At 68.6% G+C, this 56679-nt stretch carries 46 protein-coding genes and 12 pseudogenes (1 of these 58 only partly in view); 25 read left to right on the forward strand and 33 right to left on the reverse strand.

Going from position 1 to position 56679, the window contains the following annotated elements:
- Positions 1 to 728: 728 nt before the first annotated feature.
- The 6 genes and pseudogenes from AB0472_RS08850 (at position 729) to AB0472_RS08875 (ending at position 8385) form a co-directional block, all read left to right on the forward strand.
- Positions 729 to 1697 carry a hypothetical protein gene (locus AB0472_RS08850; protein WP_366354682.1) on the forward strand — a complete coding sequence of 323 codons (969 nt, stop codon included), beginning with the start codon at positions 729 to 731 and terminating at the stop codon, positions 1695 to 1697.
- Positions 1694 to 4366, forward strand: coding sequence for a Helicase associated domain protein (locus tag AB0472_RS08855; RefSeq protein ID WP_366354684.1), 2673 nt, complete (start codon positions 1694 to 1696; stop codon positions 4364 to 4366). Before AB0472_RS08850 ends, AB0472_RS08855 begins: the two co-directional genes overlap by 4 nt.
- Positions 4367 to 5578: 1212 nt before the next feature.
- A pseudogene (locus tag AB0472_RS08860) lies at positions 5579 to 6247 on the forward strand (helicase associated domain-containing protein); the annotation flags it as partial.
- A gap of 802 nt (positions 6248 to 7049) precedes the next feature.
- On the forward strand, positions 7050 to 7157 hold the full coding sequence (locus AB0472_RS08865) for a hypothetical protein (protein WP_366355169.1): 108 nt from the start codon (positions 7050 to 7052) through the stop codon (positions 7155 to 7157).
- A gap of 167 nt (positions 7158 to 7324) precedes the next feature.
- Positions 7325 to 7732, forward strand: coding sequence for a helicase associated domain-containing protein (locus AB0472_RS08870; protein WP_366355170.1), 408 nt, complete (start codon positions 7325 to 7327; stop codon positions 7730 to 7732).
- A gap of 128 nt (positions 7733 to 7860) precedes the next feature.
- Entirely contained in the window at positions 7861 to 8385 is a 525-nt protein-coding gene (locus AB0472_RS08875) for a hypothetical protein (protein ID WP_366354685.1), read from the forward strand.
- Between the two features lie 97 nt (positions 8386 to 8482).
- On the opposite strand, the gene AB0472_RS08880 is transcribed toward AB0472_RS08875, so the two are convergent.
- From AB0472_RS08880 to AB0472_RS08935, 12 genes and pseudogenes are all read right to left on the reverse strand, one after another.
- Positions 8483 to 9040, reverse strand: coding sequence for an XRE family transcriptional regulator (locus AB0472_RS08880; RefSeq protein ID WP_366354687.1), 558 nt, complete (start codon positions 9038 to 9040; stop codon positions 8483 to 8485).
- 10 nt (positions 9041 to 9050) lie between these two features.
- Positions 9051 to 11276, reverse strand: coding sequence for a helix-turn-helix domain-containing protein (locus AB0472_RS08885; protein WP_366354688.1), 2226 nt, complete (start codon positions 11274 to 11276; stop codon positions 9051 to 9053).
- A gap of 522 nt (positions 11277 to 11798) precedes the next feature.
- Positions 11799 to 12257: a hypothetical protein gene (locus AB0472_RS08890; protein ID WP_366354690.1), complete on the reverse strand. Its 459-nt coding sequence runs from the start codon at positions 12255 to 12257 to the stop codon at positions 11799 to 11801.
- A gap of 42 nt (positions 12258 to 12299) precedes the next feature.
- Entirely contained in the window at positions 12300 to 12881 is a 582-nt protein-coding gene (locus tag AB0472_RS08895; protein WP_366354691.1) for an ATP-binding protein, read from the reverse strand.
- Positions 12878 to 14526 (reverse strand): annotated as a pseudogene (gene istA, locus AB0472_RS08900) (IS21 family transposase). Before istA ends, AB0472_RS08895 begins: the two are co-directional and overlap by 4 nt.
- A 163-nt stretch (positions 14527 to 14689) precedes the next feature.
- Positions 14690 to 14899, reverse strand: a pseudogene (locus tag AB0472_RS08905) (sigma factor); the annotation flags it as partial.
- Complete coding sequence (locus tag AB0472_RS08910; protein ID WP_366354692.1) at positions 14896 to 15081, reverse strand: hypothetical protein; 186 nt, start codon at positions 15079 to 15081, stop codon at positions 14896 to 14898. The gene AB0472_RS08910 and the pseudogene AB0472_RS08905, both read right to left, overlap by 4 nt.
- A gap of 516 nt (positions 15082 to 15597) precedes the next feature.
- Complete coding sequence (locus AB0472_RS08915; RefSeq protein ID WP_366354694.1) at positions 15598 to 16197, reverse strand: TetR/AcrR family transcriptional regulator; 600 nt, start codon at positions 16195 to 16197, stop codon at positions 15598 to 15600.
- Positions 16198 to 16358: 161 nt separating this feature from the next.
- A complete protein-coding gene (locus AB0472_RS08920) occupies positions 16359 to 17363 on the reverse strand; it encodes an NADP-dependent oxidoreductase (protein WP_366354695.1) in 1005 nt (334 codons plus the stop codon).
- A 74-nt stretch (positions 17364 to 17437) separates the two neighbouring features.
- Positions 17438 to 18193 carry an alpha/beta hydrolase gene (locus AB0472_RS08925; RefSeq protein ID WP_366354697.1) on the reverse strand — a complete coding sequence of 252 codons (756 nt, stop codon included), beginning with the start codon at positions 18191 to 18193 and terminating at the stop codon, positions 17438 to 17440.
- Positions 18153 to 18350: a hypothetical protein gene (locus AB0472_RS08930; protein ID WP_366354699.1), complete on the reverse strand. Its 198-nt coding sequence runs from the start codon at positions 18348 to 18350 to the stop codon at positions 18153 to 18155. The genes AB0472_RS08925 and AB0472_RS08930 overlap by 41 nt, the downstream gene beginning before the upstream one ends.
- 74 nt (positions 18351 to 18424) lie before the next feature.
- Positions 18425 to 19240, reverse strand: a complete 816-nt coding sequence (locus AB0472_RS08935) for an oxidoreductase (RefSeq protein ID WP_366354700.1) — start codon at positions 19238 to 19240, stop codon at positions 18425 to 18427.
- A gap of 345 nt (positions 19241 to 19585) precedes the next feature.
- Here AB0472_RS08935 and AB0472_RS08940 point away from each other — a divergent pair, with 345 nt between their 5' ends.
- Together AB0472_RS08940 and AB0472_RS08945 are read left to right on the forward strand one after the other, a co-directional pair.
- On the forward strand, positions 19586 to 20167 hold the full coding sequence (locus AB0472_RS08940) for a hypothetical protein (protein WP_366354702.1): 582 nt from the start codon (positions 19586 to 19588) through the stop codon (positions 20165 to 20167).
- A gap of 679 nt (positions 20168 to 20846) precedes the next feature.
- Positions 20847 to 21575: pseudogene (locus AB0472_RS08945) on the forward strand (transposase); the annotation flags it as partial.
- A 70-nt stretch (positions 21576 to 21645) separates the two neighbouring features.
- Here the strand turns inward: AB0472_RS08945 and AB0472_RS08950 are convergent.
- Complete coding sequence (locus tag AB0472_RS08950) at positions 21646 to 22014, reverse strand: MerR family transcriptional regulator (RefSeq protein WP_366355172.1); 369 nt, start codon at positions 22012 to 22014, stop codon at positions 21646 to 21648.
- 117 nt (positions 22015 to 22131) lie between these two features.
- Here AB0472_RS08950 and AB0472_RS08955 point away from each other — a divergent pair, with 117 nt between their 5' ends.
- The gene (locus AB0472_RS08955; RefSeq protein WP_366354703.1) at positions 22132 to 22842 is read left to right on the forward strand and encodes an SDR family oxidoreductase; all 711 of its coding nucleotides are present in this window, start codon (positions 22132 to 22134) and stop codon (positions 22840 to 22842) included.
- A 260-nt stretch (positions 22843 to 23102) separates the two neighbouring features.
- Here the strand turns inward: AB0472_RS08955 and AB0472_RS08960 are convergent, their stop codons facing one another.
- Positions 23103 to 24437: an alpha/beta hydrolase gene (locus tag AB0472_RS08960; RefSeq protein ID WP_366354704.1), complete on the reverse strand. Its 1335-nt coding sequence runs from the start codon at positions 24435 to 24437 to the stop codon at positions 23103 to 23105.
- Positions 24438 to 24506: 69 nt separating this feature from the next.
- On the opposite strand from AB0472_RS08960, the gene AB0472_RS08965 reads away from it, so the two are divergent.
- Both AB0472_RS08965 and AB0472_RS08970 read left to right on the forward strand, forming a co-directional pair.
- Positions 24507 to 25124, forward strand: coding sequence for a TetR-like C-terminal domain-containing protein (locus tag AB0472_RS08965; protein WP_366354705.1), 618 nt, complete (start codon positions 24507 to 24509; stop codon positions 25122 to 25124).
- A 258-nt stretch (positions 25125 to 25382) separates the two neighbouring features.
- Complete coding sequence (locus tag AB0472_RS08970) at positions 25383 to 25919, forward strand: nuclear transport factor 2 family protein (RefSeq protein WP_366354706.1); 537 nt, start codon at positions 25383 to 25385, stop codon at positions 25917 to 25919.
- 3 nt (positions 25920 to 25922) lie between these two features.
- On the opposite strand, the gene AB0472_RS08975 is transcribed toward AB0472_RS08970, so the two are convergent.
- A complete protein-coding gene (locus AB0472_RS08975; protein WP_366354708.1) occupies positions 25923 to 26216 on the reverse strand; it encodes a hypothetical protein in 294 nt (97 codons plus the stop codon).
- Positions 26217 to 27588: 1372 nt separating this feature from the next.
- Between AB0472_RS08975 and AB0472_RS08980 the strand changes: the two genes are divergently transcribed.
- A complete protein-coding gene (locus AB0472_RS08980) occupies positions 27589 to 27858 on the forward strand; it encodes a DUF3761 domain-containing protein (protein ID WP_366354710.1) in 270 nt (89 codons plus the stop codon).
- Positions 27859 to 28058: 200 nt separating this feature from the next.
- Here AB0472_RS08980 and AB0472_RS08985 read toward each other — a convergent pair whose 3' ends face one another.
- Complete coding sequence (locus AB0472_RS08985; RefSeq protein ID WP_366354711.1) at positions 28059 to 29267, reverse strand: PP2C family protein-serine/threonine phosphatase; 1209 nt, start codon at positions 29265 to 29267, stop codon at positions 28059 to 28061.
- A 348-nt stretch (positions 29268 to 29615) separates the two neighbouring features.
- Here AB0472_RS08985 and AB0472_RS08990 point away from each other — a divergent pair, with 348 nt between their 5' ends.
- The 3 genes and pseudogenes from AB0472_RS08990 to AB0472_RS09000 all read left to right on the forward strand — a co-directional run bounded on the left by AB0472_RS08990 (position 29616) and on the right by AB0472_RS09000 (position 32112).
- Positions 29616 to 30044, forward strand: coding sequence for a DUF6233 domain-containing protein (locus tag AB0472_RS08990; protein WP_366354713.1), 429 nt, complete (start codon positions 29616 to 29618; stop codon positions 30042 to 30044).
- Between the two features lie 1226 nt (positions 30045 to 31270).
- A pseudogene (locus AB0472_RS08995) lies at positions 31271 to 31471 on the forward strand (IS5/IS1182 family transposase); the annotation flags it as partial.
- 29 nt (positions 31472 to 31500) lie between these two features.
- Positions 31501 to 32112 carry a transposase gene (locus tag AB0472_RS09000; protein ID WP_366354715.1) on the forward strand — a complete coding sequence of 204 codons (612 nt, stop codon included), beginning with the start codon at positions 31501 to 31503 and terminating at the stop codon, positions 32110 to 32112.
- A 24-nt stretch (positions 32113 to 32136) separates the two neighbouring features.
- Here AB0472_RS09000 and AB0472_RS09005 read toward each other — a convergent pair.
- The 3 genes and pseudogenes from AB0472_RS09005 to AB0472_RS09015 all read right to left on the reverse strand — a co-directional run.
- Positions 32137 to 32361: pseudogene (locus tag AB0472_RS09005) on the reverse strand (NmrA family transcriptional regulator); the annotation flags it as partial.
- 72 nt (positions 32362 to 32433) lie between these two features.
- Positions 32434 to 32934 (reverse strand): hypothetical protein, encoded by a 501-nt coding sequence (locus AB0472_RS09010; protein ID WP_366354717.1) that lies wholly within the window; start codon positions 32932 to 32934, stop codon positions 32434 to 32436.
- Between the two features lie 61 nt (positions 32935 to 32995).
- Complete coding sequence (locus AB0472_RS09015; protein WP_366354719.1) at positions 32996 to 34795, reverse strand: hypothetical protein; 1800 nt, start codon at positions 34793 to 34795, stop codon at positions 32996 to 32998.
- A 328-nt stretch (positions 34796 to 35123) separates the two neighbouring features.
- Here AB0472_RS09015 and AB0472_RS09020 point away from each other — a divergent pair.
- A pseudogene (locus tag AB0472_RS09020) lies at positions 35124 to 35363 on the forward strand (helix-turn-helix domain-containing protein); the annotation flags it as partial.
- Positions 35364 to 36500: 1137 nt separating this feature from the next.
- Entirely contained in the window at positions 36501 to 37340 is an 840-nt protein-coding gene (locus tag AB0472_RS09025) for an IS5 family transposase (RefSeq protein ID WP_366354721.1), read from the forward strand.
- Positions 37341 to 37442: 102 nt separating this feature from the next.
- Here AB0472_RS09025 and AB0472_RS09030 read toward each other — a convergent pair whose 3' ends face one another.
- Positions 37443 to 37820, reverse strand: a complete 378-nt coding sequence (locus AB0472_RS09030) for a transposase (protein ID WP_366355174.1) — start codon at positions 37818 to 37820, stop codon at positions 37443 to 37445.
- 581 nt (positions 37821 to 38401) lie between these two features.
- On the reverse strand, positions 38402 to 38584 hold the full coding sequence (locus AB0472_RS09035) for a transposase (RefSeq protein ID WP_366354723.1): 183 nt from the start codon (positions 38582 to 38584) through the stop codon (positions 38402 to 38404).
- Between the two features lie 965 nt (positions 38585 to 39549).
- On the opposite strand from AB0472_RS09035, the gene AB0472_RS09040 reads away from it, so the two are divergent.
- Positions 39550 to 41025, forward strand: coding sequence for a sialidase family protein (locus tag AB0472_RS09040; protein ID WP_366354725.1), 1476 nt, complete (start codon positions 39550 to 39552; stop codon positions 41023 to 41025).
- Positions 41026 to 41130: 105 nt separating this feature from the next.
- On the opposite strand, the pseudogene AB0472_RS09045 reads toward AB0472_RS09040, so the two are convergent.
- The 3 pseudogenes from AB0472_RS09045 to AB0472_RS09055 all read right to left on the reverse strand — a co-directional run.
- Positions 41131 to 41424: pseudogene (locus tag AB0472_RS09045) on the reverse strand (integrase core domain-containing protein); the annotation flags it as partial.
- A 7-nt stretch (positions 41425 to 41431) separates the two neighbouring features.
- A pseudogene (locus AB0472_RS09050) lies at positions 41432 to 41578 on the reverse strand (IS30 family transposase); the annotation flags it as partial.
- A pseudogene (locus AB0472_RS09055) lies at positions 41568 to 41998 on the reverse strand (IS3 family transposase); the annotation flags it as partial. The pseudogenes AB0472_RS09050 and AB0472_RS09055, both read right to left, overlap by 11 nt.
- 488 nt (positions 41999 to 42486) lie before the next feature.
- On the opposite strand from AB0472_RS09055, the pseudogene AB0472_RS09060 reads away from it, so the two are divergent.
- A pseudogene (locus AB0472_RS09060) lies at positions 42487 to 43054 on the forward strand (lytic transglycosylase domain-containing protein); the annotation flags it as partial.
- A 121-nt stretch (positions 43055 to 43175) separates the two neighbouring features.
- Here AB0472_RS09060 and AB0472_RS09065 read toward each other — a convergent pair.
- From AB0472_RS09065 to AB0472_RS09090, 6 genes are all read right to left on the reverse strand, one after another.
- Positions 43176 to 43631 carry a lipocalin-like domain-containing protein gene (locus tag AB0472_RS09065; protein ID WP_366354727.1) on the reverse strand — a complete coding sequence of 152 codons (456 nt, stop codon included), beginning with the start codon at positions 43629 to 43631 and terminating at the stop codon, positions 43176 to 43178.
- A 25-nt stretch (positions 43632 to 43656) separates the two neighbouring features.
- Positions 43657 to 45864, reverse strand: coding sequence for a xanthine dehydrogenase family protein molybdopterin-binding subunit (locus tag AB0472_RS09070; RefSeq protein WP_366354728.1), 2208 nt, complete (start codon positions 45862 to 45864; stop codon positions 43657 to 43659).
- Positions 45861 to 46853 (reverse strand): xanthine dehydrogenase family protein subunit M, encoded by a 993-nt coding sequence (locus tag AB0472_RS09075; protein ID WP_366354730.1) that lies wholly within the window; start codon positions 46851 to 46853, stop codon positions 45861 to 45863. The genes AB0472_RS09070 and AB0472_RS09075 overlap by 4 nt, the downstream gene beginning before the upstream one ends.
- Positions 46840 to 47349, reverse strand: coding sequence for a (2Fe-2S)-binding protein (locus AB0472_RS09080; protein ID WP_366354731.1), 510 nt, complete (start codon positions 47347 to 47349; stop codon positions 46840 to 46842). Before AB0472_RS09080 ends, AB0472_RS09075 begins: the two co-directional genes overlap by 14 nt.
- Positions 47350 to 47586: 237 nt before the next feature.
- Positions 47587 to 48105: a penicillin-binding transpeptidase domain-containing protein gene (locus AB0472_RS09085; protein WP_366354732.1), complete on the reverse strand. Its 519-nt coding sequence runs from the start codon at positions 48103 to 48105 to the stop codon at positions 47587 to 47589.
- A gap of 178 nt (positions 48106 to 48283) precedes the next feature.
- On the reverse strand, positions 48284 to 48565 hold the full coding sequence (locus AB0472_RS09090) for a hypothetical protein (RefSeq protein WP_366354734.1): 282 nt from the start codon (positions 48563 to 48565) through the stop codon (positions 48284 to 48286).
- A gap of 356 nt (positions 48566 to 48921) precedes the next feature.
- Here AB0472_RS09090 and AB0472_RS09095 point away from each other — a divergent pair, with 356 nt between their 5' ends.
- The gene (locus AB0472_RS09095) at positions 48922 to 50208 is read left to right on the forward strand and encodes an acetamidase/formamidase family protein (RefSeq protein ID WP_366355176.1); all 1287 of its coding nucleotides are present in this window, start codon (positions 48922 to 48924) and stop codon (positions 50206 to 50208) included.
- A 407-nt stretch (positions 50209 to 50615) separates the two neighbouring features.
- Here the strand turns inward: AB0472_RS09095 and AB0472_RS09100 are convergent, their stop codons facing one another.
- Positions 50616 to 51344: a lipocalin-like domain-containing protein gene (locus AB0472_RS09100; protein WP_366354736.1), complete on the reverse strand. Its 729-nt coding sequence runs from the start codon at positions 51342 to 51344 to the stop codon at positions 50616 to 50618.
- Positions 51345 to 51993: 649 nt separating this feature from the next.
- Here AB0472_RS09100 and AB0472_RS09105 point away from each other — a divergent pair.
- The 3 genes and pseudogenes from AB0472_RS09105 (at position 51994) to AB0472_RS09115 (ending at position 53411) form a co-directional block, all read left to right on the forward strand.
- Positions 51994 to 52371 carry a hypothetical protein gene (locus AB0472_RS09105; protein WP_366354737.1) on the forward strand — a complete coding sequence of 126 codons (378 nt, stop codon included), beginning with the start codon at positions 51994 to 51996 and terminating at the stop codon, positions 52369 to 52371.
- Positions 52325 to 52681 (forward strand): annotated as a pseudogene (locus AB0472_RS09110) (BTAD domain-containing putative transcriptional regulator); the annotation flags it as partial. The gene AB0472_RS09105 and the pseudogene AB0472_RS09110, both read left to right, overlap by 47 nt.
- A gap of 385 nt (positions 52682 to 53066) precedes the next feature.
- The gene (locus AB0472_RS09115; RefSeq protein WP_366355201.1) at positions 53067 to 53411 is read left to right on the forward strand and encodes a hypothetical protein; all 345 of its coding nucleotides are present in this window, start codon (positions 53067 to 53069) and stop codon (positions 53409 to 53411) included.
- Between the two features lie 113 nt (positions 53412 to 53524).
- On the opposite strand, the gene AB0472_RS09120 is transcribed toward AB0472_RS09115, so the two are convergent.
- Positions 53525 to 54391, reverse strand: coding sequence for a DUF1963 domain-containing protein (locus AB0472_RS09120; protein ID WP_366354739.1), 867 nt, complete (start codon positions 54389 to 54391; stop codon positions 53525 to 53527).
- Positions 54392 to 54724: 333 nt separating this feature from the next.
- On the opposite strand from AB0472_RS09120, the gene AB0472_RS09125 reads away from it, so the two are divergent.
- Together AB0472_RS09125 and AB0472_RS09130 are read left to right on the forward strand one after the other, a co-directional pair.
- Positions 54725 to 55495 (forward strand): transposase family protein, encoded by a 771-nt coding sequence (locus tag AB0472_RS09125; RefSeq protein ID WP_366354741.1) that lies wholly within the window; start codon positions 54725 to 54727, stop codon positions 55493 to 55495.
- A 213-nt stretch (positions 55496 to 55708) separates the two neighbouring features.
- On the forward strand, positions 55709 to 56137 hold the full coding sequence (locus AB0472_RS09130; RefSeq protein ID WP_366354743.1) for a hypothetical protein: 429 nt from the start codon (positions 55709 to 55711) through the stop codon (positions 56135 to 56137).
- Here AB0472_RS09130 and AB0472_RS09135 read toward each other — a convergent pair.
- Positions 56104 to 56679, reverse strand: a protein-coding gene (locus AB0472_RS09135; protein WP_366354744.1) for an IS5 family transposase whose coding sequence is annotated in 2 segments (ribosomal slippage) — positions 56104 to 56612 and positions 56612 to 56679 — 864 coding nt in all; it runs 287 nt beyond the window's last position. Because the reading frame shifts where the segments join, the coding sequence is not laid out codon by codon here. The genes AB0472_RS09130 and AB0472_RS09135 overlap by 34 nt on opposite strands.

The raw sequence follows: 56679 nt of genomic DNA on the forward strand, positions 1-56679 counted from the left end.
GCTGATGTCGCTGCGCGAGCGGTACGGGATGACGATGCTGATCGCCACCCACGACGCGGAGGTCGCCGCCAACGGCGACCGGGTGGTGCGGCTGCGCCACCCGCACACCCTGCCTGCTGCGCAGGCAGGGTGACGGTCCGTTCGCTGCGCTCCCGGACCGGCGGGACTCCGTCCCGTTATCAGGCTTTCGCTTCGCTCCAGCCTGGCTGGCAGGTCCGCTGCACTCCCCTGCCTGACGGTCCTTCCGGCTGCGCCTCCAGAACCGTTGAGGCCCGCTGACGCGGGCCTGACTGGCTGCGAGAGGTGGGGTTGCTCGTTCGTGTGAGTTCCAGTGTAGTGGGTGCATCAGATTGATACACCATGTACTGTTGGCAGAAATGCGAGACACCCACAACCATCCGGGTGGGGTCGTGAAGGAGGGGACGACTTGACTTTATTGAGCGTCGAAATACGCCTCAAGACGCGGGAGGAAATCCAGCATGAGGTTACCGGATTGACGGCGGAACAGATCCACGAGGGGCTGGTGGCTGCGCGCGGCCGGGAAAGCCGCGCGGGCCAAACAAGGCCCCTCAGCACGAAGGAGCGGCTGACTGCTGTTCGGCGGAACGAGCTGCGGCGCATCTGGACCTTGATGGGTGGTATGGCGTGGGACGTCTACTCCTCCCGAGAACGACGCGCAGGCGGACCGCTGGCGCCAGGCGCTGCGGGTCCGTGAAGGAGGAGGGGCGGTGGAGTCTGACTCCGGGCTGATCCGCTATCGGATCGTGGCGCAGCGGACCGACCCGGCTCACCCCGGGGCCTCGGTGGTGACGAACTACACCTACGCGCGGTCGGTTGAGGAGGCTGTGGCAAAGGTGCGCCGGGCAAAGGAGAAGCCGGGTGGCCTGTACGGGGACCAGGGCTTGTACCGCGTTGTGGAGGCTGTCGAGGAGAGCCCGCAGAGCGAGGCTCGTCAACTGCGGGCCGCTCGCGAGCGGTTCCTCAGTGCAGTCATGGACGCCGCTGTTGCCGCCCTGGACGACCAGTCGACCTCTGCACACACGGAGCTTGTCGACGTCCTGTCCGAGTTCTTCTTCAACACCGTCTTCACTCGCGCCATCGTCTCCCCCGACAGCGGAGAGGAGCACGCTCAGCTGTACGCCAGGGACGGGCAGGTCCTGTCCCGCCTGCTCCTGGCCCACCTCGCCCATCACGGCCTGGACCTGGTGGAAGCCGACGCCCGGCCCTCCGTACGTCTGTTGGAAGCCGAAGGCCGGCGCCCCCGCGATGACGAGGACAGCCAGGCCTCGGCGGAGCTCATCGAGCAGGTCCTCGCCGTCTGCGAGCAGCACTACGCGGCCGTGACCGGCACCAGCGCGGAGCAGTGGGACAGGGAGTCGGCCCAGGAGCTCGTGGACGTCGCCCTGCGGACCGTGCGCATGGCGGAGCGGAAGACCTACCCGCAGGCGTTGGAGGCGTACCTGCACGAGCACCGGGCGCGGCTGGAGCGGCTGTGGCGCCGTTACGGGCCCGGCGGCATGTTCGCCGGCGAGCTCGTGCTGATCGACCTGCCCGGGTTCCTGGTGCTGTGCGAGAGGATCGAGACATCCCCGCTCTGGCTCGAAGGGATCTGGGCGAAGCACGGCCAGGAGGAAACCGCGCTCGAAAGGCTTCAGAACAGCTGGCTCTATGACACGGGGGAAAGGTACGGGCGATGAGTAGGATTCCGCTCAAGAAACACCAGCTCGACCAGAAGTCGGCCTTTCGTAGGTGGGTCGGATTCCTTGCAAGGTCATCCGTACCTCCTCAGGGTGCCCGTGGCACGATCGTGTCAGCGACCGGCTCCGGTAAAACGATCATGGCTGCCGCGAGCGCGCTGGAGTGCTTCCCCGAGGGTCGGATCCTCGTCACGGTGCCGACCCTGGACCTGCTCGTGCAGACCGCCCAGGCGTGGCGGGCGGTGGGTCACCGCTCCCCCATGGTCGCGGTGTGCTCGCTGGAGAACGACACGGTCCTGAACGAGTTGGGGGTGCGTGCCACCACGAACGCCATCCAGCTCGCCCTGTGGGCGGGCTCGGGGCCCGTGGTCGTGTTCGCCACTTACGCCTCTCTCGTGGACCGCGGGGATATCGACGCACCCGAGGGCCAGCGGAAGGTTCGCGGGCCGCTGGAGGCCGCTCTAGCGGGCGGGGAGCGGCTGTACGGGCAGCAGATGGCAGGCTTCGACCTCGCAATCGTGGATGAGGCCCACGGAACCGCCGGTGATCTTGGTCGGCCGTGGGCGGCGATCCACGACAACGCCCGCATCCCTGCCGCCTTCCGGCTCTACCTGACGGCGACCCCGCGCATCCTCGCCGCGCCTCGCCCGCAGCGCGGGAAGGACGGCCAGGAGCTGGAGATCGCGAGCATGACCGACGACCCGGACGGGACGTACGGGTCGTGGCTGGCCGAACTCGGGCTGAGCGAGGCGATCGAGCGGGAGATCCTCGCCCCGTTCGAGATCGATGTGCTGGAGATCCGCGACCCCTCACCCGTGCTCGGGCTGTCGGAGGAGGCGCTGCGGGGCCGGCGCCTGGCCCTGCTGCAGACCGCGCTCCTGGAGCACGCCGCGGCATACAACCTGCGCACCGTCATGACCTTCCATCAGAAGGTGGAGGAGGCCGCCGCGTTCGCGGAGGCGCTGCCGAAGACCGCTGCCGAGCTGTACGTCACCGAGACCGATGACGAGACCATGGTCAAGGCGGAGAAGGAACTGCCCGCGTCGTCGATCGACGCGGAGTTCTACGGGCTGGAGGCCGGCCGCCACGTGCCGCCGGACCGGGTATGGTCGGCGTGGCTGTGCGGCGACCACCTGGTGGCCGAACGCCGCGAGGTCATCCGGCAGTTCGCAGGCGGCATCGACGCCAACAACCGGCGCGTACACCGCGCGTTCCTCGCCTCCGTACGGGTCCTCGGGGAAGGCGTCGACATCACCGGCGAGCGCGGTGTCGAAGCGATCTGCTTCGCCGACACCCGCGGCTCCCAGGTCGAGATCGTGCAGAACATCGGCCGCGCGCTCCGCCTGAACCGGGACGGCTCCACCAAGGTGGCCAGGATCGTCGTGCCGGTCTTCCTCGAACCGGGCGAGGACCCGACCGACATGGTGGCCAGCGCGAGCTTCAAGCCGCTCGTGGCCGTGCTCCAGGGCCTGCGCAGTCACGATGAGCGCCTGGTCGAGCAGCTCGCCTCCCGCGCCCTCACCAGCGGCAAGCGCAAGGTCCACGTCCGGCGCGATGAGGACGGCCGGATCATCGGCGCCGGCGGCGAGAGTGACGGCGAGGACCAGGAGCACGACGACACCCGGGCCGCCGCCGAATCAGCCCTGCTCCACTTCAGCACTCCCCGGGACGCGGCGACCATCGCGGCGTTCCTGCGCACCCGCGTCTACCGGCCGGACTCACTGGTCTGGCTGGAGGGCTACCAGGCCCTCATCCGCTGGCGGGCCGAGAACGAGATCACCGGCCTGTACGCCGTCCCGTACGACACCGAGACGACGGTGGGTGTCACCAAAGACTTCCCGCTGGGCAGGTGGGTGCACCAGCAGCGCAAGGCGCTGCGGGCGGGCGAGCTGGAGGAGCGGCGCAAGGAACTGCTGGACGCCAAAGAGGCCGGGATGGTGTGGGAGCCGGGTGAGGAAGCGTGGGAAGCCAAGCTCGCCGTGCTCCGGTCTTTCCGCCGTGCGCACGGGCACCTCGCCCCGAGGCAGGACGCTCTCTGGGGCGAGGGAGCGAGCCTGGGGACAGGGAACGACTTGATCCCCGTCGGGCAGCACATGGCCAACCTCCGCAGGAAGGGCGGCCTCGGCAAAGATCCCGAGCGCGCGGCGGCCCGCGCTGCTCAGCTCACTCAGATCGACCCGGACTGGGACTGCCCGTGGCCGTTGGACTGGCAGCGGCACTACCGCGTCCTCGCCGACCTCGCCGCCGACGAACCCGACGGTGCCCTGCCCGAAATCCAGCCCGGCGTGGTCTTCGAAGGCGACGACCTCGGGCGGTGGCTCCAGCGGCAGGCGAATTTCTGGGCGGAGTTGTCGGAAGAGCAGCAGCGGCGACTGTCCGAGCTCGGTGTGAAGCCCGCCCCGGCACCGGCCACCAAGAACGGCAAGGCCTCAGGCAAGGCATCAGCGGCCTTCCAACGCGGCGTGAGGGCCCTCGCTCAGTGGATCGAGCGGGAAGGCGCGGGCAGGCCGGTTCCACGCGCACACAGTGAAGAAATCGTCGTCGACGATGAGGCGGAGCCGGTTGCCGTGAAGCTGGGCGTGTGGATCTCCAACACCAAGGCCCGCCGCGACAGGCTCACTCAGGAGCAGCGCGCTGCCCTCGCGGAGCTGGGGGTCGAGTGGGCATGACTGCCTGTGTTTGCGGGATGCCCAGGCCAGTCAGGTCGGAGCCGTAACCGGGTGGGGCCTGCAGGTGGTTACGGGGCCAGGGCTGACGGGCGGGTGGAATGAGCGGCGAAGAGCGGAAGCTGGCAGCGGCTGGACCGATCGCGCCGTCGAGCGGTGTGCTACGCGTGGGGCCGCTGCAGGGGGAAATGACGCAGTCGTTCCTTATCCGGCCGGCGGCACGCTACGGCATGGCGTTCGCGGCTGCGGCTCCTCGAAGGGGTCGCCGGGCTGTTCGGTGAACTGGCGGCCGCCACAGGGACCTGCTGGCGGCGATCGTCGGCGTGGGCGGACTGCCGAACGTGATGGGCAGGGTGCGGTCTGACAGCGAGATCTATCTGGACCAGGAAGCACGGGACCGGGTAGCGCAACTGTGCCGCGTCCCGCAGGACGGCCTGCTGCGGGCGCTGGCCGCCTGGGCGCAGGAGGAGCCTCGTCGCCGGTTCGCCACAGGGCCGGCAGCGCAGTTCCACCACACCGCGGAGAAGGTACGACGCTGGGGACCAGCCTGCCCTGCATGCACGGCGCGGCGTACCGGAAGGCCGGAGGCTGCTGGCCTGTATCTGGGACCTGAGCGGTGGGTGTGCCTGCCTCATCGCCGGTGGCTTATGCAGATCCTGGGCACGGTCGGCCGAGTGGTGAACCTGGCCGGGAGCGGGCAGATGCTGGAGGCCCGGCACCATCACGTGAGGCTGCTGCGCCGTTCCGCGCGGGCAGCGGACGCCTTTGCGGCGGCGCAGGCAGTGACCGCGTCGTGGTGGTGGCAGACGTGGCCGCGGGAGCATGTGTGGCCGACGCGGCTACGGAGCCTGGACAGCGACGGCTTGGGCCAGGACGCGTGGCAGGTCGTGGCGCGGGAGCTGGTGACCTTTCCGGAGACCGTTGCCCTGGCCACGCTGCTGGCCGGTGCCGACTTCCGGCGCCGTGTGGTGGCCGAGGCGCAGGACCATGTTCCCTTTCGCCTGGCTGATCTGCCGACGCTCTTGACGGCTGTTGCAGGCTGTATGCGGCGGCCCTGGTACGTGGAGCAGTTGGCGCAGGAGACGTCGGGCCCTCTCTTCGCGTGGGCGTATCAGTGCGTGCGGGCGCAGGGCGGGACAAGCGCTGAGGGCCAGGAGATGTGGGCGGTGGCTCCGGCTCACCGTCAGCGCCCCCAAGCTCGCGGTACGGGCGCGCGTGGGGACCGGCGGCCAGCGCGCGGAGGGTGGGCGGCGGCGCGGACACAGTCGGCAGGCGGACGAAGCCTTCGCGGCCGGCCTGGCGCATGCCGGCCGCTACGTGCGCGGACACGGCAATCTTGCGGTCCCGAAGGACACCGTGGTCGTCGATTCCTATCGGCTTGGGGAATGGCTGGGCAACGTCCAGGCCAGGGCCTGGGCGATGGTGCCGGACCGTGCGCAGGCGCTGGCGGCCTTGGACCCGTGGTGGAATGTCCCCTGGTCGGTGCAGTGGCAGCGCTCGTACTACCGGGCGCGCGATCACGCCGCGGTTGCCGGTCCGCCCGATTGCGCCGCGGGATTTCCCGGCACGCAGATACTCAACGGCGAGTGGCTGTATCTGCAGTGCACCCACTACAGCACTCTCCATCCTGAACAGCGGCGTCTGCTCGCGGACATCGGCATCACGGCCGAGGCGGCGCGCGCCGCGCTGGCGCGGCGGGTCGCCGTCCAGGCCGGCTTCGGGAGGGGGCTGACGCACGCCAGGTCCTATGCCGCCGAGCACGGTTGCCTGACCGCCGCGGACAAGGACACGATGTACCAGGGGTATCCGCTGGGATCGTGGCTCGCACGCCGGCGCCGCAGGGCGCGCCGGAGCCCGGATCCCACGGAGCGCTCTCGCGCACTCGACGCCATCGATCCCTGGTGGAACCCACCCTGGGGGCCAGCCTGGCAGCGTACCTGCGTGCAGGCCCGGCGGCTGGTGGAGAGCAGGGGTGGGCTCGATGCGGGGGGCGGATTTCCCGGAGTCGAAGCGGATCTCGTCCTGTGGCTGTCGCGGCAATGTGCCGCATATCGGGGTCTGAACCCCGGCCAGCAGCGCCTGCTGGCCGACATCGGCATCACGGCCGAGGAAGCCGCGAACGTGCGGGGCGGGACCGGGGCGTCCCAGGCTGTGAACGGGCAGGTTGCTGCTGTCGGTCTGTGGGCCTTGGACGGCATGGCCGGCGCTCGTTCCTTCGCCGCGGCCTACGGGCACCTGGCAGTGCTCTCGGAGTACGTGCACGACGGGTTTGCCCTGGGCCGTTGGCTGGTGGAGCAGGGCCGCCAGGTCCGCTGGCACGCTCAAGCCACCGGAGGCGTGTGGCCGCGTGGCGGGCTGCTGGCCGAGCTCGATCCCTGGTGGAGCCCGCCCTGGCCCTATCCCTGGCAGCGGCGTTACCAGCAGGCTCGTAAGCGATGGCAGGAGGGAGGGCTGAAGGCGCCCGGCCCGCATCACGGCGGGGACGAGGACGAGGTGACAGTGTGGCTGCGCCGTCAGTGCGCCCGGCACGACGTCCTGCAGCCCGAGCAGCAGAACCTCCTCGCGGACGGTCGGTATCACCTCTGCCGTCGCCCGCGCCGTGACCGAGGCCGGCCAAAGCCCCGCCATCGTGGACACAGGGCTCGCCCACGCACGGAGCTATGCCGCCGAACACGGGCACCTGGCGGTGGCCGAACGGACCCGCCACAACGACTGCCCCCTGGGCAGCTGGCTCCTACGCCAACGACACGCGTCGCTGACGGGCGCACCGACCCCGCCCGGATCGCCGCGCTGAACGCCCTGGACCCGCACTGGGATCCGCCCTGGCCCCTGGCCTGGCAGCGCGTCTACCACCGGGCACGCACCGCCACGACCAGCGGCAGCCTGACAGCGACCCAAGGCCGCTGGATCACCAGCCAGACACGGCTGTGGGACAGCCTCCACCCCACCCAGCAAGAACTCCTGGCCGACCTCGGCGCCGCCACCGCCACCGAACCCGTATCGACACCCGCGGCGACACGCCGCTACCCACCGGGCGAAGGTCTCCCCCACGCCCGCTCCTACGCCGCCGCCCACGGGCACCTCGCCGTGTTCAAACAGACCCACCACCACGGCTTCGCCCTGGGGCACTGGCTCATCCAGCAGCGACGCAAAGCCCGCGCAGGCCTCCTGTCCGCCCGCACCCTGCAAGAACTCACCCTCCTCGCCCCTGGTGGAACCCGCCCTGGCCCTTCGCCCGGCAACGCAAATACCACCAGCACCGCGCCCTCCACGCCACCGGCCAGCCGCTCCCGCCCGAACTCCGGCGCTGGGCCCGCAAACAGACCACCCTCTGGTACCAACTCCACCCTCACCAGCAGGCGTTACTGACAGCTGTCGGCGTGCAGGCCCCGCCTCATGGTCTATGAAGCGACGTGCGAAGTCCCGCCCACAGCAGTCCCGTAGCACTGCGTCGAGACGGCTACGGGACTGTTCCCCGCTGCGCCACAATTGATGGCATGTCCGCGCTGTGGAGTTCACTTGCCGCCTCTACCGGAGCGGTTGCAACAACTCTGATCGGCGTTTTCGCGGGGAGCGTGGTCAGCAGAAAGGCACAGGACAGACACTGGGTCCGGGACAAGGTGGCAGCAACCTGCGCACGCGTGCTCCGCGAATCATCGAGTGTCCTCGTGAGCCTCAGCGAGATGGAGAGCAGTCGACCAGACTCCGTTCCGCAAGGTGTCGCGCGCCCCACCACCATCGACTGGCGACCGTGGAACGAGGCCCTGAGCATGGTGAACCTCGTCGCCGACAAGGACATCGCGGAAGCCGCCCACGCCCTCGACGAGCAGATATGGCGCCTGCACACCGTGGTCAAACGCGGCCTGACCCCTGAGGAGAGCTGGTTCACTTTGCGCTCGCGCGTGGAAGCAGCGCAGAACGACTTCATCACCACGGCGCGCCGCCAGCTCTCTCTTGCCGGAGATCCACTCCAGCGATTCTCAGGACGGCCTGCTCCGGACGACCCGATCTGGACCTCGTGATCTGGCCCAAACCTGGAAAGCGCCGACCCCAGCGCCCTGTCCTCAGCTGAAGCGCTCCTCCGCAGTGCCGTCGGCGGGGTCTGCGGCTGTTGGGGACCTACAGGTCGAACTCAAGGTGCTCGATGTCGGTGAAACGGACCTCCTCCAATTGGCCGGCGCGGCGGCCGTTGTCCTGGAAGTACACCTCCTTGAGTGCGTCGGCGGCGATCTGCTGGAGCTGCTGGTCGCTGGCGCCCTGCTCCTGGGCGTCGAAGAGGCGGGCGGCGTACTGCGGCGGCAGCGCGACCGTGAGGTGACGGAGCCGGTCCTCGTCCGTCGTGCCGATCGGAGCGGTGTAGCCGATCCGGGCGCGGGCGTCGATGACGATGCCGCCGGTGGTCGCCGCCTTCTGCCGCGCCTTGGCCCGGATCTGCGGCTGCCACCGCTTCTTCACCTCACGCTCCAGGCGGGCGGCGAGGTCCGGACGGGGCTTTTTGATCTGGTCCTTGACGTACCGTTCGACGGTGCGCTGGGAGATGCGCAGCATCTGGGCGACCGGCCTGGTGCCCTTGAGCTGCTTGACCAGGTACCGCATCTGCGCGGGCGCGCTCTTGGGCGCCGGGCGGGTGAACGCCTTCTGCACCGCGGCGTCCAGGCCGTCGCCGAACATGCTCATCGCGGTCTGCCTACTCCCCCGTGTCCTGATCGGTGACGGTGCCGTCCTTGATGTAGCGGGCGAGGTTGAGCTCCGGAGCGTTGAACTGGTCGCGCACGCCCTCGCCCCACAGCACGCTCTGGGTGCCCTCCCACTTCACCAGCCCGGGGTTGATGCCGAGCTTGAAGCCGCCCGGCAGCGGCTTGCCGTCCCGGTAGGGCAGGAAGTCCAGCGGGGAGGGCCCGTAGGAGGCGTAGACGGCGCAGTCCGAGAGGATGGCCACCGGGTACTGCCCGGTGAACGCCGCATGCTTGACGATCTTGCGATGCAAGTTGATCCGGGTCCGGGAGATAACAGCGGCGCGGATGTCCGGGCGCCACGTCGGCCGGGCGAGGGCCCGCCACGGCTGCCCGGGTTTCCAGCCCTCCCCGCGCGGGCGCTCGCGCAGCTTGCCGATGCCGCCCTTCACGGTCGCCTTGATCGCGGACACCACCATCGCCAGCTCGGGGTCGCGCTGCCGGTAGCCGTCCATCGCCGCGAGGAACTCCTCCGGCGGCAGGTCCGCGCCCACCCCGAGGTCGGCCATCGTGGCGAGGTAGGCGTCGCGCAGCCGGTTGTACCAGGCGTCCAGGTAGCGGCCGTTGTCGTACCGCACCCATGCCTCGGTCGGCGTGACGTCGTAGCCGAGCTCCACCGCGTAGGCGACGGTGGGCGTGGCATACCAGGCCGGGCCTGTCGGGCGGTCACCCTTCGGCGTAAACGGACTTGGCAGCAGCTCGCCGTCCAGGTCCCTCCACTGCTTTGCGAGCTTCACGCGGGACAGGTCGACGTGGCTGAGGTCGACCAGCCAGGAGCCGGGCAGTTTCGCGTCGAAGACGGGGTTCTTGACGTGCGTCGGCGCGCCCAGGCCGACGTTAAGGCCGTTCGCGCCGGCGGCGAAGGCCATGTTCACGTCGATGCCCACCAGGTGGGGGCGAAGGCATTCGGCGTCGGTGAGCGGGCGCGCCCAGTCGTACGCCTCCTCCACCAACATCTGCGCAGGACCGCGCTGGTGGAAGCGCGGCAGGTCGGCGAGCAGCGGGTGCCCGTCGGGGGCCTCGCACGGCGCGCAGTCCACCGGATCCTTGCCCAGCGAGCCGGGGTTGTGCTCGGAGTGCCGCTTCCCCGTCGCGTCCGGTTCGGAGGCGCGGGTGGGCGGGTGCAGGGCGGTCATCAGCTCAAGACCGGTCACGGCGGCCGATCCGCGCGGCGTCATCACACGGACCGCATACGTGCCCAGCAGCCGGGCAAGGTCCGCCGGCGGCAGCTGCCCCGCACCGGCCCAGTGCCGGGCATCGAGCGCGTCCCACGACGGAATGCACAACTGCACGCAAGACCGCTCCGAGCCCTGCGCGGGGCGGTAGATCCGCGCCCACGGCCCGAACCCGCGCTTCGTCAACTGCCACCCCGCGCGCACCAGCTGCTTGATGACCTTGTGCCCCTCCGGAATCCGCCCGGCCAGCCGCTCCTCATCCGTGAGCGCAACTGGCAGGCCATAACGCTCCAGCGCAGCCTCGGTGAGCACCAGCAGCGGATCGGCGTCCTTGCCCGGACCCGACAGCTTCGGCGCCCCGAGCTTCGCCTCCTTGAGCGTCCAGTCCACCAGGGACGGGATGCTCTTGGCGGGCACATCCAGGATCAGGCCGCCAACGCCGTACGCGTACGCCTGGCCCCCGGCGTCAACGTCGACGACCGCGAGCGGGCCGTTCTCGAAACACGGATCGGCGCCACCCGCCAGGCTGCCGGCAAGGACAGCTTTCCGCGCGGGCGGGCGGCGCGATGTCGGCCTGGTCGTGACCGCCGGATGCGGTCCAGCGGCGGGGCGCAGTGCGGTGTTCTCGGAAGCAGGTTCCAGGATCGGGCCTGTGGGTTCGGTGCGGGCTTTGGCCGGTTCCGCTCCCGTTGACGCAGGAGCGGCCGGGACGGCAAGCGTCTCGGGGACCGCCGTGTCCGTCGCGGGCGCCGCGGCGTTGGGATCCACGGGGTAGAGCTGGGCGAGTTGCTCGAGCATGCGGGCGTAGGCGTCACGCTCCGGCGGCCGCGGCTCGGTCTTGCCGGCCTCCCAGCCGCTGACCGTCGCCCGCCGCACCTGCAGTGCGGCGGCCACCTCGTCCAGCGTCAGGCCATGCGCCTGGCGCAGCCGCCTGCGCTCAGCCGGGGACGGCAGCGGGGAACGGGACGCGATGAGCGCGTCGACCGCGTCGAACAGCTCCGACATACACAACCTCCTGCCCCCGACCCTAGCGTGAAGCGCACATGCCGCGTACCAAACGCGTACGGAAAGCGTTCGCGTCATGATCCCATGTAACTGGGCGACGGCAAGGACCGGCGACAGCCCGGCAAGAACCCGGCGGTGGTAGGTGCTTGGTCAGCCCCCGGCTTGACAGCAACACAGAAACCAAAGTGGACAAGGCTCACGCAGCCGGCCAGCACACTTTACCGCTGGTGGGTACAAGCCGTACCACGTCCGCACTAGCGCCTGCCCAGCTGACGCCGCACCGACCGGAAACCCGGTTGACAATCCCTTCAGTGACAACTCCTCAACCCAGCCACAGCCGACACAAGGACTCCATGAGGCTTTAACGGTCTGAACTGGCCCCACTTTTCCGGCCCGAACTGGCCCCATCTCACGGCTCTCTCGGTGCGGCTTCCGGCTTGAGTTGGCCCCGGCTTCCGGCTCGAAGTGGCCCCGTCGGTGGCGGACCGGCCCATGAGGACGTGGTGGTGCTGCCGTGTCGGATCAGAGCGGGTCGTCGTCCGAGACTCGTGCCCATTCCTCGCGCGGCCGCAGACGCGAGAGGATCCTTTGGGCCTCGTCCCGGACCCCGGCGTCGTCATCCGCGGCCAGCTCCTGCAGCTGGTGGATCAGCCGGTCCGCGCCTTCGGTCGTCATCCATTCGGGGTCGCAGTCCAGAGCGGCTTCAAGCTGATCTGCGGTCCAGAACTGGACAGCCTGGCTACTGGCCAACAGCACGCAGCGGAGGCCGGCGGAGTCCTTGCGCGCGAGCAGGGCTTCGGCCGTCTCTTGGGTGACCCCGGAGTCTTGGAGATCCAAGAGGAGACGGTGGAGGACGTCCGCCGCTTCGTCGATCTTGTCCGATGTCGCGAGCCGCCGACCGGCCGCCGCGCGAACGGACCAGTCCGGGGAGTCGGCATCCTGAACGGCCGCGCTCAGCTCTTGATCGTCGGAAGCCGCCATGCTCCCAGCCTGCCAGGGATGTCGTGGATCTCCATTCGATTTCTAGCCGCGCTGTTGCTTGGCTTTGGTCTGGGCGAGTCGGTAGGACTCGGTGCCGGTCTCGATGATGGTGCCGCTGAAGGTGAGGCGGTCCACGATGGCCGCGCAGAGCCGGGGATCGGTGAAGGTCTTGGTCCAGCCTCCCAACGATTCGTTCGAGGCGATCGCAACACTGTTCTTCTCCTCCCTTTCGGTCAGAACCTGGAACAGCATCTCGGCGCCTCGGCGGTCCAGTTCGAGGTAGCCCAGTTCATCGATGCAGAGCAGGTCGACGCGTCCATAGCGGGCGATGGTCTTGGTCAGCTGTTTCTCGTCGGCGGCCTCGACGAGTTCGTTGACGAGCTTCGCGGCGAGCGCGTAGCGGACCCGGAAGCCGGCCGCGCGGATCCGGCGTTCGGACCGTCGGCGGTCGCGGTCCTCGCACTCGGCCATGAGTAGTTCGGCGAGGAAGCCGCGGTAGGACAGGTGCTCGCGCTCGGCGCGGGCGACGGTGTCGGCGAACTGGGCCCGCATGGTCGGCAGCCGCAGGACCCGGCAGGCGGCGTCGGAGGCGGGCTCGGTCAGGGTGTGGTGCGGGCCGGTCATCGGGATTCCCTTCCGGGGCGGTGCAGGAGCTGGTCCCAGCGTTCGAGGGCGGGCAGCGGCCGCTGGTCGGCGGACAGGCGGGTGGCCCGGCGTTCGGTCAGGCTGGGCAGCGGCAGGTCCGGCAGCGCGACCGGCTCCGACAGCACGGTGGTGGCGGTGACGGTCGGGGACCGGCCCTCCATCTCGGCGGCCTTGCGGGCCTCCAACGCGACCACGTCCGCGGTGCAGGCCCCCACCGCGAGCGCGGCATGGATCCCGGCGACCACGTCGCGGTGCTGCAGGTGTCGGTGCAGCAGCAGGACCTGGACCAGGGCCTTGGTCCCCTCGGTCTCGCCGAGCGCGTGCTTGGCTGTGGACCAGAACGCTTCGTGGGCGGGGGTGAAGGTGCCTTCGCGGCGGGCCTGGTCCAGGGCCTCGGAGCCGGCCAGGGCGCCGGGCCTGGCCAGCAGGACTTCCAGGAAGTGGTCCAGCACCACCCGCTCGGCGCCTTTCGTGGTGAGGCGGGGGTGACGGGCGATCTCGGTGCGGCCGTGGAAGACCACGACCTCGTTCGAGCGCAGGAAGACATGGACGGTGCGGCCGATGAAGCGGACCGGGACCGAGCAGCGGCAGACCCGGACGGCGACCATGCCGTAACGGTCGACCCGCGGATTCAGGGGGAGGCCGGTCTCAAAGGGAGCCTCGGGCAGGGGCAGCAGGAGCGGGGCCTCGCGGGCGAAGTCCTGGCCGATGGTGCGATCCGCATCCCGATCCGCCGGTTCTCCTCGGTCTGCTCGAACTGCGCGAAGGCGCCGTTGAGCACGTCGAGGGAGTCGACTCGAGGGACCGGGGTCAGGTAGTTCCGCCGCCAGCAGCCCACCTGCCCCTCGACCCCGCCCTTCTCGTGGGCCCCGCGAAGGCCCGGCTCGCAGCAGAAGGGGGTGATCGAGAAGTGCTTGCGGAAGTCGGCCCAGCGTGGATGCTCCTCCCGGGACCGGCTCCTGTGGATCACCCGGGAGACGGCCGGGGAGAGGTTGTCACAGCGGATCCGACCACCTCGGATACCGCCCAGCGTGCAAAACGCGTGGACGTGTCCGTCGAAGAACGCCTCCTGTCCGCACGATGCGGTGATGCGGTGATGCGGTGATGCGGTGCACGGCCTTCCCGGAATAGGCCAGCCGGAACGCGAACACGAAGCACCTGGTGCACTCGCCGGCCAGGTCCACCCACGCCTCGCCGACGTCGACCTCCGCGTCCATGCCGGGCTGGTTGTGGCGGATCACGAACCCTGCCGCCGGTGTCGCCCCGGCCGCCTCGGCGATCTCCTGCCGACGCCGATGCACGTAGTCCCACACGGTCGAGTAGGCGATGTCAGCACCGGCCTCCTGCTGAAGCCGGTCAGGATCCTCTTGACGGTGTGCCGCTGCTTCGGCGGAGCATCCAGGTCGTCCAGCAGCCACTGGTCGATCGATCGTCTTCTTGAACGGTTCCAGCCTGGGCGAGGACCGCCGTGGCGTCCGGCGCGGCGCGGGCACCGTCGAGCACAGGGCCTCACGCACCAGCCGACGGTGGACCTGGTACTTGCGCGCCAGCGCGCGAACGACAGCCCCTCCCGCCACGAATCCCGGCGGATCAACAGGAACAGCTCTTCCTTCGAGGACGCCACCCGGCATCGCCCCCTCACGGCGACCTACCGCGAGCGTCACAGACCCCACCGCGGGGTGCGGCCAACTCAAGCCGGAACAACCCCCTGAACGCTCCCACGCGCCCCGCCGGTGGGGCCAACTCAGACCGGAAAAATGAGGCCGGATCAAACCGTTAATGCCAGCCCGCTTCGCCACGGTGCGGCCGTAGACGGTCAGCGAACCGTGGCCGGTGACGAGTTGATCCCATCGCCGGTACATCTTCAGGTAGGCGTCCTGCACAGCATCTTCCGCGCTGTGCAGGTCGCCGGCCTGGGCACGGGCCAGTCGGGAGAACGCCTCGACGGTCTCGAGGACGAAGGACTCGAAGTCCGCTCCCGGAGCGGCCTCACTCACGCGGCCTCCCGCGTGGTGATGGCCCGGTGGCCCGCCGGGTCGGCCGTGTCCTTGCGGAACAGCCAGGCAGGCTGGCCCTCCTCGAAACAGGCGGCAGCGCCGCCGTCGGGCAGGGCCTGCGCCATCGCGACCATGGTGGCGCGCTGCTCGCGCTCCACACGGGTCTCGATATGCGCCTTCACAAGCATCTCCGTGATGCCGCGGGTGCGGCCCATCACGGAGACCAGCAGGAACAGCAGGGGGGACCCCGCCCGCTCCCGCCCAGTACGACCAAGTCATCGACCAGGCCTGCCAGTAGAGACGAACTCGTTGAGGAAGGCCCAAGGGCCTTCATCCCCTTACACGCCGCCGAGGGTCCGGACCCGGATGCCGGAGACCAAGATCTTTTCCCAACTCCCCCCGCTTCCCCGCCTGCCGCATCGCCTTCGCAGGTCACAGGGGTAGCAGACGGACAGGAAAATCGGTCGGGCGTGGAGTCCGGAAAGGCCCCGTCGAATGGGAGCACGGCCCCGGGAAGGACGCGGAGCCGGGACGCTATGAGCACGAACCGGCAGCACAACTGCCGCTCTGCCCGATCCGCTGGGCATCCCGTGCGAAAGCGCCCGCCCGGGGCGGCAACCCCGGACCGGCGCAGGCGCCTTCCCGGGAGAGCACCGGGCAGTGGTAGGAGGGCACCACGTCCCCGTCGAACAGCACCTTCAGCCGCTAGTAGCCGGTGGTTGTGCGCTGAGCAGAGTGAGGGCGTTGCGGATGCCCTCTTCGAGGAGCTCGTCGGAGAGTCGCCGGTCGGCCAGGGCGCGGGAGAGCTGCAGCGTCCCGACCATCATGGCGTAGACGCTGAGGGTCTTCGTGCGCACCGAGCGCGGATCGGCAGGCGCCAGGCGAGCGGCGATACCGTCGATGACGGCGAGCACGCCGTCGGTGTACGCCTGCTTGGTCTCGTCCGCGCAGCGCCCTATCTCGTCGAGGAGTGCGGCGGAGGGGCAGCCGTCGTCGGGACTGTCGCGGTGCTGGGGCGACAGATACCACCGTACGATCTGCTCGAGTCCGGCGATCCCGGGGGCCGCCTGCTCGATGACGTCCGCGTACTGCGTGCGCAGCTGGTCCGCGACCGCGGCGGCCACGAGGTCGTCCTTGGATGCGAAGTGGGCGTAGAAGGCGCCGTTGGTCAGTCCGGCGTCCGCCATCAGCGTCGAGATGCCCGAGCCGTCGATACCGTCCTTCTTGAACCGGCGGCCGGCGGTCTCGATGATCCGCTGCCGGGTCGCCTGTTTGTGTTCTTTCCCGTAACGCGCCACGCGCTCGCTCCTTTGTGCGCCGGAAGGGTCGCCTGCCCTCCGCCGGTTTCGCCATCGTATTGGATTACGAATGAACTCCCATGGGAGGCGACCGGCATCTGGAGCACCGCCACGCCTTCTTTGCGGCCAGCCCGATCAGTCGTTGCCGGGCGCCATCGAGATCACGACCTTATCGAGATCACGACCTTTCCGGCCGTGGTACGCCCCTGCTCGACGTACGCCATCGCCTCGAGGGACTGGTCGAAGGGGAAAGTGCGGTCGATGACCGGGCGGAGCCGTCCGTTGTCGTACAGGGCGCCGAGTTCGCGGAGCTGGGTGCCACTGGCCTGCATGAAGAAGAACTCATAGCGCACGCCCAGGGCCTTGGCCTGCTTGCGCACCTTGCGGCTGAGCGCGTTCATGGCCATGCCCATGAACGCGGGGGCGTCGAGTTGCCTGGCGAAACCGGCGTCCGGGGGGCCGGCGACGCCGATGGCCAGGCCGCCCGGCTTCAGCACGGTCAGCGACTTCTCGAGGTTCGCCCCGCCCAGGGAGTCCAGCACCAGGTCGCAGCCGGACAGCACCTTGGAGAAGTCCTCCTTCGTGTAGTCGACGACGATGTCGGCGCCGAGGCTCCTGACCAACTTCTCGGTGCGGGTGTTCGTGGTCGTCGCCACCGTGGCGCCCAGGTGCTTGGCGAGCTGGATGGCCGTCGATCCGAGGCCACCGGCACCGGCGTGAATGAGCACCTTCTGACCCGGCATCACGTGGGCGCGGTCGACGAGGATCTGCCAGGAGGCCAGTGCCACCAGGGGCACCGCGGCCGCCTCGCGAGGGGTGAGGGACTGCGGCCTGGGTGCGAGGTCGTCCTGGTCGATCGCGATGAACTCGGCGAAGCCTCCGATCCGCAGGTCGCGGGGACGTGCGTAGACCTCGTCGCCGACGGCTACGTCGCGCACGGCGGACCCGACCTGCGTCACGGTGCCGGCGATGTCGTGGCCGAGTACGAAGGGCAGCCTGTACTTCAGGAGTCGTTTGAACTCCCCGTTGCGGACCATCTTGTCCAGCGGGTTGATGCCGGCGGCGCTCACCCGGACCAGGACGTCGCTGTCCTTGACGGTGGGCTCGGGAACGTCTGCGGCGCGCAGCCCGTCCTTGCCGTACTTCTCGACGACGAATGCCTTCATGTCAGCCATCTCTTTGTGTGATCTTCTCGGTTGCCTTCTTGGCGGACGATGCGCATGTCCGGGCGGCTTCCACGTCAGCTGCCGAGGTGCCGGCGAAGCCACTGACCCATCTGCCCGATCGCCCGGTCCACCTCCGGCACGCGCCCCGCGCCGAGGATGAACGAGTGCTGGCCCCCGGGCAGCGGGCGGACTTCGGAGGTGATCTTGAAGTCGGCGAGTCGGCGGCCGAAGTCGGCGCCCTCGCCGGCAAGCGTCTCGTACTCGCCGTAGTGGAGGGCCGTGGGCGGCAGGCCGGTCAGGTCGGCGTTCACGATGCTGATGTCGGGGTCGGCGAAGTCCACGCCGGGGTCCTGCAGCCAAGCCGCTCGGAACTGCTCGAGGATGTCCCGGCTGAGCATCTTGTCGTGTTCCTCGTTCTCGTCCGCCTTCGGGTTGCTGATGGTGAGGTCGGTCCACGGCGAGATGGTGACGGTCGCCCCGGGGGTTGCCTCGCCCTTGGCGAGCAGGCGCAGCGGCAGCGCGACCGCGAGGGTGCCTCCAATGGAGTGGCCGGTGCTGCCGATGTTCCGCGGCTCGTAGCCCTGCGCGAGGAGCCAGCGGTAGGCGGTCTCGGCGTCGTCGATCTGCGCCGGGTGGGGGTGCTCGGGTGCCAGGCGGAAGCCCACGACGAGTGAGCGGGCTCCGGCCGCCTTGGCGATGTGGCCGGCGGCCTTGCGGTCCGACGCGATCGATGCGGCGACCGATCCGCCGAAGTGGAAGTGGAGCAGCGCCTTGTCAGGGTCGGCGCCCTCAGGGATGACCCACAGGGCGGGGACGCCGTCGGCGTCCACGTCCGGCGTAGGTGACGCCTTCCGGCTCGGTCGATGCCGAAGCATGTGTGTCGACGACGTCGCGGACGACGGCCAGATCGAGGCCCGGTGTCGACGCCTTCGCGTGCACGCTTTCGAGGAAGTGTGCGAACTGCTGTGCTTGCGTGCTGATTCCCATGGTGCTGCTCCTTGTCAGGTCAGAGCTGAACGCGCCTCTCGCGCGCCCTGCAGGTCGATGAGCCGGGTGTGCCGTCAGCCGGGCATCCGGTTGAACCTGCGGATCTGCTTGTCGAAGATCCCGGCGGGGACGAGGCGTCGCGCGGTGGTGATGCGTGAGGCGAGCGGTCCGGCGGTGTAGCGCAGCTTCGGCTTCGTGGCGGTGGCTGCCGTGACGATCTCCTTGGCGACGACGGCGGGGTCGTCGCCGGCCTTCATCGCCTCAGCGACCACCTCGTCGAAGACACGCCGCCGCTCCGCATACAGCGGCAGCGGGGTGTCGGGCTGCGCGGCATTGGCATCGAAGGCGGTCCGGGTGTAGCCGGGCTCGACGAGCAGGACGCGGACGCCGTGCTCGCGGACTTCGTGGTCCAGGGACTCGGAGTAGCCCTCGATGGCGTGCTTCGCAGCGACGTAGAGGGCCATGTAGGGCTGCGGGATGACGCCGAGGACGGACGAGAGGTTGACGATGCGTCCACGGCCCTGGGCGCGCATGTGCGGCAGGACGGCCTTCGTCATGCGGAGGAGACCGAAGAAGTTGAGGTCGAAGAGGCTCTGGGCCTGGGCGACGGAGTTCTCCTCGGCGGCGCCCGCCGAGCCCAGACCGGCGTTGTTGACGAGAACGTCGATCCGACCGAACCGTTCGATCACTTCCTGGACGGCGGCGGTGACCGATTCGTCACTGGTCACGTCGAGGTCGAGGAAAGCCACACCGGCCGGCGGGGTGAGTCCCGAGGTGTTCCGCCCGGTTCCGATCACCTCGAACCCGGCTGCGGCGAAGGCGCGAGCGGTTGTGTTACCGATCCCCGATGACGCTCCCGTCACGAGTGCTACCGGCCGTTGTGTCGCCATGACGGACTCCTCGAGCAATTGAATTACGATCGTTTACCTTACGATCGTAATGCTATGGCGATACGGGGCCGATGGCAAGGAGCGCGGCCCCGGCGGCCGCACGGCCGAGAACCTCCGCCTCGGCGTGGGTCGTCGGCGACGGCCTGCAACGCCACTCCGAAGGCGCAGAGCGCCACACCGTGATCGCAGCCCGCGCGGCACGCACCATCCCGCCGTCCCGACTGCGGCAACTCGGCGATGCCGGCACCGTCGCCACTCGACCAGCCATTCGGCAGGTGCCGACAGCCCCCTGCTCCAGCCAGGCGAAGCGTCCACTCATTGGCCTTGCAGTGCTCACCTGCGGCGATGGCCACGCCGGATGCGCACAACACTCCGTACGAGGAGTCGCTGGAGCCGAGCCGGCTGGTGCTGCTGGACGAGGTACCGGCCAACGCGCAGACGCGGCCGCAGGGCCGCGCCTTCCGGCTCGCCGCCGCCCGGGGCGTCCGCGGGATCGTCGCGCACAGCGACCCCGAGCCCAGGGCCCGTCCCACCGCCCACGGCCCCGAGCTGGTCCTTCCCGGCCACTACGGGACGATCTACCAGGCCAAAGGGATGGACTGCCCGGGCAAGACCCGGCCCCGGCACCTGACGCTGCTGCCCGACGGCTCAGTCCTCCACGACCGCGCGATGTCCAAGGTCCGCAACGGCGAGCGCGGCCGCGGCGGTGTCGAGCGGCGCCCGGTCACCCTCGGCGCTCGCCCCCGTGACGAGGGTGAGGCCGGCCGGGGGTGGCCGGAGGAGGCCCTGCAGGCCACCGGCGCGCGGGTCGTAGCTCACGGGCGCAACCACAAGTACGCGGCCTACACCGGGCCGCGCACCGGCCGCCGGCTCATCGCCACCTCCCACCCGTACCCGAAGGCCGACCAAGGGGATGCGGCCGCATGACCGCCGCACCCCGCACCGGCGGCGCCGATGTCGAGCTGGTCATCAACTGGGGCCTGGGCGTCGACTCGACCGCGTACCTGGTGAAGATGCCGGAGGACCCGTCCGCCCACGGCGTCGATCTGGGCCGCACCATGGTGCTTGACGAGCTCACCGGGGACAAGTGGCCGGCCACCCGCGCCCGCGCCGCTCAGTACGTGCTGCCGCTCCTGTGCGAGCACCGGGTCCGCCTCGTTCAAGTCGCCCGGGCCAGCCGCCCGTTGGACATCGCGGCCATGGACGACTCCCGCCAGCCCGAGCGGATCATCGAGCGCGGGCCCTGGGCGCTGTGGGACGAGTACGAGACAGGCGGCACCGTTCCCCAGCAGGGCGGCATTCGGCTCTGCAGCCTGCATGCCCAGGGCGAGGCCGGCGACGCGCTGATCGCCCAGGAGATCGGTGACCGGCCGTTCAGGCAAGTGATGGGGTTCGACGCCGACGAGGTCAGCCGCAGCCGCCGGGACGAGGCCGCAAGCAAGAACCCGTGCCAAGGACAGCCGGCCCAGCGACGTGCACTGGTTGACACCACGTACCTGGAGGCCGTGGTCGGATGTCGGCCTGCGCGGGTTCGGCCAGGACGGGGCGCCGACTCTGGGGTGGGCAGGGCGCCTGGAGGACCGGAACACCTCGTTCGTCGACCTTCCGGATTGTCTTCAAGCGCGTCATCGCCGCCCTGGTGCACGGCTCCGGATACGAGCGGATCGCCGACCGCCAGTGCTCCGACCGCACCATCCGACGCCGCGTCAAGTACTGGTCGCAGCTGGGCATGGCCGAGCAGGTCCACGGGCCGGCCGTGCAGGCGTACGACCGCATGATCGGCCTCCAACTCCGTGAGCTGTCCGTCGACGGGTGCATCACCAAGGCTCCCTGCGGCGGCGAGAGAGCCGGACGCTCCCCGGTCGACCGGGGCAAGCAGGGCCTGAAGCGCTCAGTGGCCACCGAAGCCCGCGGCGTCCCGATCGGTCTCGTCTCGGCCGGGGCCGACCGTCATGACTCCCCGCTGCCCGTGCCCACCCTGGAGGCCGCGAAGAAGCAGATCGGTGTGTTTCCCGAGCAGGTCGACGTCAACTTGGACCGGGGCCATGACAGTGACAAGACCCGAGCCGCGCTCGAGGAACTGGGCTTCACCGGCGAGATCGCCCGCAAGGGCGTGCCCGCACCGATCCAGGCCGGCAAGAGGTGGGTCGTGGAGCGGAGCCGCGCATGGACGAACGGCTTCGGCAAGCTCCGCCGCTGCACCGACAAGCGCCAGTGCGCTGTGGACCTCAACCTCTCCCTGTCCGCCGCGATCGTCACGCTCCGCATGCTTATTTGCCGTGCGACCCCGCTCTACCGCCGGGACGGACGGTCCACCACCGAGAGACTCAAGTGACGCCTGCTGACGGGCGTCCGTCCGCGTCGGGCGGACAACCACTGCCGCACGCCTGGGGAAGGCGCGCTGCTCAACGAGGGCAGGGCCGGCCCGCGCTCCTGGCCGTGGAGGCTGTGGTGATGATGGCGTCGAGCCGGTCCCGGGTTTTCACCAGGGTGCTGACCTGCGTATCGATGCGGTCCCGCTCCGCCGACAGCCGGTCGAGCAGCGCGGGGGTCACGTCACCGGTCTCGACGCACGGCAGCAGTTCCAGGATCGCCCTGCTCGGCAGCCCTGCGGAGTACAGCTGCTGAATCAGCTGGACGCGGTCGACCGCGCTGTCCGGGTACTGCCGCTGGCCACTGGGGCTGCGCGCCGGGGCCAGCAGGTCCTGCTCTTCGTAGTAACGCAGTGCCCGCACGCTCACGCCCACCCTTGAGGCCAGCTCACCGATGCGCATCAACGCCCCCTCCGTGACCTGGATCACGTTCCTTGCCTCTGACGTCAACGTCAGGTTCTAGCGTAGCCCGCGAACAGCCCGGACAGAGATCACCTCACCACTGCCAGGAGACTCCCCATGAAGATCACCGGTTCCGTCGCCCTCGTCACCGGCGCCAACCGCGGCATCGGCAGGCACTTCGCCCAACAGCTCCTGCACCGGGGCGCCACCAAGGTCTACGCGACCGCGCGCACCCCCCACCTCGTCGACCTCCCCGGTGTGGAGGTACTGCGGCTCGACATCACCGATCCGGCTTCGGTCGCCGCCGCGGCGGGCGCGGCCTCGGACGTCACCCTCTTGATCAACAATGCCGGCATCTTCACCCAGCAGAACCTCGTCACCGGGGACCCCGAGAAGATCCGGCTGGAGATGGACACCAACTACTTCGGCACCCTCAACGTGGTCCGGGCGTTCACTCCCGTCCTGGCCGCCAACGGCGGTGGGGCCATCCTCAACGTCCTGTCGGCGATGTCCTGGCTCGCCTACGACGGGGCCAACGCCTACAGCGCGTCGAAGGCGGCGGCGTGGAGCCTCACCAACGGCATCCGCCTCGAACTCGCGGGCCAGAAAACCGCGGTGACGGGCCTGCACCTGGCCAGCACCGACACCGACATGATGGCCGGGTGGGACGTGGAGAAGAACGACCCCGCCGACGTCGTGCGCGCCGCCCTCGACGGTATCGAGGCCGGGAAGATGGAGATCCTCGCCGACAACAACTGCGTCCAGCTCAAGGCGGCCCTGTCCGCCGACCCGAGCGTGCTCTACCCGCAGGCGGTCCCCGCCGCCTGACCCTTCGGCAGCCGCCCGCCCCGGCCAGGCTTCAGCCGACGTTCGAGGATCCAGGGATCAGCCGGGCGCGGCCATGCGTACTCGTCACGCTCCGCACGCGCGTCCGCCGCGCTACCGCTCGGACACCTGCCCACCACCAGAAGACTCAAGTGACGCCTACCGCCGGGCTCTCCAAGAGCTCGTCCCTGGCTGTGACTGACTCAGGGCCCGGACGGCTTCGAGGGTTCGCCAGCCCTTGCCGGTGACGGGCCTCAAGGTCTTCATTTGTGATCACGCAGGAAGGCAGGGATCTCGTCGCGAGTCGGGTAGTTCGGCAGGGGTGCCGGCTTGTCCTGAAGGAACGCGGTGATGACGGCGGCGGCTCGGTCGTTGTTGTCGTCCAGGCCGTTCCACATGTGGTGTCCGACTCCGGGCATGTACTGCGTGCGCTGGATGGCGGGATCATCGGCAAGGACGGTGGTCTCCCATTGACGGATCTGGGAGGAGCACTCGGCGATCATCAGCATCGCGGGGGTCCGGGACTGCCTCAGTTGTGAGGCGATGGAGGGTGAGTCCTTGACCGTCTGCTGGATGCGGAGGCTGGCGGCGGGGCTGAAGGAGAAGTTTTGCGCGCTGTCCTCGGCGGGGATGCGGTGCGCGTCGCGCACGCAGTATGCGGATGCGGTGTCGCTGCCGAGGTCTGCGGCGGTGAAGGCGTTGTCGCCCTCGGCCTGTCCGATCAGTCCGGTGTCGGGGCTGAGGAGTCCGAGCCGCATGAGGCCGAATGCCACGGCGTACCGGGGGACGTGTGTCGATCGCGGTCCGGTCGGGGCCGGCGCGAGGCCGCGAGCGGATTCTCGGCCCTTGTGCCCGGTGATGTGTGCGGTGGGGCCATCCATGGGGCCGGGCTCGGCGATGATCGCCCGGTGCAAGCGTCCGGCGACGCGCGGGTCCGCCAGGGCTCGGGTGAGCACGGCCCCGCCTGAAGAGAATCCGAGGATGTCGACCTTGCCTTTGTTCAGGTGGTCGATGAAAGCGGCAAGGTCGCTGACCGGCCTGGAGATCGTGTACTGGCCCATGGGGAGCAGATCGCTGCGTCCGCCGCCGGCCTGTTCGTAGGCGTAGACGTCGTAGCCCTGGCGGGCCAGGCGTTGCAGGAACCGGTGGTCGAGCACTGAGATGCCACGGACTGGCCCGCCGTTGAGGTACACGAGTGGGATGGGATGCCGGGGGCTGGGGTGCGCGGGCGGGTAGTGGTACACCGCGACCCGGCTGCCCGTGGTCAGGCTCCAGTGCTGCGTGGTCACGAACGGCAGGGCGGGCGGGTACCGCCGGGCCGTCGGCACGGTCGGGATGCAGACCGATGCCGTCAACGCCGCCGCGATAGCCACTGGCAGGAACGGCATGAGCCGTGCCGGCCAAGTGCGGCGCCGACCCGACCACGTCGCGAGGACAGCCCCGACTCCAAGGGTCGTCAACCATGCGGCGAGCCCCGAGCCTGCCCCGTCTGTGAGGGCGATCAGTGCCAGAAAGACGACGACCAGCATCGCGACGGCGGCCAGGGCCAGCAGTAAGCGTCCGGTGAAGCGGACAAGACGTATGGCGAGCGTGGGCATGGCGGACCTCCGACAGTTACAGAACGTCGTTTCAAAACGACGTTACCAAACCGAGGTAGGCTGCTGGCCGTGGGTAGGCCGAGAACAAACGACGAGGCCGTCAAAGAGCGGCTTGTGGAGTGCGCGACCGAGATGCTTGCCACCCGTCCGCGGGAGTCACTCACGGTCCGCGCCGTGGCCGCTGCTGCCGAGGCGTCGACGACGGCGGTGTATTCGTTGTTCGGCGGTAAGGACGGACTGATCGGTGCGGTGCGCGACAGAGCCGTCGCCGGCCTGTTCCAGGACCTGTCGGCGGAGAAGACCTCCGCAGACCCTCTTGCCGACCTCTATGCGCTGGCTGTCGCCTACCGTCGTTGGGGGCGCGGACACACCCATCTGTACACGGTGCTGTTCGGTGGTGTGCAGTCCTTCGACCCGTCGGGGGAGGCCGGTGCCAGTGACCCGATCCGTCCGCTCCTCGCGGCGATCGATCGCGCATTGGCGGCGTCCATCCTCGTCGGCGAAGCAACGTCGATCGCCCTGTCGATCTGGGCCACCCTGCACGGACTGGTGACTCTCGAACTGGCCGGGGCCCTCGACGCCGCCACGGCCGAAACCGCATTCCGATCGGCGATTCACGCCACGTTGCGCGGGTGGGCGACCCCGACGGTGTTCCGCAGCCTTCGCCAGGCCGAACCCGCTCATTGACAGGATCAGGGCCGGTCATCCGGGTCCTCCCGGTCCCTGCCGGGGCGGAGTGCGTGGTCGCTGAAGACCGGCATGCCAAGGTCGACCAGCTGCGGCCGACCGTGATGAGGCTTCGCCAACATCCCCACGGCCGATTTTCGCCCCAGTTCGTCCGCTGGTGAATCGAGTGGGGAGGGTGGGGAGCGAAGAGCGCGCCCTGCCGGTGCTGGTGCGGAAAAGCCGTTGCCCTGGGACCTGTTAGGGCTGATAGACAGGGGTATGGACCACAAGATCATGCCCCCGGTCGAGCGGATGCTCGCGGAACGCGCCTGCGAGCGCATCATTGTGGACTTCATCCACCGCCTTGACCTCGGCGACCCGAGTTCGGTGGCCGAGTTGTTCACGCCCGATGGCGTCTGGCACTGGCCTTTTGGGGACCGGCGCATCGAGGGGCGCGAGGCCCTGCGCGCCTACTTCGCCTCTCGCCCGGCGGACAGGCTGTCGCGCCGTCTGATGACGAACATCCTGGTCACAGTGGAGTCCGAGGCGACGGCGCGGGCGGTCTCGTATCTGACGACATACCGGGTCGATGGCTATTCAGGTGGGATGATCGAGCCCAGGCTCCCGGCGAACGTCGGCCACTACGAGGATGCCTTCCGCAAGATCGACGGCGCGTGGTTCCTCACCAGCCGCACTGTCTTCCTCCCCTTCGGTGGCGAAACGCAACGGCTCCCCGTCGCGGATGCATCACAGGCCCTGACGACACCGCTTTGTGGCCCGGCGACCGTTAGGTCGCCGGGCCACAATGATCGGTGAGGGTCAGCCAAAGTCGATCGCGTAGTAGGCGCGAAGGACGTGGTTGATCTCGGGGATCAGGTCGCTGATGGTGATGTTGTCGGACCAGCAGTGCGGGATGTCGCCGACCCAGCAGACGCTGTCGGGCTGGTCCACCGTGGTCGAGAAGACGAAGGTGCGGGTGCCGTTGTCGGCGTCGACGATGCCGAGGAACGCGGTGATCTTCGCGTTCGAGTAGCTGAGGGCTTGCGCGAGGATGCGGTGCAGCCGTCGACCACGGTTTCCCCGGGCAGAACAGGGCTGGCCGGAAGGTCCCACGCCGGTGGCGTGTCCAGGTCCCCGGTCGCCGTGCGGACGAGCAGGAACTTGGCGTCGTGCTCGATCAGCGCGGCCGCGGCGAGGTCGGTGACGCCGTCGCTGTGGCTGCGGGTGACCAATTCGTCGACTTGCGCGAGCGTGAAGGGGCCGGTCATGGGGTCCGGCGCAGCGGGACGACGTCGGTGCGGTGGTGCGGCATCGTCGGACGGGCGGCCTCCGGGGTGATTGCGGGCGGGCCACCGGCGTGCGGGTGGTCGTGAAGGGCGGTCGCCTACGCGGCGAAAGGCTCCATGAGGCTTCAGCCAAACGATCGTCCTCATGGGCAATAGGTGAGGCCCGGGGACACTGTCCCCTTCACGACCACGCCCTGTACAACGTGGCGGGACGCCTGGGCATTCCCATGCGGCCGGCCCGGTGTTCTTGCCGGAGAGCGCAAAAAGGCCACGGTTGCCGCTTCTTCAGCCCAGCCAGTCGGCAGTACGTAGGACAGCGAAGGCGTCGGGGACCGCACACTTCATTTCAGGACGATCGCGGAGGTGGGCACGCTCGGGGCCTGTGGAACACGACCGTGCCCAGCCCCCGCGCCCAGCTCACTGACATCAGCTCGGTCAGGCCCACGCCACGGCCTGGCACCCGCGACCGGTGCTGCGCCGGTCCGACGCCACCATCGCCCTCACCCGAGCCACGCTGGCGAAGTCAGTAGCTCGGATGCCGCCGGCCAGTCGAGGTCCCCACCCTCTGGTTGGGTACCCGGCGAGCCCTCCTGAGGTGCCGGCCGCCAGAACGACCTGACGCCACCTGACCTGCCGGCTGACGGCGGCGCGCACCACCATGTTCACCCCAGTACAGGACACTGCCTCCTGCCAGGGCAAAGCCGATTCCCGCGCCCACCAGAGCACCGAAGATGCCTCCCGAGGCGAAGCCGAGCACAGCTCCCATCAGCAGCGCCGCCAGCGAGGCACGGATGAAATACCTGCGAATCCTCTCGTCCACAAAATCACCGCCTTTCACAACCCCCTCTGCCCCGCCCTGCGGCGACTAACCCGTCGGCTCGTCACATAGGGTGAACACGACGCAATTTCGTCGCGCAGGCCCAGGAACAGCACCCGACGCGTCGGCCAACGTCATAGGGCGCGAGGACGATGTCCTCGTCCGCGGCCGCCGTCCCGGCCACCACACTTCACGGCCCCGCGATGTGTTTGCGCCCCGCCGTGGAGGTGCCCGGCAGCGAGCCGCCTCCCACATGCCCGTGCTCCGACGAGTGCCGGGCGCGCGGCCCAACCCAGGGTAAAGAGGCCCAAAGTCACACGAGGAGGCAGCCGAGAGCGCTACAGGCTCCGCTGCACTTGCTCAGCTCCACAGGGGGGATCCTTTGCGCACTCGTCTTGCTGCCTGCGCCGTGGCGGTCGCCGGCGCCGGCGTCTTCTTCAGCGCGCCGTCCGCTTCCGCGGAAACGCTGCCGTCGGCCAACACCGCTCACCACTGCGTCCACCACACCACCGGGGTGGGCGGGTGGACGCACCACGAGAAGCCCGCGGACAAGCACGAGACCGCGAAGTGCAAGGACGCTTCCCTGTCGTACTCGCGGCACTCGAAGGGCACCTGCTCCCACCATCACGATGTCCACTACTGGTTCAAGTAGCCCGCCCCCGACCATTCCTGATCTGTCCGCCCGCGGCGACGCTCCGCAGGGCCTTGATGCTTCCGCCCCTCCGCAGCACCCCTAAGCCGGCGATGTGCAGTGAGGTGTCCGCGCCGCAGATCGCGCAGGCCGGCACTCCGTCTTGGTCCGCGGCTCGGGCGGAAACGGCGTGCAAGCATCGAGGCTCGGCGCATGGCCCGTCACCGGTGCTGCGGGCGCCATTCGAAGAGCAGGATGGTCGCGTCGTCCCGCAGTTGGTTGCGCTGCTGGTTGAGGATGGCGTGGATGAGCAGCCGCAGCACCTCGGCCGGGCGCTGACCGGCGGCGTAGCAGCGGATGATGAAGTCGGTGAACCGGTCGAGGCCGAACTCCGCACCGTCCATGTCGCGGGCCTCCACGACACCGTCGGTGTAGAGCAGGACGTGGTCGCCCGGTTCCAGTGTCGTCTCGTGGACCTGCCATGCTTCCGGGGCGAGTTGGCCGGCCAGGCCGATCGGGAGCTGCGGGGGGCTGTCCAGCGCCCCTTTGAGCACCCGCTCGGCGCGGATCAGCAGTGGTGGCGGGTGACCGCAATTGACCCAGCGCAGCACCCCGGTCTGCGCGTCGAGCCGGCACAGCACGCCGGTGCAGAACTGGTCGGGCAGCCATCGGGCGAGCGCCTGGTCGATGGACCCTACGACGTCGGCCAGGTCGCAACCACTGCGGCGGGCGTTCCGCGCCGCCGCCATGGCGACCGACGCGGTCAGGCCGGAGGTCAGATCGTGCCCCATGGAGTCGAGGATCAGGGTGTGCAGCACGTCCTTGACCACCGAGTGGTCGAAGGCGTCGCCGGCGACGTCGTACGCCGGTTCCAGGACCGCGGTGGAGACGCACCTGCTGCTGCCGATGGTGCGGGGTGGCAGGAAGGCCCGCAGCATCTCGGCGGGCAGCCGCATGGTCGCGGTGCGGGTGCGGGCGGCGAGCCAGTCGCTGTAGGCACGCTTGGAGGAGATCAGCATGGCGAGCAGATGGGCCAGCATCCGGCTGCGGCGCAGCCGCGCCCCGTCGAGCGAGGCGGTCCGCACCGCGAGCACGCCCAGCCGCTCCACACCATCGACCATCGGCATCCAGACGATCAAGCCGTCGTCGGCATCGGCGACCCGCGGGGAGACGGTGCGGTACGCCCAACTGGCCATCGAGTCGGCAACCGGCAGCGGATCCAAAGTCTCGTCGAGCGGGATGAGCAGACGCTGTTGCAGGTCGACGAGGTAAATCAGCGCGGCGTCCAGGCCGAGGGCTATGGCGCACCGGTTCGCCAGGGCGGGCAGTTCGACGGGCAGGGCCGTCTGCGCCTCAATGATCAGCTCTTCCAGCCGATTCTCATCGACGGCGGTGTCGGAACCGGCGGACGCGTGCTCTGGGTCCGACACGGGGATCACCCCTTTCCTACCCAAGTCTCGCACCGATCCCGACCCCTCTCACGTGAGGCATGATCGCGCCGGGTGCGACCGCGGCGAGGGCTGTTTCGTGTCACTACGAGGAGCAGTCCACTCGCGCGCAGCGCACCTCCACCTGCGATTATGGGCTGTTACACGCGCTACCAGCGACCGTGTGGACGCGGCTGGATGAGCGTCAGGATCCGTCAGGGCAGCGCGCCGATCAATGTTCGATGGCGCGAACTCACTGATCACCAACCTTCGCCGGCAACGATCAATCTTCACGGGCACGGGACACCGGCGCATCGCCGGGCGGCGCAAGCAACCCTTAGAATCGAATGCATGAACGAGTTGCCGCCGCCGCGCCTACGCGCGATCCTGGCGCACCTCGACAAGCAGCCGGCCGACACCGAGACGATCGCGACCTACCTACGCCTCCAGCGCAGCGCCGTCCTGGCGGCGCTCTCCCGCGGCGAACGCAGGGCGATCCCGCGCCCTTCGGTGGCGGCCCCCAAGCGCCCGCCGGCCCCCGCCGCTCCCGCCAGCCCTCGCGAGTCCGGCAGGAGCCTCCCAGCTCGGTTCATTGTGGAGCGGCCCGTGAAGCCATCGAGCGGCGCGCTCGTGCACACCAGCGCCTGCACCAAGGGGTTCACAAGCGGCCGGCCTCTCGATGCCGGGATCGCCCGCCAGGCGCTCGTGAACGACCCCCGGGGCTTCGCCGCCTGCACTGCCTGCCGTCCGGACACCGAGCTGGGCATCGACGTCGCCTGACCGGTGAGGATGCGGATCCCGGCGGGCAGATTCGACTGATCTCCCGAAGTGAATCATTGTTCAGGCAGGTTGAGACTTCTATCGAAGGCCGCCCGCTGGGACGGCCCTTTCCCGTTCCCGGATGTCCCCTGCAGACCCTGCCGTCCGTCACGCCCCGGGCAGGCTGCGCAGCAGCTCGCGCACCGCGCCGGATCGCCAGACAGCAGGTGAGACCGGGCACGGCGTAGGCGCCGACGACCAGGACAGCCAGCACCGCGAACGTGGCCACGGGACCGATCCAGCAGGACGCAAGCAGGGGGTCCGGTCAGGAGCAGGGCGGCGAGGGTGAGCGCCTGCTCCTGCAGCCGGTCCCTGTGTGCAGGGGGCGTCTGTGTGGTCATGCACGGCGCAGGCACCCGGCCGGCACCTGCCCGCCGGGCACGATCCGCCACAGACTCCCGCCACCGCACTCCCGGTACTGCGACCAGCGGCCCCGACCACGCACGACGTCACCCGCTCCCCCTTGCGCAGGTAGCGCACGATCGGCGAGCGCGTCGTCACGACCGGTCCCTCGTTCCACGCGGGCTTGCGTACCGGCACCCGCTGGACGGCCGTCCGCGTCGACGCGCACGGCGTAGCCGCGGGCCTCGATGGCACGGCGGGTGCGGGCGGGGCCGCGGACATGACGGTCGCAAGGACGGCGGTGACGGCGGCCGCCATGGTCAGCAGACGTCGGTCAGGTGCATACGCCGACAACTCCCGCCCCGGGCAGACTGGTCACGGCCGCTCGCGGGAGACCACCCGCAGGGCGCGCGCGGCCCGCCGTCGCGCGAGCACCTCCGGGCCGTCCGATCCTCCGCAGCGCTCCTCACGCCCCGCCCTCTCCCGGCCCTTCCTTTCTCTCCTTCTGCCGTGGCGATCGCGGGGTGCTCTGTGGGGGATGTCCACCGCCGCCCACGTACGAATCCTGGTGATGACCTGCGCGGACGCGACGTGAGCGCTTCGGCTTGCGCAACCTCCGGCGCAACGCCTCCCGCAACACCCTGCGCACCATCTCGCGCAACCTCCAGCGCAACACTGCGCCCCCGGTCGGCCGCGCGGCCCCCGCGCCGCGCGGAACGAACACCGGACGGCGACTCAGGATTAGAGGCCGCACGAATAGGCGCGGTTGGGGGCATCGGCAACAGTACGGGCACAGGCCCTGGTGATCATGGAGTTGCGACGCTCTGTGATCACTGGGGAGACCTGTGCCCGCGCTTCCATCATGGCTGACCGAACCGCTCTGGGACCAATTCGCGGTCCTGCTGCCCGAGCGGCCGGAGTACCACCCGAAGCATCCACTTGGCTGCCACCGCCGACGCATCAGCGACCGAATCATCTTCGACAAGATGCTGCAACTGCTGCGCTTCGGCTGCTCCTATGAGGCCATCGCCGACACGACCTGCTCGGCCACCACGATCCGAAGCCGCCGCGACGAATGGATGCGACAGGGCATCTTCGCCCGGCTCAAGCAGATCGCGCTGGAGTCCTACGACCGGATCGTCGGCCTCGTCCTCGACCAGATCGCCGTGGACGGCTCCATCACCAAGGCTCCCGGAGGCGGCGAGGTGGCCGGGCGTTCCCCGGTCGACCGCGGCAAACAGGGCTTGAAACGCTCGGGCATGACGGACGGATACGGCATTCCACTGGCCGCGTCCTAGCCGGTGCCAACCGCCACGACTCCCCGCTGCTTGCCCCGACCCTGGACCGCCTGGGCGACCTGGGTCCGCTGCCCGACACCATCACCGTGCACCTGGACGCCGGCTACGACTCGGACAAGACACGCACCCTGCTCGATGAACGCGGCCTCAACGGCCGCATCGCGCACAAAGGCGAGAAGGCGCCCATCCAGGCCAGTCAGCGTTGGCACGTCGAACGCACCCACGCCTGGCAGAACGCCTTCCACCGGCTAGCCCGCTGCTACGAGCGGCGTGTCACCGTCGTCGATGCATTCTTCGACCTCGCAGACACGATCATCATCATGCGCAGCCTGATCCGGCGGGCATGGACGACTCACCGCTGGGACGAACGCCCGAACCGCCGGCCATGACCCCACCCCTATCCGCGCAACCTCCTATTTGAAGGCTGCGACGTTGCGCGCAGCCCACTCGGCGAAGGTGTGGGGCGGACGGCCGAGGACCTGCTCGACGTCAGCGCTCACTTGCTGCTCAGCGGCTTTCGGTGTGCCCAGGATGTCAAGGGTGGCTTCTACGATCGGCTCGGGCATGAACTGCAGCATCTGTGCCCGAGCCTCGGCGCGGCCCTGCTCGACGAACCGCACCGGCTCACCCAGCGAGTTGGGATTAGCGGGGCCACGCGGGACTCGCCAAGACGCACCACGGCAACGTCCTTGCCGTCACCATGATCAACATCATGACACGTCGTCGCTCATGTCGTCGTAGTCATCAGCGGCTGCCGCGGCAGCGTCGGAGTCCGAATCGAAAGTGTCAGCCAGGTCATCGACTCCGCCGGCTGACGCATCAACCGCTGCGCCACTGAGGCTGGCTGAGGCGTCGTCCAGGCTCCACGCCGCATCGCCCGAGTGCTCGGCTGCGTAGGCTTGACTCACATCCGCCTGTTGGAGATCCCATTTAGCATCGTCAACGTAGCCTTGGGCTGCCTCGCTTTGCGCTAGGTCTGCATGGTACGCAGCGTTCGCCGCATCGGTGTCAGCCTGTTGAACGTCCTGTTGAGCGTCGCCTACTTGGGAGGCACCTTGTTCCGCGTAGTCGACGGATTGGCTCAAGTACGCCTCGGTGTCGTCAGACGGTTGTTGGTCTGCCAGGTCTTGGAGATCGTCCGCCTTGTTTCCGATCTCACCCGGATCTTCGCCGCCCTCGGTCGTATAAATATCCCAGCTATTATCGGTCACTGTTCTGCCCTCTCTTCGTGATCCGTCGGTCGGTTCGGAACGTTGACTATCGGCTCGGAATCTACCCTCGTTCCGGGATCCAATGGTCGATTCTCCAGGACGGGTCATCGCTCGGCGGAATTTTCCAGATCTGCATCATGCTTTCCGGCCTATCTGCGGCCCTCAGGGCTACGGCGATTCGCCCCGAGTAATCCAATGAGACATCGACGACATCACCTTCACAGGGCAAGGTCACTCGTGTGCATCGGTGCAGAGAGATAATCTCTACACAGTATTCCTTGCAGGCAACTGCCAAGTATTCCCCTCGTGGGTCGACTGCGATCGCGCCAGTCGGGTGACTCCGCTTATCAAAGGGCACCCTCTGCCCGGCTCCGAAGCGCGGCGTGCGAGCGCCCGCGTCGATCGCCCACATCCTGACGTTGTCCGGGCACGCCGCGATCACCAGCGGGATGCTCGGGTGGAGGGCTATGCCTTGTATTTCAGCTGTCTTTGTGCTGAAATACTTCGAGCATCCCGCCCGTGTCGAATAGACGGCCAGGGAATGCGAGCCGGCAATGGCAATCCATGCCCCGTCAGAGCTGATCGCCGCGTGCCGCCTATACCAGGCGAATGAGAGCGTTTTTATCTTCCGCCCGCTTACCGCGTCCCAAAGCATCGCGCCCTCATTTGAGGCAGTGATCACCCTCCTTCCATCAAAGGCCAATGCTTCCAGCGGAGATGATATTCCTGCCCCCCATCCAGCATTGAACTTATGTATCAGTTCGAGCCTGTCATGGTGCACCGAGTAGACTTGCACGTTGACATTTCTACTACAGAGGGCGAATTGCCCCCCCTGTGGATCTGGAGCGGCGAGTTTAAAGCCGTGCGGAGATTCCCCATGCCACAATAGTTTTGAAGATTCCAGGGATTCTCGACTCTCGCCTGCAGACCACAGTATGAGTTCGCCACCCTCGCATCCACCAAGGACGCAGGATCCGCCAAGCACGAAGTCGACAGTACGTCCAACTCCCGGAAACCTGGCGCACTGAGAAAAGCGCTCTTCCGATACAGGTGTCTGCCACTTTTCCCAGCATGTGAGCCCCGTCACAGAGCAGCGGAAATCGTGGCGACACTTGGGGCATATTGCCAAAACGGGTTCCCGTCGCTGGCTGTGACAATTCGGGCAGAATGCTACAAGGGTCTTCTCCGCTTCAACGCCCTCGCAAGCGGGGCACACAAAGGAGACGAGGGGCTGCCCGGCGTGACCGGTGTCCGTGAGGGCGTTGATCAGTCGGTAGGTATACGCGCCCTGGCTCAAGAACGTCTGGAAAGCCGCTTCGGCGATCCGCTTACTTTTTTGATCTTGCTCCAGGTCCCGGCGCGCCTTCTCTCGCATCTCCTGGTAGTCCGGATTGACCAGCGTCTCCTTCCTGCAATCAGTGCACACGTGAAGGATCCGTTCCGGCAGTCCGCGGCGTATCTCGACTTGCCCCCACAAGAATTCCAGTATCTTCCGGCCAGTGTCGTCCAACAGCAAGAGGTTGCCCGGGCTCGAAGTGTGGAGTGCAGCCTCAAGCTCCTGCGCGTTCCGGCTATAGCCGGATCCTTTTTCACCAAGAAGGCGAGCTTCGGGCGCCGTGGCGGTTTTCGAAGCCCGCACCAGCTTCTCTCCGAATGCTTGCAACTCCCGCAGTCGCTCAACCGGCCGTACGGCATCCCCTTGCTGCTCAATGTTTTTGTAAATCTTGAGCAGGTCAGCCAATTCTTCGAGGGAGAGCGGCGCTACCTCGTTTCCGTCGGTTGCGAACACCTTCCGGTTACCCATATCCTCCGTGAGGGAGGCTCGGGCCGCGGATTCGTAAAGGCATACCATCGACGTCATTGCGCATTCCCACTTGCTTGAAAGAGTGCCTCGCTCGGAAGAGGGTCCGGCCACCTTCTCGCAGGACCTCGTTTCCGGCGGCTGCGAAAACCCCGAATTGCGTCCGCGGGCCTTGATGGAGGACCGGTCGGTAGACGCCCTCGGTAAGCCTCCCACGAGGGGACGCTTACTCGGGTGCTAGACGGTCGCGCTGTCTGACCGTCCTCCGTACCGATTGGCGGCCTGTGGCTAACAGTGGTCGCCAGGGCGCGTCGTCGCTTCTCTAGCCCACGCTTCCAGGTTCCCACCGCTGCGCAGGGATGCAACTGAAGTGGCTGCGGCCATCACCACCATCACGCCCAAAGTGCTGACCGAACGGCTACGGCAACTGGAACGCGACGGGCTCGTCCTGCGCACCTACCACCCCGAGGTTCCGCCGCGGGTTGAGTACGAGATCAGCGCACTGGGACGCAGCCTGGCACCGCTGTTTGCCGCACTCGCCGACTGGTCGGTCAACCTGGGCAAGGTAGAGCAGGCCCGGCAGGAGTACGAGGCCAAGGAGCAGCGACCCCGTAGCCGTCGAGACTGAAAGAGTTTCGGTCAGCCTGACGGAAGCGCAGGCACAGGCCGACAGTGATCACAGCGCGTCACAACTCCGTGATCGCCAAGACCAGTGCCTGTTCTGTCCTCTTCAGGCCCCACCACGCCTATCCGTGCGGCCTCTTAGTCGCAAGAGATGTTGCGCCCGAACCGGGGCCGGGGCGGTGACGAGGGGCGGGCGGCACTTGGGAGCTCGCGTACGCGCGCTGCCTGTCCTTGGCTGACGCTCCCGTCCCGCCGGTACCTCTGTGGGCCTCTTCTGGCTTCGGCAGAAGAGGTGTCGCCAACCTTGACAGGCTTGCCCCGGGAGCTGATCTGCCTCAACGGGCCCGGCTTGCCCGGGGGTGCTGCAACCCTCGGTGCGTCCCCCGGTCCGAGGGTGGGGGCACCCCTCCAGCCCACCTCTCATCTGCTACTGCAGACTCATGGCGCAAGGCTGTCCTTCACCGTCGCGGCCTTCCGAAGCCGCCGACGCGCAAATCCGGCACGCACGGTGATCAACGCGGTGGTCGCGCCCACTGCCAGCATGGCCACGGCCGGAATGCTGACTGGTAGCCGGCGCGGCCTCCGGTAGCAAGAAGTACCCCTGAACCCTGGGCACGCCCATTCCATTTTGGGCGGGTGAATGGTCACAAGCATGACCACAGCCACCACTACAACCACCAGCGAGGCAGCGAGTACCAGCCAGGCCGTCCGAGTGAACATCGGCCACTCCTCCCCCTCACGGGCCTCTTTCTGCCCGCCCACGGACGCCACTCCCCCTCCTCGTGTACCAGCTAGCGGACCGCTCATGACCAGCCCATCCCTGGCCGGTACCCCTGGCCGAAGTCGCCGCAGCAGTACATCAGGTGCAACGACCTGCATCCATAGGTCTCACCTTTGCTGTCCGTCCGAATGAGACGACCTCTAAAAAAGCGTTTTGTCCCATATGAAGTGTTTGATAATGCTTCGGGTGGCGGGTCGGCCTGGGATGACTGGGGCAGATGCGCTTGATGGGCCATGTGCGGCAGGTGTCATCGTGCGCCAGTCCGTTTCAGTCGATTCGCTCCTGTCTGATCCCAAGGCGCCCCTGCTTGGCCCCGTTTGAGCCCTGGGGACGGGCTGCGCCTGACGCTACTACCGAAACATGACGCGACACCGCCCGTATCCCAGCGATCTGTCCGATGCCCGCTGGGAGCTGCTGGAACGCCTCCTGTCAGCTTGGCGTGCCGAGCGGAGGGGCAAGGGACTGGACATCGGGCGCCCGCCCGAGCATGATCTGCGCCGAATCATGGAAGCCATCCTGTACGTCGACCGTACCGGGATCCCCTGGCGCTACCTGCCGCACGACTTCGCCCCCTGGGAAACCGTCTACAGATACTTCGCGGCCTGGCAAAAAGAGGGCATCTTCGACCATCTCAACGGCCTGCTGCGTCGTTTGGTGCGTGAAGCCGAAGGCCGTAACGCCGAGCCGAGCGCCTGCGTGCTGGACGCACAGAGCATCAAGACCTCCGCCAATGTACCCGCAGCCAGCCAAGGCATCGATGCCGGCAAGAAAATCGCTGGCCGCAAGCGCCATATCGGCGTCGACACCCTCGGACTTCTCCTGGCCGTCTGGGTCACCGCGGCCAGCGTCTCCGACAACGCCGGCGGCATCCGCCTCCTCTCCCACATCGCCGCCGCGAACCCTCGCGTGACCAAGGCATGGGCCGACACCGGCTACCGGACGAAAGCCATCGACCACGGTGCCCGCCTCGGCATCGACGTCGAAGTCGTCCAACGTGACACCGGCGTCAAAGGGTTCAAGGTGATCCCCCGACGCTGGGTCGTCGAGCGCACCTTTGGCTGGCTCATGCACCATCGCCGACTCGCCCGCGACTACGAAACCCACCCACACCGATCCGAAGCCATAATCCACGTCGCGATGATCGACCTGATGAGTCGCAGGCTCAGCCGGGAGTCGACTCCGAATTGGAAGGACGCATAGCCGCCGGTCCACGTCAGAGAACTCGGGCGTCGCTACCGGGCACCCGGTCGTCGAGCCACGCTGACCCGCGCGTCCTCGCCCCTCATGGCCTGCGGCCAGCATTCATCGATGACCACCGCCGCTTCCGGCAGGCATTGCAGGCGTTGTCCCGTTCCGGCATCCACAACTTGTCTTCAGGGTTTTCACGCGGTTCACGTGTCCCTCCACGACACCGGAACTCCAGAGCAGGGTGAGGCCGGCGGTGACGGCGTCGAGGTCCTGGCGGAGATAGCCAGCGAAGCCCTGCATGGGCTTCGGGGCATCCTGCTCGGCCTGGCGGATCCACTCCAGCAGCAGGCTTCCGCGCCGATGACGTACCAGGTCTGCGAAGGCACGGGCCAAGTCGCAAGCGCGGGTGATGTCCGGGCAGGCAAGCCGGACTTGAAGCAGCCGCTGATCCTGGCTCTCGGTGAGAGTCTCTCGCGGCCGCGCATGATCCAGGAGGTGATCTTGCGAGGGCTGGGGATGTCGGCCCGGACAGGCTCGGCGGTGCCCGCACGAAGGGCAGCAAGGTGTTTGCGGACGACCTGGTGGCTGCCCCGGTAATCCCGCTCGCGGATCTCCAGGAACAGGCGGGTGCCGCTGACCTGCCCCTGGGACTCGGTGAACCGGGTATTGAGGTACGCCTTGAACGGCTCCAGCACGCCGTTGGGACGGCGGTCGCGGGCAGTGGCCAGCAGTTCGTCGAGGTCAGCGTCGCGGAAACGGCGTACCGTCTTGCGGTCGAGGTTCAGCCTCCGGCCGATGGCGCTGATCGTCCAGCTCTTCTCCACCAAGCGGTGAACGTCCTCGAAGCGGTGACGGGTCCGCTCGATGATCTGGGTGCGTGGCAGTTCCGGCACCGGCAGTTCCATCGGGACCGGTTCCGGCACGCTGGGTTCCACCTCCTGCTCGGCGTGTTTACGCAGGCAGCTACGGTGCTGGTGACAGGTCTTCTCCACCGCGGCGGACAGGTTCTGCAGCAGATGCCAGCGATCGGCGACTTCCAGGGCGTCGGGGGCGGCTTCCCTGACCGCCTTCGTCTAGGCGGTGGCCCGGTCACGGCAGATGATCTCCGGACCGGGATGGTCCTTGACCAAGGCCGCGAACGTCTCCGAGGTGCGGTCGGGCAGCACGTCGACGACCCGGCCGACCTCAACGTCGACCAGCAGGGTGCCATAGGTGCAGCCCTTGCGGAAGGCGAACTCGTCGCCCCCAGTACCCAAGGGGCCCGGCTTTGAACCGGTGGTGCCGTCAGCAGACTGAGCAGCCGGGTCTTGCCCGCGGCCAGCCGCAGACGTCGGCACAGCCTCGGGGCCGGACGTCCGCCCAGTTCCACCGCGATCGACCGAAGCCACCCCGTCAACCCGGTGCTCGACCGGCGGTGCCGATCGGTCAGGCCCGGCACCTGCTCGACGAACGTCTTCCGGGAACACCTCGTCCGGTCGCAGAAGAACCGGCGCACCCGCAGCCGGACCACGACCGAACGTGAGCCCAACGGTCGCTCATTCACGGTGCGTTGGTAGCAGCTGTGCACGCGTCTCGCCTGCTTCCGGCAGTCCGGGCACAGGCTCGACCGACCGGTGGACACCGCCTCCACCACCAGGGTGACGAAGGAGCCACTGACGCGCTCCACTCGCACAGCGACCCCGGGAAACAGCACATCCTCAACCGTCTTGCTCGCCACGACAGGAAACACACTACTGAAACAATCCCTCGTTCCCGCCCCTGACCTGGGGATTCACGGAACTGCGGACAGAGCCCTGAATCTCCCCACCAGATGCTCGGCGTGACCTCACCGTTGCTCGGTTCGACTCCCCAGACGCAGAAGCAGTGACCAGCGTTCGTGCGTCGTGCCTCAACCACGACGAGATCCATTCCGCCACCCGCCTGCCGTTTCAGCTGATCCACGCTCGACGCTTCCCGAAGAGGGGTTACACCCAAGGTGGTTACTGCCGTGCCCCCGTCCACGGCGTTGCGCCTGTCCTTGACCAGTAATCAGTCGCATGTCACTCGTTCCCGAGGATGACTCGTCGCGCACCCGGTGCGACCGCGGACGCAATACCCCAGCGCGATTACAAGGCATCAGGGAACACGCAGTATCGGCAGTGTCGGCCTATCCGTGCGACGGATGTCCGAAGCCGACGCTCCTTTGCCGTGCAGGACCGGCGTAGTCGAAGGGATCTTTCCGATGGGGACGTTCGATCGAGTCGTGTCGCGGCGGGCCTTCGGTGGTCTGGCGGGCGCGGCATTGTCGTGTATGACGGCCGGCGGCGTATCACGGGCGGTGGCGCCGCAGCGACGAGAAGAGGGCACAGTGCCGGCCAACGCACGGGTCACCGAGGACGCCTTCGCCGCGCACATCGAACCCGCCCTCGCCGTGAATCCACGTGACCCGGACAACCTCCTTGCAACGTGCCGGGTATTCGTCGGGCCGGATATCGGCCTCGCCACGTACACATCGTTCGACGGGGGCAACACCTGGCAGGAGCACGGCCTGCTGCCCGGCCTGGTGCCGGACTACGACGGCAATCCAACCGTGGCCTTCGACGGTCACGGTCACGGTTTCGTGTGCGGCGTCGTGGCTTCCCAGGGGCCGTCACGGCAGGGTGACGCCCTCCTGTGGCGCACCGACGACGGCGGGCGTAGCTTCCGTCCACCCCTCACGGCGATCGCTGGCGGCATCGGCCTGGTGGACCATCCCTGGCTCGCGATCGGAACAGGACGCCGCCCCTCACCCGCGCCACTGTACGTCGCCGCACGGATGTACGGCACCACGGACGACGGAGTGGTCCTCGCGCGATCCATGGACGGCGGCCGCGCTTTCGAGTCACCGCGTGCGCTCGACCCGGCCACCGGGGCCCAGGCCACCGCCCCCGTGGCCGCAGCCGGACCGGACGGCTCGCTCACGGTCGTCTACGGAGCCAGATCCCTCGACGGTGGTGTGGCCCTGCGAGCCGTCTCATCCGACGACCACGGCGGGAGTTTCACAGCGCCCCACGACGTGGCCGAGGTTCCGGCCATGGCACCGGACCTGGGAGACGTCACCGCCAAGAGCGGTCCAGCCCTCGCCGCCGCTCCTGCCAGCGGTCTCATGTGCGCGGCACTGACCGGCTTCGATGACGCAACCGGCCTGTCGCGGCTACTGTTGACTACCTCCACCACCTCCGCCGGCCAGACACCGCTGTGGAGCGAACCGATGACCATTGCGGCCAGCGACGAGACGGTCTTCCTGCAACCACAGGTTGCCGTCGACGACAGCCACCGCATTGCGATCTCCGTCTACGCCCTGTCCGTCACGACACTGCTCATGGACGTTCTGCTCCTCGTATCGGATCCGGCGCGCTCCGCAACGAGGCCGCCCACCTTCGCACCACCCCTGCGCGTCACCACACGGTCTTTCGACCCGCGGCAGGCAATCGGCACAGGCAGCACGCACTGGCTGGGCAACTACCAGGGCCTGGCCGCAGCTGCCGGCCACGTCTTCCACCCGATCTGGACCGACACGCGTACTGGCCGCACGCAGATCTTCACTGCGGCCGTTCGCCCGCACGGGCGGTCGCGCCGTGCCTGTCAACCTCGCGCGAGAGGGATCATGAGCACTCCCGAGAGAGGACCCATCGAACCCCGATCCGCGGGTACAGACCGCCCGCGAACCGCTCGCTGAAAACGCTACTGCCTGATCACCCGCAGGGCCACTGCCGTAACGGGTCTGCCGCACGATCGGGTGACACCTTGACGTGCCCCACGGTTTGGGTTCCATCTGCGGTGGCTAACTGGCGGCGGGGATGGTGTCTTGTTCGGAGAGTAGTTCGTACTCGATCGGGGTGCGGTAGCCCAGTGCTGAGTGGCGCCGCTGTCGGTTGTGGAAGACCTCGATGTACTCGAAGTTCGCGTTCGTCAACTCGACCCGGGTCATCCACCGTCTACGATTCAACAGCTCGATCTGCATCGAGGACCAGAACGACTCCATCATCGCGTTGTCCAGGCCGTCTCCGACCGTGCCGAACGATGGCAGGAGCCCTGCGGAGCGGATCCTTTCCCCGAAGACCCCCGAGGTGAACTGGGCGATTTCAACCGGTCGTTGCAACACCGGGTTGTTGCAGTGAGCGTAGCTGTTCCTCGAAGACTTCGGCCGGCGTCTTCCAGCCGAGGATCTTGCGGGGTCGGTTATTGACAGCCAGGGCGACGGCCTCGAGATCCTCGGCGGACCGCCGCGCAGTACACCCACCCTTCTCTGGTGCGGCGTTGCGTGATGTCGGTGACCCACAGCTCGTTGGGACGCGGCCGATGGAACTTCCGGTTGACCAGGTCATCGGCGGTGACGACACCCCGCAGGCGCTTGATCCGCACCGGTCCGGGCAGTCCGTAGATCCCGGCCTGTGTCATCAGCACCGACACGGTCCTCGATCACACCTGGATGCCCATGCCCAGGGTGAGCTCGGCGCGGACGCGGCGGTAGCCGTAGGTGCCGCGTGAGGCGACGTGGACCTCCTGGATCAGCCCGGTCAGCCACTCCCGTCGCAGCTGCCGCGGTGTGGTCGGGTGCGCTTGTGTCTGTAGTAGTTCTGCCGGACGACCCCGAGGATCCGGCAGCATCGGTCGACCGGTGCCCCGGCATCGACGAGACGGTCGATCACCAGGTAGCCCGAAGACGTCTGGATGCAGGCGCAGTTCGCCCCGCGCGCGGTACGCTCTCGCAACACCGGGCGACCTGGGCGGCTCTCCATGCTCGGCGTCACATGGCGCATCTCGCCGAACCGGACAGTTCATACTTGATTGAACAAGTTTATATCAGAAGGAGAGTACCCGTCAGACGCCTGCGCACATGTAACCCATGGGGCCGGCGCGGTGGGCTCGTGTGATCATTGACACGCCATCTGAAATTGCCAGCCGGTGCAGGGTGCGACAGAGTCACACCTCCGTAAGACCCCGCATACGACACATGTGTCTCCAGCACTACGGGACCACGTCGTTGTATGCCGTCCCTTCTGCACACGGCGCCCCCCTGCGGGGAGTTGCCAACCGGGTCTGTGCCTCCAGTGACACCGTTGTGGGGAGGCCAGTGTCAGGGGCGCGATCGCGTCCGTCGGAGTCACCGGGGCGGCCGACGCCGAAAGGAAATCATGTGAGCCGGATTTCGGTCCGGGGATTCGCAGTGGCCTGGGCCACCGCGGTCACCGCCGTCGGAAGCGTCGTCGGTGTTGCCTCGGGCAGCGTCAGGCGGCCCAACGACGCTGAGGCGACGGCAGCCGACACCACGCTCTGCGCGGACATCCTCGCGGGCAAGCAAGGTCCAAGTGCAGACCTCGTCCCTGACGCGGCGGGCCGACACCCAGGCCATAGCCGCCGACGCGAGCGCCAAGAAGCACGCCGAGGCGGCGGCCCGCCCGGCTGCCGCGGAGAGCGCCGTCGCAAAGAAGAAGGCGGCCACGGAGCGGGCCGAGGCCAAGGCGGCGGCGAGCCGCAGTAGGCGTGACGCGTCCAGCTTCGCCGTGCAGAGTTCTTGCACCGTCGCACAGATCCAGGCGATGGCGCGTCAGACGGTGTCGGGCGGCCAGTTCCAGTGCTTCAGCAACATCGTGGACCACAAGTCCAGCTGGAACTAGCGGACGGTCAACGCCTCCTCCGGCGCCTACGGCCTCTTCCAGGCGCCGCCTGGTTCCAAGACGGCCTCGGCGGGCGCGGACACAGAACTGACGAAAGACTCAGTGGTCGGCGTCCGCGAGGCATCACCTGCCGGGGCAGACCTCGTCCGCCCTGCCGGCCCCGCCACCTGTGATCGAGGGGCGGGACCTTCGGCATTCTCGCGCCGGGTCAGCGCGGCTCCGCGCGTTCCCAGGTCAGGACGCCCGTACGAGGTTTGCCCTGGACGCTCAACGGCGCGGGCGGCGCCAGTTGCAGCGTCCTTCCGTCCAGGCGTGCCACCCTGGTCTGGCCATCGCCCATCCAGTTCGGGAAGAGGCACAGGACGACCTCGTGGACGACGGTCTCTCCGTCCGGCACCCGATAGGAGCCGGTGTAGGCCAGATAGTGCCGGGCCGCCTCCGCCAGTTCCTCGGTGCTGCCGTACTCCTGCCGCTGCTCCGCGAACAGCGGCCGGTCCGGGGTCGTGATCTGGGCGGACATGTATCCGTCAGCGGTGTATATGATCAGGCCGAGCGGGTGTTCACCGTAGGGCCGCACCACCTCGCCGTCATGCACGGCGGCGGCCTCGTAGGAGACCAGCCGCCAGGCTCCGAGGAGGCCTGCACGCAGTTCGTCGGGGGTCATGGATTCGCCGCTTCCTTCCACCGCTTCACAGCAGTTGGTCCATGGTGATGGGCAGGGACCTGATACGCCGTCCGGTCGCGTGGAAGATCCCGTTGGCGATGGCGGGTGCCAGGCCGACCAGGCCGACCTCCCCGATGCCCTTGGTGCCGATGGGATTGGCGCGGTCCCACGAGCCGACGAACTCGACCTGCATGTCGGGGATGTCGGCGTTGACCGGCACGATGTAGTCGCCGAGGGTTGCGTTGGCGATGCGCCCGGTCGGGGCGTCGCTCACGGTCTCCTCGAAGAGGGCCATGCCGATGCCGCCGACGGTCCCGCCGATGATCTGACTGCGCGCGGTCTTCTCGTTGAGGATGCGTCCGCCGTCGATGACGGAGACGGCCCGGACGACCCGGATGCGGCCCAGGTCCGGGTCCACCCGGACCTCGACGTACTTCGCGCCGAACGCGCCGGCCAGTGCCATGCCCAGGTCCTGCGGGGTTCCGGGGACGCTCTCGCCCTCGGCCGTGAGGTCGGGCCGGTGGAGCCGGGCGAGGATGTCGCGGTACGACGCGAACCGGGACAGGTCGCCGCGCCGCCGGATGCCTCCGTCGGCGGCCTCGACGTCGTCGATCGTGCAGCCGTGCAGCGGGGAGCCGGTGTCGTCGGCCACCAGGTCCACAATGGCGCCGATGATGTTCCGGCAGGCTTCGTGGATCGCGCTGCCGATGGCGCTCGTGAGTCCGGATCCGCCCGTCTGCGGAGCGAGCGGCATGGTGGAATCGCCGAGCCCGACGGTGACCTGTGCGGGGTCCAGGCCGAGCAGTTCCGCCGACAGCTGGACGAAGACGGTGTACGCGCCGTTGCCGATCTCCGTTCCTGCGCTGCACACGTACGCGGTGCCGTCATGGCGGATCGTGACCCGTGCCACGCAGCGGGCGCGGAACCACGGGTAGCCGACAGCAGCCAGCCCGTACCCGACCAGCATCCCGTCCTCGCGCATCGAGCGCGGCTCGGGGGCGCGCCGGGACCAGCCGAAGAGTTCGGCGCCGCGTTCGAGGCACTCCCGGTGCGCGCGGCTGGACCACGGCATGCCCGTCGGGGGATGCGGGTCGGCGTCGTTGCACAGGCGCAGCTCCAGCGGGTCCATGCCGAGCTTGTACGCGAGCTCGTCCATCGCGCATTCCAGTGCGTAGTTGCCCGTCGACGCCCCCGGACCACGCATGGAATTGGGCACGGGGATGTTGAGGCGGGCCTGTGTGTCGTGGGTGGCGACGTTCGGGCAGGCGTAGGACGTGGCGGACACGGTCGCGGTGGGTTCGAAGTTGTCGTCGTCCATGGCGGCGGCGGTCAGCGCCTCGTGATCGATGGCGACGAGGCGGCCGTCCCGCGTCGCGCCGAGCCGGATCCGCTGCCGGCCCTTGGGGCGGTGGCCGCAGGCGGTGAACATCTGCGGCCGGGTCAGGGCGAGTTTGACGGGGCGCCCGGTCACCCGGGCGGCCAGCGCCGCCAGGATGACATGTGACCAGACCCGCAGTCCGGCTCCGAATCCTCCTCCGACGTAGGGCGCTGTGACGTGGACGTTCTCCTCGGGGATGCCGAAGGTCACTGCCAAAGAGGTGCTCTCCAGGGACGCCCACTGGGTCGAGTTGTTGATCAGGAGGATGTCACCCTCCCAGCGGGCGACGGTGGTGAGGGGGCCCATCGGGTTGTTGGTGTTGTCCACCGTGAAGTAGGTCTCGTCCACCTGTACCTCGGCGGTGGCCAGCGCCCCCGCCGCGTTTCCCCAGGCGGCGTCCCGTTTCCAGGGGTTGGTGCGCAGTTCGGCACGGGGGTCGTCCAGTTCGAGCAGGGCCGGGCGCGCGGCGTAGTGCACGCGGACGAGACGGGCCGCCTCGGTGGCCTCCTCGAAGGTGTCCGCGACCACCACGGCGACCTGCTGGCCGTAGTGCAGGATCAGGTCGCCCTGGAGGGGGGCGGGCGGGGAGACGCCCAGGGGCGTCATGGGTCCGCGGTCGAGGTGTCCGGCGTTGAGGTGGGTGAGCACGCTCACGACTCCGGGAGCACGTTCGGCCTCTGCCGTGTCGATCTCGGTGATCCGCCCGGACCCCACCGTGCTGCGCACGAGGGCCGCGTGGGCCATGCCTGGGTAGGCGAAGTCGCTGGGGTACGGGGCGGTGCCGGTCACCTTGAGCGGACCGTCGACCCGGTTCATACCGGGCCCCAGCAGCCGGGGGCGTGAGATCGTCGTCATGAGGTGACTCCCGTGACGGTGCGCAGTGTGCGTACGAGCGTGCGCTGGGCCAGTTGCACCTTGAAGGCGTTCTGCGGCAGGGGCACGGCACCGGCCAGGGCCGCTCTCGCGGCGCCGGCGAACGCCTCGCCGCTCGCACGGCTGCCGGTGAGCAGGGCCTCCGCCTCCAGGGCGCGCCAGGGCACCGTCGCCACACCGCCCAGACCCACCCGGGCCCAGCGGATGACGTCGCCGTCGCCGAGCACCACGGCCACCGCGGCGGAGGCCAGCGCGAACTCGTAGCTCGTCCGGTCGCGGACCTTCAGGTAGTCCGACCGGGCGCCCTCCGGCAGCAGAGGTATCTCCACGGCGGTGACGAGCTCTCCGTGGCGTAGGTCGTTCTCCACGTCCGGGGTGTCGCCGGGGATCCGGTAGAACTCGCCCAGCGGGATCTCGCGGCGGCCGTGCGCGCCGGTGACATGCACGATCGCGTCCATGGCGATCAGCGCGACCGCGACGTCGGAGGCGTGCGTGGCGATGCAGTGCGCGCTGGTGCCCAGTACCGCGTGGGTGCGGTGCGCGCCGGTGAGGGCGGCGCACCCGGTACCGCGCTCGCGCTTGTTGCAGGCCGCCACCGTCGGGTCGCGGAAGTAGCGGCAGCGGGTGCGTTGCAGCAGGTTGCCGCCGATCGTGGCCATATTGCGCAACTGGACGGAGGCGCTGCGCAGCAGGGCCTCCCGAACGAACGGCAGACGGCGGACGACGACAGGTTCGGCCGCGAGTTCCTCCATGGTGACCAGCGCTCCGACGACCAGTGCGCCCTGGCGCTCCGCCACACCGCGCAGCGGCAGCCGGGTGATGTCGATGAGGTGGCTGGGCCGCAGTACGCCGTCCTTCATCAGATCCAGCTCGGTGGTGCCACCGGCGAGGAAGTCGGCTTCGAGGTGCGCCTCGGCCTCGGCCAGGGCCCCGGACACCTCACGGGCCTGTACGTACTCAAACGGCCTCATCGTGACCACCAGCCGCTTCCCGGACCGCGGCCACGATGTTCTCGTAGGCGCCGCAGCGGCATATGTTCCCGCTCATGTACTCGCGGATGTCCTCGGGTGTTCCCGCTCTGCCCTCGGACAGCAGGCCGAGGGCGGACATGATCTGTCCCGGCGTGCAGAAACCGCACTGGAAGCCGTCGTGCCGGAGGAACGCCTCCTGCACCGGGTGCAGTTGCTCGGGGGTGCCGACGCCTTCGATGGTCGTCACGTCCCGCCCGTCGCACTGTGCGGCGAGCGTAAGGCACGACAGCACGCGTTTGCCCTCGACGTGGACCGTACAGGCACCGCAGGTGCCCTGGTCACAGCCCTTCTTCGTACCGGTCAGACCCAGCCGGTCGCGCAGCGCGTCGAGCAGGGTGACACGTGCGTCCACACGCAGTGGGTACTCGGTGTTGTTGACCCGCAGGGTGAATTCCGCCTGGGGGACGGCCTGTGTCGCGCCAGGCCTCGCCCGCATAGTCATGGCACCTCGGTCTCCGGCAGCCCTGCCGCCTGTTCCACGGTCACGGCAGCAACACGGAGCGCGCTCCCCCGGTACCTCTGCGCGCCTACCACAGCATGCGGTGACCAGCCAGTCTGAGACCACCGTATGAGCCCCCGCGACGCACCGCATCCGCGCGACCGCCGTCCACGGCGGCCGGGTGCGTCCACGGCAGCCGCACCCGGATGCCGTGGACGGAACGTCCGTCCCGGGTCAGGCGTCGCTCAGCAGCCGGCGGGCGACGTACCCGGCCGAGTCCACGCCGGAGCCGCCCTCCACCAGGGCCGCGACCGCGATGTGCGAGTTGTGGGCGGTGAGCCGACCATTGGTGTGCTCTCCCTCCTCGGCCGTTCCCGTCCTCGCACCGACGTCCGCCGGATCATGCAGGCGCGGAGCCGCCGTGCCGCCGGCCGCCACGTCACGCATCATCGGCTGCAGATAGCCCGCGGTGCGGGTGGAGATGGGCTGGGGTGCCTTGTCCTGGCGCTGTTCCGGCAGGATGATCGGCCGCTCGAAGCCGGCGTTGCGTACGGTCGCCGCCACCGACGTCATGCACAGGGGTGTGGCCGTCACTCTGCCCTGACCGACGAACTGGGCGGCCTGGACACCGCCGGCCACGTCCGGCGGGACGCTCGGATCGCTGGTGGCCACCCCGCCGCCGATCGACCAGTTGCCCATGCCTACGACCTTCACGGCCTCGTCGTGCGGGGCGGAGGCGTCTCCCCTGCGCACGAGGTAGTGGAAAAGCCGTCCTTCATAGAGGAGGTGTTGCAGGACACCGTGAAGCGCCGGGCGAGTGTGGACCCGGGGGCGGGTGACACGCCGGGGTCGTTGTGGAATACCTGGCCGCCGGCTGTCAACTCGTCCGAGCAGGGCGCGGCGCTGTCGGGCCTGAGACCGGCCTGGTCCATCAGAGCGCCGAGGGGATGATCTTCATGGTGGACCTGGCGAATTGATGTTGTTGATGGCGATGCCGGCGTCGTCGCCGAAGTGCGCGACAGCCAGGACGTGAGCGTTCTTCCGGTAGTGCCACGGTGTCGGCGGGCTTGGCCTGGAGGTGGGTGTCCAGCACCGCGCTCCAGGCGACGGCCTGGAGCGAAGCGTCGATGGTGGTCCTCACCAGCTGGGTCTTCCCCTTGATGAAGATCTTGAGCGTGTTGACCCCCTTGCGCGTGGAGTCGGTTGTCGCCATTCTCGTGCCGGTGCTGATCCCGTTCGTTGGCGTTCTTGCTGATCGTCGCGGAGATGTCCCGCAGTGAAGGGAACGTGGACAGGTCCGTGCGTCCGTCGGAGGCCACCGCCCTGGCCGGCACCGCGCCCGGCGGCAGTTCCGTCCACCGGAACAATTCCGTGCCCTGTCCGGGGCTGGGGGAGTATCCGCCCATAGGCACGTGCATCACGTGTGTGAGCATCGGAACCGGGATCGGTTCAGTGTTTCACCCGCGTGTGAACCGCCTGCCGTCCGGGTTGCCGCCCCGAGTGGGCTGAGTGATGCTGAAGCCCGGCTGCGGGTACGACCGCCTCGCCGACGGTGTGGCCTGTAGCGACATGCGCGAGAGCGCGGGAGGTCGCCATGTGCTTCGTCCACTCCGGTTTCGTACCAGGCACGAGCCTCGTTCAGCAGGCTTCCGCCGGGCCCGGCGCGTCCGCCCTGTCCGGGCTTGCCGCCGGCGAGGGAGGGCTCGGCGGTCTGGACGTGGCCGGATCCGGTACGCCGGATGTGACCGTGGGACCGCATGGGGACCTCGTCGTCGACGGCTACGGCCGGGTGCTGCACAATCGCTGGAACGGGACCTGCCCCCGGTGGCGAGCGTACGGCCCGGTGAGGTCGTCCAGTTGCTGTGCCGGGACGCCCTGGACATCGGCGAGGCGGCCCGCACGATGACGGCGGAGGGAACGCTCACCATCGACCTGGGACTGGTTCATCCGCTGACCGGTCCGCTGGAGATCGTGGGGGCCGAGCCGGGAGACACCCTGGAGGTCGAGGTCCTCGATGTGAGCCCTCTCGTGGACTTCGGCTACGTCGCCATCAGCCCGGCTCTCGGTCTGTTCGGCTCGCTCCGCCCGGAGCTTCTGGCTCCGCTCGCGGCCTGGAGCGAGGCTTCCCAGCTGAGCGACCCCACCCCCGGCCCGGCAGCCGGAGCGATGCCCGAGGACCAGGCGTACAACAGTGGTGCGCCGTTCCTCCAGACGTTCACGTTCGAGCGGGGCCAGAGCAGCGGTCTCGCCTCCTTCACCGGTGTCGACACCGGGCGGTCGGCCCGTGTTCCGATCACACCGTTCATGGGCATCATGGGCGTCGCTCCGCTGCACAGGGGGATGTACCGCACCTTCCCACCCGACGTCAGCGGAGGCATGGGCGGCAACACCGACATCCGGCAGCTCGTCAAGGGAGCACGGGTACAGCTGCCCCTCTACGTGCCCGGAGCCATGTTCTCCGCCGGGGACGGGCACATGGCGCAGGGCGACGGCGAGGTCACCGGGACGGCGGTCGAGACACTCATGTCCGTCACCCTGCGGTTCACCCTGCACAAGCACACCGTGATCTCCTCCATCCGGGCCGTCGTGCCCGCCGCGGACCCGACCCAACTGGCCATGCCCGCCGAGATGCTGGAACGGGGCTACTACCAGACCACTGGCACCGGGCCCGATCTGATGGAGAACGCCAAGACGGCCGTACGGGAGATGGTGGACTGGCTCGTCCAGGATCAGGAGGTCAGCCTGCACGAGGCGTACGCCCTGTGCAGCGTGGCCGGAGATCTGAAGATCAACGAGACGGTGGACCTGCCGAAGTGGCTCGTTTCCATGACGCTGCCGCGCGGAATCTTCGGTTGACCCGGTCGGTGGGATCCCGTCGCCCGGTCCGCGGGAGCTTCTCTGTTCCCGCCCGACGAGCGTGTCCGGCCTGCCCTTGGTGCACCCCCCAGTGCGCTGAACCAGGTCCCTTCGGGACCGGGGTTCGGCACCGCCGATCGTGGATCCACAGGGCACCGGCACCGGTCGCCTCGTCGACCGGCGGGAGGCAAATCACCTGCTCCGCGCCCCGGACCGGGATCCGATCGCTCACTGGTTGTTCACCATCACATCGCTGAAGGGCAGCAGCGGTTCGGCCCCCGGGGGGAAGCCGTATGGGAAGGGCCGTGCACCACCGGTTCCGCGCCTCGGGTCCGCCTGCTGCCTCAGGTCGGTGTGTGCGCCGGAGGTCCCGGACGTGTGAGCACATGTGGCCAGGCAGCACGGGGTCAGGCCGCTCGGCTCCATGTGAGCTCTGCCGTGCGGTCGGCGCCCCACAGGCGGGTGGGAGCGGCGACGGCAAGTCGCACGTACGAGCCGTCGAAGGTCACCGTGCGCACCTGGGGCCGCCCGATCCAGTTCGGGAAGAGACTGGTGGTGACGTGATGCTCCACGGTGGCGGGGTCGACGACCGTGAAGGGTCCCCCGTAGGCGATGTAGCCGATCGCCGCCCGGGCGAGGTCGTCGGAGGCCGCGTCCTCCAGACGGGCCGACGGCAGGGGCGCCCGGTCGCCGCGGCCCAACTGGGCCGCCATGTATCCCTCGGGGGTGTAGACGATCAGGCCGCAGGGGGTGGGTCCCAGGGGCTGGACGACATCGTCGTCCACGACTCGCCACAGGTTCTCGGGGTTGGCCGCACGCAGCGCGTCGGGCAGGAGGTCGTCCAGGAAGTTCTGGTAGGTGACCGGACGGATGAACCGCTCGATCGCGCCCATGCCCGCGGAGGTGAAGCGGCTGTCGGACGTGGCCGGGAACGGGCCGCCGTGGGTGGAGGCGCAGGAGACCTCCTGAGGGATCGAGAAGGCGTTGAACACGATGCGGCCGGTGCGGCGCTCCAGGATCGGCAGGAGCCGCTGGGCGTGGGCGCGGTGGTCGGCCTCGGCGTGCAGGGTGGCGGACAGCTGACCGCGGAAGGCGCGGGCCGCCTCGAGCAGCTGCTCCGTACCGGTCAGCCGCACCAGCAGGACGGCCGGGCCGAAGACCTCCTCGCGCAGGCCGGGCTCGGCGAGCAGCTGTTCCCCGCTGACCTCGTACAGCAGGGACTGGCCGTCCCACAGGCCGTCCGGAGCCTGTCCGGCGGCGACCCGGGTTTACTTGATACAGCAAATAACATAACGTCTGCCGTCGCTGCTGGGCATGTCCGTCTCCCCCCGTATTCGGTGGACAGAGAATCTGATTCATGATCAATCGAGGATCCGCACCCACGGTCGGGCAATCCCTCGTTCTCGATCGGGCCCCGCTCGGAGTCGGGGCGGGCGATTTTCCTGATCGACCGCGCGCCCGGCGGAACGCGGTACGCAAGCGGACGAGCGCGGCAGGCTCATACCGAGAAGGGCCGTACCCACGCCGACCGCTCACCCGCACGCCCGCCCGTCTCCCGGCCGGCCGCGCCCACGCACCCGGCGGCGGTCCTTCCACCACGCCGTCGCGGGCCGGCCGGCCCTGACCGACAGCCGAGCGGGCCGTCCGTCCCACGGACGGTGATCCGCTCGTCCGCGGCGACGGACGCATCGCTCCTCGTGCGTACAGAGACGTGCCGCCGCCGGCCAGGGCGATGACGAGCACCGAAAGAACAGCGCCGGGACAGACGACGATTGGCAGCAACACATGGACGCGATAGTGCGCTACACCCTGCTCGATACCGTCCGAGCGCTGCGCGTGGACACCGAACTGGACCTGGGACCCCCGAAGAGGCCCGCCTTGTTCTCCCTGCTACTGCGCGCGCCCGGCCCCGTCTCGCTGAACGACGCCGTGGACGTCCTGTGGTCCGACGAACCGCGCGCGAGCGCGGTCAACGTGGTGCACAGGCACATCGGCAGCCTGCGCAAGATCCTCGACCCCGGACTCCACAGCCGGACCGACGCGGAACACCTGGCCCGGGCAGCGGACGGATACCGCCTTCTCGTCGACGCGTCGACCTCCGATCTCCTGCGCTTCCGTGACCTGCGCCGCAGGCGCAACTCGCGGTCAGGGCGGTGGACCTGAGCAGGCCGCCCACACCTTCACAGCGGCCCTCCGGCCCTGGCGCAGTCCCGTGGTCGCCGACGGCGCCTCGGTCGCCCAGCACCCGGTGTTCACCTCGGTCGGCCACGAGTTCGTCGCCACCGTCAAGGAAGCCACGGACGTCGTGCCGGCCTCCGCTCCGGCGCTGACGGAGGACGTGCTGTCGGCTCTGCGCGGGGCCGTGGAACGCCATCCCTTCGACGAGGCGCTGCACTCCCGCATCATCCCCGCGCTGGCCGCGACCGGGCGGCAGGCCGAGGCTCTGCGGCAGGTCGAGACCATCCGGCGCGTCCTCGCCGACGAACTCGGTGTCGAACCCGGCGTCGAACTGCGCGCCGTGCACCACCGCCTGCCGCGACGCCAGCTTTCCACGGACACGAAGAGGCCCGCGGCTCGGCTCGACGCCACTGGCGGCCGGGCTGATCTGCCGCCCGACTCAATGCCCTTCGTCGGCCGTCAGGAGGCGCTGAGCCAGGGTCTGCGGCTCACTCCCCTGGAGGACGGAAGCGAATCCCCCGCGACCATCGTGGCCCTGTGCGGCATGGCGGGGGTGGGCACGACGACGCTCGCCGTTCACTGGGCGCACCGGACCGCGGAGCGCTTCCCCGACGGACAGCCCTACGTCGACCTCCAGGGCCACCATGCCTCCCAGCCGCCCCCCCGATCGCTGTCAGGCCATGAGCGCGCTGCTCGACGCGCTGGGCGTCCCCCGGGACCGGGCCGCCGACGCCGCCGCGCTCAGCTCCGCCTACCGCAGTGCACTGGCCGGGCGCCGGCTGCTGATCGTCCTGGACGACGCCCGGGACTGCGAGCAGGTGCGGCCGCTGCTGCCCGCCACCCCGGGCTGCCTCGCGATCGTCACCGGCCTTCGTCGGCTGGAGGGACTGACCGTCACCCACAACGCGCAGATCATCACGCTGAACGCCATGACACGGCAGGAGAGCCTCCAGTTCCTCGAGCGCCGGCTGGATACCGACCGGCTCGTTGCTGTACCGCTCAACCGTGTTGCACTGCATGTGTAACGTCGCGGTCGAGAGCGGGCGGCCCACCAGGCAGGTCCCCGGCAGTTGGGCTGCGTCCTGGGTAGCGCGAACCGCCGGGGGCTGAACGTGCGGGAGGGACCGGCCGGACCTGGTCAGGGGTTCCAGTAGACGTTGACGAAGGCCCGGTCCAAACGTCGCGCTGCCAGGTCCTCGCGCTGGATCACCCAGTGCACGGTGGAGCCTTCCCAGCCCGCCACGTCCGCGCCGGCGAACCAGTCGGCGAGCAGAACCCAGTCCGCAGGGTCGGCCGAGGCCGGTCCGTCCCAATTGCCCGACTCCACCGCCTGCACGGCGGCTGACACGGCGTCCTCCACCGGGTCGAGGTAGACGGCCTCCTCGTCCGAGTAACCCCCGATTTGGAGCGTCCCTGCGGGCGCGATGTCGTCCTGGGTCTTCTCCCAGACCTTGACGAGTTCCTCAGCCCGGGGGTGTCCCGGGATGCAGACGGTGTTCTGTGCCCCCGGCAGGGTGACGCGCGCGTGATACGGGAGCGACACGTCGAAGCTCGCGCGCAGCGGTCCCCGGGGGTAGCTGGCGAACATCTCGCGGTACTCGTCTACGTCCCCCGAGTTCCAGGACTCCTGCTTGTCCCGCTCCGTGACCGCCGCGCCCGCGGGTACGTACACCACTTGGCCTGCGGAATAGGGGTAGTCGCTCTCGGGCCAGGAGAAGAAGAGCAGGTGGCCGTCGGACGGCAGGGGCAGATCCGTCGCGTCGGCCGGCAGGGCTGCGAGGTCGACGGACGCCACGAAGGGGTACTCGGGGGTGGGTACGCCGACGGGGAGAAGAAGCGGGCCCCCGAATTGGCCCACGACGGGCTCCGGCCCCTCCTTCGCCGGTGTCAGGTTCACGCAGGGGCGGGCGAGGGTCAGCCACCGCTCCACGTCTTCGGCCGGTATGCCTTGTGCGAGCGCCTCGGCGCGGAAGGGGCGTAAACGGGTTCGCATCTCGGTGTTCATGTCCGGACTCTAGACGAGTAGTTCCGAAGTCCTGTCGGGTTGTTGGTTCTGGGCCTGGACGACGGCGAGGTGTCCAGATCTTTCCGACCAATCACCGTGAAGGGAAGTCCTACCTTTTGGACACGGGCAGGGTCAGCCAAGAGCAGGGCTCATTAGGTCAAACGTCAGCCGGTTCCCCCAGTCGTTGGTGAAGACGGCGCTCATGCCCTCGTAGTACACCCTGAGCCTTTGCCAACTTGAGGCGTGAGCAGGTCAGTTGGTTCGACATATGAGTGAAGCCCCTGGTAGACGGGTTCACGACCAAGATCACCCGGTACCCACCAGAGGCTTCACGTGCTTGTCCACCCGTGCGGGCTGGACGTGTCCAGTCGATCCCTGTCCTTCCTCGCCGCTCGTCCGCGAGAGCACCGTCGCCGGATCGGAAGCCGTTGGCGCCGGCTCCCGGTCGGGCGTCAAGCCCTGCTGGTGTTGACGCATCTGCGTCATGGGGCCACGTACGCTCAGCTCGCAGCGGGTCTCGAGATCGGCACGAGCACGGTCCACCGCTACATCAGCAAGGCCGTCGACCTGCCGGCCGCACTCGCACCGACCCTCGCCGAGGCCGTCCGAGCTGCTTCGACGAAGGCTTACGTCCTGCTCGACGGGACGCTCCTGCCGATCGACCGGATCGCCGCCGACCGGCCCTTCTTCTCCGGCAAGCACAAGAAGCACGGCATGAACGTGCAAGTCATCGCCGATCCGTTCGGCCGGCTGCTGTGGGCCTCACCCACACTGCCAGGGGCCGTCCACGACGTTCACGCAGCCCGCGAACACGGCATCATCGACGCCCTCGACCAGGCCCACATCCCCTGCTGGGCGGACAAGGGCCACCACGGCGCCCGCGGCACGGTCCGGGTTCCGTTCCCCGGCCGATGGGAGACGCTTTCCAGCGGTCAGCAGGCCGTGAACCGATCCCAGGCCAAGATCCGCGCCCTCGTCGAACAAGCCATGGCCACCATCAAGTCCTGGCGACTACTCCGCAAACTTCGCTGCTCGACCACCCGTATCACGGGCCTCGTCCAGGCCGTACTCACCCTGCATCACGCCAGCTCAACCTCAGGTTGAAAAAACCTCAGTGTCGTCCGGCCGGTACAGGCCGTCGCTGAGCGGCATCTCCCCGGCCTTCCAGAGCTCCTCGACCATTCCCATAGCCCATCCCATCGTCAACTACTAAGAAGTCGTTTCCTTTGGTGGTCCTGGCGAGGGCTCGCACCGACAGATGTGCGTATGGGCGCCGTTGAGCCGTTGATGTCAGCGAGCGGCCTCATAATGCGCGGCATGAGTGAGCACTACGAGATCGTGTTGTCCTGCTTCCTGCGCAGCGACACTCCCGAGGCTGCGCTGGCCGCCTGTCGCTGGCATCTGGGCATGGACTCCGATTGCCCGGAGGTCCTCGACGAGGAGGAGCATCCTTGGCCGCTGTTCCTCACGTATCCCGGCAGCGAGCTGCCAGGAGGGGATACGGCGACCATGCGGAGATCGGAGAGGGTGGACGAACTCGGCCGTCCGATGTGGGAAGTCTTCGCGCGCAACTACTCGGTCGATGACAATCTGCCGTTGCTTGATGCCGTGCTGGCACTGGTGGCCCCGCACATCGCGGTTCCGGGGTACGGGGGCTATCTGCGGCATGAGTACGACACGGAGCCGACCGTGTTCGTGTTCCGGGATGAGGGTTACGCGCAGGTGTCGCTGGGGCACGTCGTCTGATCCGGGGCCGGGGGCGTGCGGTGTTGTGTGAGCCGACGGCAACCGATGAGGGATGCGGCGATGGCGATGAAGGCAAGGAAGTGTTCGGCCTTGCGTTCGTAGCGTCGGTGGAGGCGTCGGCAGCCGGCTAGCCAGGCCACGGTTCTCTCCACGACCCAGCGGTGGCGGCCAAGGCGTCGTGAGGACTCGACGCCTTTGCGGGCGATGCGGGGTCGGATGCCGCGCTTACGGAGCCACCGGCGAAGACGGTCGTAGTCGTAGCCCTTGTCGGCGTGCAGCTTCGCCGGGCGCCGACGGCGCGGGCCGCGGCGGGAGCGGATGGGCGGGATCCCGCGCACAAGCGGTTCAAGGCCAAGGCTGTCGTGCATTTTCGCGCCGGAGATACCCAGCGACAGTGGCAGTCCGTTTCGGTCGGTGATCAGGTGGATCTTCGACCCCAACTTCCCACGGTCGGTCGGATTCGGTCCCGTCAAAGGCCCCCTTTTGCAGCCCGCATGCTGACGGAGTCGATGGCGCACCGCGGCCAGTCCAGCTCGCCGCGG

Source organism: Streptomyces sp. NPDC086777 (assembly GCF_040702065.1).
GTDB lineage: Bacteria > Actinomycetota > Actinomycetes > Streptomycetales > Streptomycetaceae > Streptomyces.

Excerpts from the sequence above, each read along its gene's own strand:
- AB0472_RS08855 (WP_366354684.1), top strand. The coding sequence starts at position 1,694 with ATGAGTAGGATTCCGCTCAAGAAACACCAGCTCGACCAGAAGTCGGCC.
- AB0472_RS08875 (WP_366354685.1), top strand. The coding sequence starts at position 7,861 with ATGTCCGCGCTGTGGAGTTCACTTGCCGCCTCTACCGGAGCGGTTGCA.
- AB0472_RS08880 (WP_366354687.1), bottom strand. The coding sequence starts at position 9,040 with ATGAGCATGTTCGGCGACGGCCTGGACGCCGCGGTGCAGAAGGCGTTC.
- AB0472_RS08885 (WP_366354688.1), bottom strand. The coding sequence starts at position 11,276 with ATGTCGGAGCTGTTCGACGCGGTCGACGCGCTCATCGCGTCCCGTTCC.
- AB0472_RS08890 (WP_366354690.1), bottom strand. The coding sequence starts at position 12,257 with ATGGCGGCTTCCGACGATCAAGAGCTGAGCGCGGCCGTTCAGGATGCC.
- AB0472_RS08895 (WP_366354691.1), bottom strand. The coding sequence starts at position 12,881 with ATGACCGGCCCGCACCACACCCTGACCGAGCCCGCCTCCGACGCCGCC.
- AB0472_RS08920 (WP_366354695.1), bottom strand. The coding sequence starts at position 17,363 with ATGAAGGCATTCGTCGTCGAGAAGTACGGCAAGGACGGGCTGCGCGCC.
- AB0472_RS08930 (WP_366354699.1), bottom strand. The coding sequence starts at position 18,350 with ATGGGAATCAGCACGCAAGCACAGCAGTTCGCACACTTCCTCGAAAGC.
- AB0472_RS08935 (WP_366354700.1), bottom strand. The coding sequence starts at position 19,240 with ATGGCGACACAACGGCCGGTAGCACTCGTGACGGGAGCGTCATCGGGG.
- AB0472_RS08940 (WP_366354702.1), top strand. The coding sequence starts at position 19,586 with ATGGCCACGCCGGATGCGCACAACACTCCGTACGAGGAGTCGCTGGAG.
- AB0472_RS08950 (WP_366355172.1), bottom strand. The coding sequence starts at position 22,014 with ATGCGCATCGGTGAGCTGGCCTCAAGGGTGGGCGTGAGCGTGCGGGCA.
- AB0472_RS08955 (WP_366354703.1), top strand. The coding sequence starts at position 22,132 with ATGAAGATCACCGGTTCCGTCGCCCTCGTCACCGGCGCCAACCGCGGC.
- AB0472_RS08960 (WP_366354704.1), bottom strand. The coding sequence starts at position 24,437 with ATGCCCACGCTCGCCATACGTCTTGTCCGCTTCACCGGACGCTTACTG.
- AB0472_RS08970 (WP_366354706.1), top strand. The coding sequence starts at position 25,383 with ATGGACCACAAGATCATGCCCCCGGTCGAGCGGATGCTCGCGGAACGC.
- AB0472_RS08990 (WP_366354713.1), top strand. The coding sequence starts at position 29,616 with ATGAACGAGTTGCCGCCGCCGCGCCTACGCGCGATCCTGGCGCACCTC.
- AB0472_RS09000 (WP_366354715.1), top strand. The coding sequence starts at position 31,501 with ATGGATGCGACAGGGCATCTTCGCCCGGCTCAAGCAGATCGCGCTGGA.
- AB0472_RS09015 (WP_366354719.1), bottom strand. The coding sequence starts at position 34,795 with ATGACGTCGATGGTATGCCTTTACGAATCCGCGGCCCGAGCCTCCCTC.
- AB0472_RS09025 (WP_366354721.1), top strand. The coding sequence starts at position 36,501 with ATGACGCGACACCGCCCGTATCCCAGCGATCTGTCCGATGCCCGCTGG.
- AB0472_RS09040 (WP_366354725.1), top strand. The coding sequence starts at position 39,550 with ATGGGGACGTTCGATCGAGTCGTGTCGCGGCGGGCCTTCGGTGGTCTG.
- AB0472_RS09065 (WP_366354727.1), bottom strand. The coding sequence starts at position 43,631 with ATGACCCCCGACGAACTGCGTGCAGGCCTCCTCGGAGCCTGGCGGCTG.
- AB0472_RS09070 (WP_366354728.1), bottom strand. The coding sequence starts at position 45,864 with ATGACGACGATCTCACGCCCCCGGCTGCTGGGGCCCGGTATGAACCGG.
- AB0472_RS09075 (WP_366354730.1), bottom strand. The coding sequence starts at position 46,853 with ATGAGGCCGTTTGAGTACGTACAGGCCCGTGAGGTGTCCGGGGCCCTG.
- AB0472_RS09080 (WP_366354731.1), bottom strand. The coding sequence starts at position 47,349 with ATGCGGGCGAGGCCTGGCGCGACACAGGCCGTCCCCCAGGCGGAATTC.
- AB0472_RS09090 (WP_366354734.1), bottom strand. The coding sequence starts at position 48,565 with ATGGCGACAACCGACTCCACGCGCAAGGGGGTCAACACGCTCAAGATC.
- AB0472_RS09095 (WP_366355176.1), top strand. The coding sequence starts at position 48,922 with ATGCGCGAGAGCGCGGGAGGTCGCCATGTGCTTCGTCCACTCCGGTTT.
- AB0472_RS09105 (WP_366354737.1), top strand. The coding sequence starts at position 51,994 with ATGGACGCGATAGTGCGCTACACCCTGCTCGATACCGTCCGAGCGCTG.
- AB0472_RS09115 (WP_366355201.1), top strand. The coding sequence starts at position 53,067 with ATGAGCGCGCTGCTCGACGCGCTGGGCGTCCCCCGGGACCGGGCCGCC.
- AB0472_RS09120 (WP_366354739.1), bottom strand. The coding sequence starts at position 54,391 with ATGAACACCGAGATGCGAACCCGTTTACGCCCCTTCCGCGCCGAGGCG.
- AB0472_RS09130 (WP_366354743.1), top strand. The coding sequence starts at position 55,709 with ATGAGTGAGCACTACGAGATCGTGTTGTCCTGCTTCCTGCGCAGCGAC.